This is a genomic window from Corallococcus macrosporus, assembly GCF_017302985.1.
Taxonomy (GTDB): Bacteria; Myxococcota; Myxococcia; order Myxococcales; family Myxococcaceae; genus Corallococcus; species Corallococcus macrosporus_A.
The window spans coordinates 55,160-111,190 of the sequence record NZ_JAFIMU010000010.1; the positions used below are offsets into that span (position 1 = coordinate 55,160).

A 56,031-nucleotide genomic window follows, 5' to 3' on the forward strand; every position below is an offset into this window, starting at 1 on the left:
GCGCGCCGGTGCGCATTGGCGCGACGGTGATGGTGGTCCGCACCGAGCCGGACGACGTCATCTCCGAGCGCTTCCTGGGCCGCGTGGGCGTCGTCGTGGCGCTCGTCTTCGATGATCCGGCCACGCAGTACCCGGCGGATCCGCTCATCCAGGTCCGCGTGGCCGGCGTGGGCGAAGACCTGTTCTTCGCCCGGGAGATCGTCGAGGTGCCGCAGGGTCACTTCGTCACGTTCGGGTCGTCCAGCTCCGGGTAGTGGCGGAAGATGCCCTTCTCGTTGAAGGGCTGGGCGCGCGGGGACTGCTTGTACGCGGCGATGCGCGGCCGCTCCCGGATGCGCTGGTGCAGCGCCATCACGCCGGGCACTTCCGAGGCGATGCGGCGCATGGCGTTGGGAAACGCGTAGCGCAGGCCGTCCACGAGTTGGAAGAGCGCCAGCTCCGGGTAGGAGAAGTCGCTGCCCAGGAGGTACTTCCCGCCGCCCTGGGGGTTCGCCTTCAGCACGCGTTCGAAGTAGCCCAGGAACTTCGGGATGCGCTGGGTGCGGAAGTCCTCGGCGCGCTGCTTCGCGGCGTCCTTCTGCTCGTCGTAGTACTTCATCACGGCGATGGGATGGTGCGTGTCGTGCGCCTCCGCCACGACGTCCGCGACGGTGAGCTGGAATTGACGGGCGTGCAGCCGCGACGCCTCGTCGGAAGGGACGAGGCCGAAGCGTTCACCCAGGTACGCGCAGATGTTCGCGGCCTGGGAGAAGACGACGTCGCCCACCTTGAGCATGGGCGGCGCGTACGCGGGCACGGGGCCCTTGCCGAGCATGTCCGAAACGGCCTTCCCGCCACCGGGTTGCAGGCCCACGTCCACCCAGTCCGCGCCGGCCTCTTCCAGCACCAGCCGCACGAACTCGCCCCGGCCGGGAATGCCGGGCCAGTAGTACAGCTCGAACCTCGCGTCGCTCATCGCCGTCACCTCGCGTGATGGGAACCGGCGCGCATCCTGCGCTCGTGGGATGCGCATTCAGGAAACCCATCCACGGGGAGGGTTCAATCCCCCACGGTCCGGCGGGCCCAGGCGCCGAAGACCATCTCGCCCAGGTAGGTCGTGTTGGCCTTCGTTCGTTCCTCGAGGAGCCGCGCGTCGATGGTGTCGATGCCCATCTCCTCCTCCGTGGCGATGCCGTGCCGCACGATGCGCGGGAGCATGGCCCGCAGGATGGGGCCCACCGGGTGGTGCACCTTCGGCGTCTGCAAGGTGGCTTCGGCACGGACGTGCTCCACCGAGAGGCCGGCCTGCTCCATCGCGGGGGCCAGGTGGAAGCCCATGTGGAGGTCCGCGCCTTCACGCTCCACGGTGTGCCACATCCACTCGCTCACGCGGATGTGGAGCGGCAGCGGCGGCAGGCTCACCGGGCCGATGGACGCGTCGTTCTCCTGGAAGACCACGAGCCCACCGGGCTTCACGGCCCGGACGAGTCCCCGCAGGGCGGCCACCGCGTCGGGCTGGTACATGAGCACGCGCCGTCCGGTGATGGCGTCGAACAGGCCCAGCTCGGGCGGCACGGCGGCCAGGTCCGCTTCGATGAAGGTGACGTTCGACAAGCCCTGCTCCCGGGCCTTCTCCCGGGCCATGGACAGCAGGTGGGGGTCGCGATCCAGGCCCACCACCTGCCCCGTGCTGCCCACCCTCCTTGCGACGAGGAACGTGAGGGCACCGAAAGCGCAGCCGACATCCAGCACGCGCATGCCCTCGCGGATTCCCGCGTCGTCCAGCAAGCGCTCCATCATCTCTTCCCGCGTGTCCGCCATCTCCATCCTCCTGGCGGCACACGATAGGAAAGCGCCGCCCCCGGAATGGAGGGCGGCGCTTCGGGAAAGATCGGCGGATCTTCCGGTGCGGGTGGCTAGTGCGTCCCGCTGGTGAACTTCAGGCCCATGATGGCGATGATGAGCAAGGCCAGGAAGAACAGGCGGGAGGGCGTGGCGGGCTCATGGAAGAGCACCATGCCGGCGATCGCAGCGCCGAACGCGCCAATGCCCACCCAGACCGCGTAGGCCGTGCCGATGGGTAGCTGCTTCACCGCGAGGCCCAGGAGGCCCATGCTCGCGATCATGGCCCCCACCGTGAGCACGCTGGGGAGCGGCCGGGTGAAGCCCTGCGTGTACTTGAGCCCGATGGTCCAGCAGACTTCGAGCAGCCCGGCGACAATGAGGAGGATCCACGACGACGTCATGACACACGACTCCCGTTCAGGCGTCGTCTTGTCGTGACCGGGTACGGCGCACCTCGTCCGGGCTCGGCTGCCCCACCAAGGGGCATCCGCACGCGATGCGCAACCTAACCGGGATGGGCGCGTCCTGCCACCGCTCAGGCTTCTTCGTCCGGCAGCAACGTGAGGAGGAGCTCGTCGTCGGGACCCATGGGGCGCCAGCCCGGCGGGAGTGACATGTCGACGAGGGCATCGCCTGCCCGTTCGACACGGGCCGCATGGGTTTCAGGTGTGTCGGTGGACCAGTAGGCAAGCGCCTGTGCGACCAGGAATCGGTTGCTCCTGTCCATCTTTGCAGGCCATCCATCCGGGAGGTTTTCGGCAAGATGGCGCACCAGCACATCGCGCACGAATCGCGTGACCTGTTTGCGCTGCTCTGCTTCGGCGAGCAGTCCGCGTAGAATCTGGACGCCCGCGATATCGTCCTTCCCAAGCTCCTCCGCCAGTTCCACGAACGGCACGGCGGGGCGTGACTCGGCGAACGCAGTAAGTGACGTGAAACCGCGCTCCTGGAGCCGCTCACGGATGCGAACCTTCCAGTTGCCGTTCCAGGACCGTCCATCGGTCATCGCCTGCTCCCTCGGACGAAGTGCATCAGGACCTTCGCACGGGTGGCACGGAGGCACACCCCAGGGACAGCAGCACCACACCCAGCGGCCAGCGCTTGCTCATGCGATTGCGGATTATCCCAGATTCGCCTATTGAACTGGCATAAGCAGCAATTCGTGAAAGGTCGTTCAATGCAGCGCAAGCATTTCGCCGTGGCCGCAGGGGTGTCGCTGTTCGCCTTCGGGCTGGTCGCGGAGGCCGCGGAGATCTTCCGCAACACCGGCACGCTCAGCGGCTGGAACTCCCTCAACGTGGAGCACAACGGCTCGCTGAAGGAGGTCACCAACGTCGTCTACGAGGGCTCCACCGCCATCAAGGCCACGCAGGTCTATGACCCGAACTACACCGAGCGCTACCACTCGGAAGTCGTGAAGCACAACGTGTACCGCCGGGGCGACACGGGCTTCTACGGCTTCATGTTCCGGCTGCAGCAGGACTGGCAGTTCCAACCGCAGTCCTTCAACATCGCCCAGTTCATCGCGAACTTCTCCGACACGGGCTGCGATGGCCACATGCCCACCACCATGGTGTGGCTGTCCGGCAACCAGCTCACCACCCGCGTGAAGTACGGCACCGTCTGCGACCAGAAGACCACCACCTTCCGCAACCTGGCCACCGTCACCCCGGGCGAGTGGCACAAGGTCGTCATGCAGGTGAAGTGGGCCAGCGACACCACCGGCTTCATCAAGCTGTGGTTCGACGGCGTGAAGGTCCTGGAGCAGTTCAACCTGGCCACCACCGTGGCGGATGACCGCTACCTCCAGTTCCGCGTGGGCCTCTACGCCAACGGCTGGCACGACAGCGGCTACATGCAGGGCAGCCAGCCCACCCGCAGCATCTGGATCGACGAGATCGCCGCCGGCACGACGTTCGCCGACGCGGACCCTGCGCAGTGGTAGTCCCGGCCGGCGCGGCGAGGTCCTCCCCCCGCCGCGCCGCCAACCTCACGGCAGGTTCGACTGGAACGTGCCCCAGCGCGTGTGCACCCACTGCCGGATGTACTCCACCTCCTCGGCGTGGGTCTTGAAGTCCTGGCGCAGGTGCCACTCCGGGAAGTTGCCGTAGCCGCCCTCGTTCACGTCGGGCCCCGTGCTCGGCTTCGCGAAGTTGCGGTACTCCTCCCCCCACCGCGCCTCGTCGCGCTGCGCGTTGGGCCCCAGCTCCCGCACGTAGCCGTCAATCAGCGCCTGCACCGCGGCCTCGCTCAGCTCGTTCTTCAGGGCCTGGCGGTAGCGCTCGCGCATGGGGCCCGCGATGGTGGGCTCCGCCAGCATCCGCTTGAAGAGCAGGTTGTCGGACGCGTACGTGGGCCGCGCCGTGGCGCTGGTGCGCGTGGTGTCGAAGTTCTGCCCGAAGCTCGCGTCCAGGTCCCACGGGATGTAGCGCCAGGGGCCGCCCGTCTTGGGGTCGTACGCGTGATAGGCGTTCTTCGACTGCGAGTCGTTGCCCTGGATGAGCGTATTGAAGATCCACCAGTCCTCGTAGTCGCGCGCCTTCAGCTTCGTGCCGAACCCCTGGCGGAAGCCGTCCGCGTTGGAGTCCGCCACCCACGCGACGAAGTCGTGCAGCGTGTCGAAGGCGTGGGGCTGCTTCTCATCCGGCGTGCCCTCGTCCTTCACGAAGCCGACGTGGAGGTGCTCCTTCGTCTGCCCGTTGCGCGTCAGGCGGGAGAAGTTGGCGTCCGCGGTGTCGGCCTTGAACAGGTCCGAGTCCTTGTCGATGCCGTTCCACTCCATCAGCCGCTTGTCCACGTGATCCGCCGCCGTGTAGAGCCCGCGGAACTTGTTGTTCGCGTACACCACCACGCTGAAGGTGCGGATGCGCACGGCGTCGGGCGACAGCTTGTGCCACAGGTCGAACGCCAGCCTCGAGCGCAGGTAGGAGTTGTCATTGAACGTGGTGATGAGCACCACGCGCTTGCGGTCCTTGAAGCCGTCGCCGAAGACGGGCTCGGAGAACAGGTCGTCCTCCGCGAACTTGAGCGTCAGGCTGCGCTTGGGGAACACGCTGGACGTGGCGCCGCGGTACTTCGCCTCGATGGTGTAGCGGTGGCCCCGGTACACCACCTCCGCGGGCCGGTAGCCGCCGGACGTCAGACCCGGCTCCGGGGGGAAGAACAGGTGCACCACGGGCAGTCCGTACTCCTCCGTGTAGGCCACGGGGTCGACGATGTCGACCTTGCCCGGCGCGTTGTCGTTGTTGGCCACGCCCACCTTGAGCGTGCCCGTCTCGCCGGTGGTGCGCTCCTCCAGCGTGAGCATCCACACCGCGCCCTGGTTGAGCGCGGGCTTCCAGCTCAGCGTGGCGGTGGACTCGTCGAACGTCGCGCCCGCGGGCAGGTTCTTCACCCCGAAGCGCAGCCCGGCCGCCGTGTAGCCCGTCGCGCACGTCACCTTCGCGGTGAAGGCCTCGCCCTCCAGCACCCAGCGCGCGTCGCCCGCCGTGGGCGCGCAGGTCAGCGGCGCGGTGCCCGCATCCGTTCCTCCGGCATCCGGCGACCCGGTGCCCGCGTCGTTCTGAGAGCCCGTGCCCGCGTCGGACGGCGCCTGCGTGCCGCCATCCACCGTGCCCGCGTCGGGCCGTGGCAGCCCGTCCGCGTCGTCATGGGTCGTGTCGGAAGGAGTGCCGGGATTGGGGCCCTGGGTGTCACCCCCACCGCACGCCACCAGGGCAAGGCACGCCAGCCCCGCCAGTCCCCGCATCCACCCATGCCTTGCTCGCACCGAGAACCGTCCCCCTTGCATCGCGGCCCGCATCAGGCCGTGGAGGCAAGGGGTAGGCATCCCGCCCGGGTCCAGAAACCCGTGCGCCAGGGGGGTGTTACACGTCCGACACGCAGGACGCTCAGTACGTCGCGATCACGCCGACGTGCAGGCTGGAGTATGTCTCCTCGGCCGCTCCCCCATCGTCCCAACCGGTGAGCGTGCCGGCCCCGGAGAACCGGTCCTTGAAGTGCGCCAGCCGCCAGGCCACGTCGTAGCCGAAGGGCCCCCAGATGTCCCCCGTCACGCCCAGCTCCGCGCTCCAGCCGAAGCTGGACACGGACGTGCCGAAGCCGCGGACCTCCAGCGCCCGCCGGCCCCCGTCCGCGTCCGGCGAGTGCCCCGGCTTGGGCGACAGCAGGAGCCCACCCGACGCGTCCAGGCGCACCGAGGCGAAGAGCGGCACGGACAGATCCAACGCCACGGACGGGAACACGCGATGCGTGCCGGACAGCGGGTTGTCCGTGGAGGACTCCACGTCGAACGCGCGCGTCTGCACGCCGGCCCTCGCGCCCACATAGCCCTGCTGCGGCCGCGTCGTGCCGAAGCGGAAGTAGAAGCGGTACAGCGCCTGCGCGGTGAAAGACGTGTCCGTGGCGGACACCTCGCGCACCGGCGTCTGGCCGCCGTCCCCGGTGAGCGTCACGTCGGAGCTGGAGAAGCCCCGCTGCGCCCCCAGCTTGAAGCCCAGCCCGCGCAGCACGGAGGTCGTCTCGCGTGCCAGCGGCAGCACCTCCGCCTCCAGCGCCAGCCCCAGGTAGGGATACGACGACGTGAAGTCGGACGTGTCCCCGAGCTGATCCTCCTCCGGCAGCCGGTCGTACTCGCCACAGCTCTCCACGCCGGGTCTGGCGCAGTAGCGCCGCCACGTCGCGGTGAGGGACAGGTTGAGCCGCACCCAGGTGGGCGCGCCCACCTCCGGCTCCGCCTTCGACTTCCCATTGCCGCCCGGAGTCGCGCCGCCCAGCCGCAGCGACAGCCACGCCGGGGCCTCACGCGTGCCGTGGAAGGCCCGAGGGGCCAGGGTGTCGGAGGCCGCCGCGGCCGGAGCCACCAGGGCTCCAGCGAGGGCCAGGGTCCACAGCAGTCCCGAGGGGACCCTCGCGCTTCGGGTGGTCGTCATGCTCCGAGCAGGTTCACCCAGTGACGGGGCGAAGTCCAGGCTCGGGGCTCAGGCGTTCATCACGTGACCCACGCTCGCCGCCGAGGGCACTGGCGCGGGCTGCGGGGAGAGCGAAGGCGAGGAATCCTCGGACACCACGGGAGCAGGCTGCGATTCCTGCGTACGCCCGAGGAAGTCCCGCCGGTAGATGCGCACCATGGCCATGAAGATGGACGCGATGAGCGGGCCCACCAGCAGGCCCATCATCCCGAACACCGCCAGCCCGCCGAACATGGACAGGAAGACGAGCAGCGGGTGCAGCGCCATGCGCGAGCCGCACAGCCGCGGGCGGATGACGTTGTCGATGCTGCCCACCAGGAACGTGCCCCACGCGAGGAGGAAGACGCCCTCGCTCACCCGGTTCGCCGCGATGAGGATGACGCCGATGGGCCCCCACACGAGCGCGGTGCCGCCCACCGGCACCAGCGCCACCAGCACCATGGCCGCGCCCCACACCCCGGCATGCGGCACGCCCGCGATGAGCAGGCCGACGAAGCCCACCGCGCCCTGCACCAGCGCGGTGACGGTGTTGCCGTAGATGATGGCGTACGCGACGTCCGTGAACTCGTGGGAGAAGGCGTCGAAGTAGCGGCGCTCCAGCGGGATGAGCCGGGCCACCTCGTTCACCAGCCGGCGGCCGTCGAGGAAGAAGTAGTACATGGCGACCGTCATCAGGAACATGTTGACGACGAGCTCCGTGCCCGCGCCGACGAGGTCCGCGAGCAGCCCCGCGCCGCCGGACACCGCCGTCATCAGCAGCCGCTCCGTCTCCGAGCTCTCCGGATCGAAGTGCACGTAGCGGGTGAGGCCGCGCGGCAGGCTGTTGAGCAGATGGTGCCGCAGGTCGACCTGATCCAACAGGTCCTGCGCCTGGCCCACGAACTGGAGCACCTCGCGGGCCACCATCCAGCCCACCAGCGCCAGCGGCGCCAGGATGAGCAGGAACACCGCGAGGGTGGACAGTCCCGCCGCCAGGGACTTGCGGCCCTGGAGCCGCCGGTCCAAGGAGTCCTGGATGGGCATGAACAGGACGACCAGGAAGCCGCCCAGCAGCACCGGCATCAGGAACGGCAGCAAGATGCGTGAAAAGAGAATCAACGCGACGGCGAAGAGCCCCGCGAAGATGAAGTTCGACCACCGCTTGGAATCGCCCGCCGTCACCGCCCCACCCCGTCCCCCAGACCTGCTGCACGCAAGCTAGGAACGGTTATTCCCACCAGGAAGCCCGTGCTTCCGTCCCTCGAGAGGCCACCCATGACTACTGGACGTTTCGCCCCCCTGACGGCCGCCGCCCTGGCGGTGACGGGAAGCACCCTCCTGCTGATCGCGCCGGCCTGCAAGGAGGGAGGCGCCGTGGACTGCGGCGACGCGTGCGCCCCGGTGGAGGGCAACTACCCCCTGGCGTTCCAGGGCGACGCGGGCCTGGCCGCCGAGTGCGTGAACCTGAACGTGCAGTCCCTGGCGGACGGCGAGGTGCTGAACATCCAGCGCACCGACGGCGGCGTCCTCACGGGTTCCCTGACGGGGGTGGCGCTGACGGGCCAGGTGTACGCGTCCGGCGATCTGATCCTCACCGGGACGCCGCCGCCCAGCAGCGACGGGGGGGTGAGCACCTTCCTCAGCCTCAACGCGACCTTCACCGGGGGCCCCGAGGACGGCGGCGGTGGCAGCCTGTCCGGGACCTTCACCGGCCAATACTCGCGCATCCAGGGCACGTCCGCCCTGAGATGCAACGTGACGCGCCCCTTCACGGCGACCCGGCAGTAAAGCCAGGGCCGCCGGGAGCGGCGCCAGGGCGAAACTACTTCTTCTTGCCTTCGGCGGCGGCGGCCTTGGCGGCTTCCTTCTGCTTCTTGATCCGCTTCTTCCAGTGCTGACGGATCTTCATCTGCACGCGGCGGTGCTTGCTCTTGCTGTTGGCCATGTGGGTGGCTCCTGGTCTCCGGAATGGAGCAAAGGGGGGCTTACCTATCAGAAGCCTACGGGCTCCCGGAAGAGGAACCCTCGGGGTCTTCTGGGGTGGGAGGGGGGCCTCCGTCCGGCGGGGGCTCGTTGGGGGCGGGCCGGGTCGGGAAGGGAATGCCCTCCGCGCCGCGCACCTGGGTGGGCAGGGCCGCTCCCAGCGTCACCTCCCCTTCCCGGTCCTCGTCGCTGGGGCGCTCCTTGGAGGCGGGCACGCTCGTCTGGTGGGGGCGCTTCTTCACCGAGGCGAAGATGGGGCGGCAGGCGTCCACGAAGCGGCGGACCTCGTCCAGCGGCAGCGCGGGCGAGTAGTTGTCGTTCACCCCCGTCATGGGCTCCGCCATGCACATGGCGTTGAGGATGGCCTCCTCCGTGGCCTCCATCACCGCCTCGTAGAGGGGGTCCAGGCGCTGATCCAGGAGGATCTTCATCTTGTAGACCATCTTCTGGGTGCGCCTGGGGATGATGTTCGCGGTGGAGAAGCCCACGACGATCTCACCCGAGCCGTGCGCCGCGTAGCTGCCCACCCGGCCGATGCCCAGGCCCACGCGCTTGCAGAGGCGGTTGATCTGATGGCTCAGGAGCGGCGCGTCCGTGGCGACCACCGCGATGATGGAGCCGTAGGACTTGCCGCGGTGGGGGGTGTTCTTGAACTTCTCCACCAGCACTTCGCCCACCGGCAGACCGCCCACGCGCAGGTTGTGCATCTTCCCGAAGTTGGACATGACGAGCACGCCCAGCGTGTAGCCGCCCAGCACCTCCGGCAGCTTGCGCGAGGACGTGCCGATGCCGCCCTTGAAGTCGCACGTCACCATGCCGGTGCCGCCGCCGACGTTGCCCTCCTGCACCGGGCCGGACTTCGCGGCGTTGATGGCGGCGACGACGTGCTCCTGGCGCACGTGGCGCCCGGAGATGTCGTTGAGCCATGAGTCGTCGCACTCGCCCACGACGGGGATGATGACGTCGTGCTCGTCACCGATGCCCGGGTAGCGCTGCACCAGGTAGTTGGCCACGCCGTCGGACACGGCGCCCACGGCCATGGTGTTGGTGAGGAGGATGGGCGTTTCGATGAGGCCCCACTCCATGAGCTGCGTCATGCCTGAGACCTCGCCCGCGCCGTTGAGCACGAAGCCGCCCCCGCTCATGCGTTCCATGAAGATGTTGCCCAGGTTGGGCAGGATGGCCGTGACGCCCGTGCGCACCGGACCGAAGCCGGGCCGCAGCGGGCCCGAGCCTTCGATGAGGGTGGTGTGGCCCACCAGCACGCCTTCCACGTCGGTGATGGCGTTGTACTTCCCCGGCTTGAAGCGTCCCAGCGGCAGCCCCAGCTCCCGCGCCCTGACCCTCGGCCCCGTCTCTTCCGGAATGCGCACCATGCCGCCGACCGTACCCGACAATCCCCGACGGTCAACCCTGCTTCCCTACCGACTGTCGCGCACCTTCAGCCGCGCGCGGGTGCCCGGAGCCCCTCGACAATCAGCCGCGTCTGCACGCGGGCGAGCGCCTCCGCGGCCTCCGGGCCCTGCACGGATTCCCCCAGCTGCCGGTCCACGAACAGCGAAGCGAGCCCGTGCACGAGCGACCACGCGGTGAGCGTGAGGGGACGCGGCTCCCCTCCCCGCAGCAGGCCCGCCGCCTGTGCGGCTTTAATGGTGCTCACCAGCAGCGTGAAGGCCCCCTGCTCTCCTTCCGGTTCAGGAGGCGGTGACATGGGCCGCGTGAAGTGCGGGCCGAACATCACGCGGAAGTGCGGCGGGTGGCGCACGGCGAACAGCACGTAGGCCTCGCCCGCCGCGTACAGCCGCTCCAGGGGGCCGGTGTGCTGGGCCATGCGCTCGCGCATCTCGCGCGCCATGGCGCGGAAGCCCTCGTGCGCGACGGCCTCCAGGAGCGCCTCCTTGTCCGCGAAGTGCCGGTAGGGCGCCGCGTGGGTGACGCCCGCCCGCCGGGCCACCTCCCGCAGCGTCAGCGCGCCGAAGCCCTCCTCCGCGATGAGCGCCACGGCCGCGTCCACCAGCGCCTGGCGCAGGTCCCCGTGGTGGTACCGGGCCTTGTCCTTCTCCGAGGGTGCCTCCGCCGCCTGCTTGCGCCTGCCCTTCGTCGCCACCGTCCGTGCCTCCTCATGCCCCGACTGTCGTCTGCGCGACTTGAGCATCCACGGGACGAAGTTGCCAGCGTCAACATCCATGTTGACAGCGACAACATGCGATGTTTACAGTGTCTACACGATGGGCGGCGCGGGGTCTTCTCGCGCCCGGACGTTGCATTGGAAAGGGAGCTGTCATGACGACCGCGATGAAGCAGACGCTGTCCTCCTCCGCGCCGGGCTGGCTGAAGGCGTTCCGCACGCTTCCCCGCCAGCACGGGTTCGAGCCGCTGCGCGTGGAGGGCCAGGTGCCCGAAGGGCTGCGGGGCTCGCTGTACCGGGTGGGGCCGTGGACGTTCGACGTGCACGGCCGGCCGTACCAGCACTGGTTCGACGGGGACGGCGGGATGCTGGGCGTGCGCTTCGGCGCGGACGGGGTGAAGGGCGCGTCGCGGCTGTTGGACTCGCCCACCATGGTGGCGGAGCGCGCGGCGTCCTCGCAGCGCTTCGGCGGCTACGGCACGCCCACGCCGCTGCTCCACAAGCTGCGCCAGACGCGCAAGAACTCCGCGAACACGTCCGTGATGGCGTGGAACGGCAAGCTGTACGCGCTCTTCGAGGGCAGCGTGCCGGTGGAGGTGTCCACGGAGGACCTGTCGACGCGGGGCGAGACGGACTTCGACGGCACGGTGGTGGAGACGTTCTCCGCGCACCCTCACCGCGTGCCGTCGCGCAAGGCGTCCTACAACTTTGGCGTCCGCTACGGCCGGTTCACGCTGGCGGACCTCTTCGTCCTGCCGGACGGCGGCAAGGCCCAGCGGCTGGGTTCGGTGAAGCTGCCGGGCGCGACGATGGTGCACGACTTCATCGCCACGGATCGCTACCTCGTCTTCTTCCTGGCACCGCTGCGCCTCAACCTCTTCCGCGCGCTGCTGCAGGTGGGCTCGTACTCGGAGAACCTGCGGTGGAAGCCGGAGGCGGGCACGGACGTGCTGGTGGTGCCCATCGACGACGTGGAGCACCCGGTGCGCATCACCACGGACGCCTTCTACCTGTGGCACTTCGCCAACGCGTACGAGGAGGGCGACACGGTGGTGGTGGACTACGTGCGCTACCCCGACTTCACCACGAACCAGTGGCTGGGGGAGCTGGTGCGCGGCACGACGTCCTCGGACGCGCAGGGCATGCTGCACCGGGCGGTGGTGGACGTGAAGGCGGGCACCTTCCGCACCGAGCAGCGCCTGGACGTGAGCTGCGAGTTCCCCCGCGTGGCCCCCGGCGTCGTGGGCCGCGCGCACCAGACGCTCTACATGGGCGTGCACCGGAGCAACGAGGCCCGGCGCGGCCTCTTCAACGGCGTGGCGCGCATGGACCTGGCCACGGGCCGCCTGACGACGGCGGACCTGGGCGAGGGCACCTACCCCTCCGAGCCCATCTTCGTCCCCCGCCCTGGCGGAAGCGCGGAGGACGACGGCTGGGTGCTCACGCAGGTCTACGACGCGAAGGCGGACACGTCCCACGTCGCCGTGCTGGACGCGCGCCGGATGGAGGACGGGCCCGTGGCGCGCTGCCACTTCGACCACGCCCTGCCCCCTACCTTCCACGGCGGCTTCGCGCCCGCGAAGTGACCCTGACTCCGGTTTTCTCCGTTTTCCATACCATTTCGGCTTAAATGGTTGGAAATGGAGAAACGGAGGCAGGTCATGAAACGGTTGCTGGCGTTGGCAGGACTGGTGGCGGCGCTGTTCGGGTGTCAGCCCCAGGCGCAGACGGATCCGAACCTGGCGGCGCAGGCCCAGGGCGCGACGAACGTGCCGGGGCTCTACGTCGTGTTCAACCAGCCGGACAACACGGGCACGCGCGACTACCGCATCAAGGACGAAATCGTCCGGCTCATCTCGAACAGCCCCAAGGGTTCGTACATCCGCATCGCGATGTTCCTGTGGACGACGGACCACCTGAACGCGGCCATCAAGTCCGCGCTGTGCCGGGGCGTCGTCGTGCGGCTGGTGGTGGACGAGCAGAACGGCGGCGCCGCGTCGGAGTTCTCCTCCGGCGGCGTCATCCACGACATCAGCAGCTACGTGCCCCCGGCGGCGTCATGCCCGGACGGCTTGAGGCTGGAGCTCACGCGTTGCAACGGCACGGGCGCGGGCAGTGCGTGCATCGCGGGCTTCGACCGCGAGGGCACCATCATGCACGACAAGATCTTCACCTTCTCCACCACCACGGATCCGCAGGGCAACCGCATCCAGCGCGTCGTGGTGCAGGGCTCCTGGAACAACACCTACTCCCAGAACAACTACTGGAACGACATGGTCGTCAGCTACGAGGACTGGGACTGGTACGACTACTGGGTCGGCTACCACAACGACCTGCGCGGCGGCACGAAGACGACGGACTACTACAACCCCTCCACGGGCCAGGGGTACTACAGCTCTCCCAACGCGCCGTGGACCGCGTACTTCTTCCCGCGCGAGGGCAACGACAACGAGCTGTCCAGCGACACCGTGACGAACAACTTCACGGACTACATCAAGACGGCCGTGTCGGGCTGCACGCTGGACGTGAACCAGAACCACTTCAACGACAGCCGCGCCATCGTGGCCACGGAGCTGGTGCGCATTGGCAAGCTGGGCTGCCGGGTGCGCGTGCTCTACACGGACATGGATTCGGGCATCAAGACGAAGCTCAGCGGCGCGACGAACATCACCCTCCGCCAGCTCTACGACGTCTCCTCCAACAACGTGAAGACGAGCGACGGCACGCCGCGCGAGGTCCTCACGCACAGCAAGCACTTCGTCTACTCGGGGAACTTCAACGGGACGGTGCGCAAGATGGTGCTGACGGGCTCGCACAACCTGTCCAAGAACTCGCTGCGCTACAACGACGAGAACCTGGTGAAGTTCTACTCGGACACGCTGTGGCAGGCGTACCACGACAACTTCGAGAAGGGCTGGGCGCAGGCCCTCAGCGACGGCTGAAATGAAACGGGGACGGCGCCTTTCGCGGGCACCGTCCCCTTCCCTGCTCCGCGCTTCAGTGTCAGCTCAGGACTTGAGCTCCGGACGCGGCGCGGGCGTGTTCTCCGCGGGGGCCGAGGCATTGGCCTGCGCGGTCTGCTCTTCAATCCGCTGCACGACCTTGTTGAGCGGCGGAGCGTGGGTGCCGGACGGCTGCTCCGTCTGGGCCCTGCGCGCCTCGCGCTCCTTGTAGCGGCGGATCGCGGGGGCCATGATCTCCCCAATCAGCGTCCGGTAGTCCATGCCAGCGCCCTGGGCGATGAGCACCAGGTCGCTCCAGCCGGGCGTGAGGCCGGGCAGCGGGTTGCACTCGATGAAGTAGATGCGCCCCTTGTCGTCCATGCGGAAGTCGATGCGCGCCACGTCGCGGCACCCCAGCGCCATGAACGAGTTGCGCGCCGCCGTGCGCAGCTTCTCCAGCAGCGCGGGTTCGATCTTCGCGGGCGCGTCGTAGCGGATGCGGTCCGTCCAATCGAGCTTGTGCTGGAAGCTGTAGACGGGGTTCTTCTCCGCCTTGTCCAGGAAGACGATCTCCATGGGCGGCAGCACGCGCGGACGCCGCTCGCCCAAGAGGCCCACCGTGAACTCACGGCCGCCGATGTACTCCTCAATCAGCGCGGGCTGCTGGTACTTGCCGGCGATCTCCTTCACCACGTCGCGCAGCTCGGCTTCCGAGTAGCAGACGCTCTTGGTGACGACGCCCTTGGAGCTGCCCTCCGCCACCGGCTTCACGATGAGCGGGAAGGTGGTGAACTCCTTGTTGAGGCGCTCCTTGCCCGTGACCATCAACTGGAAGTTGGGCGTGAGGATGCCCGCCTGACGGACGATCTTCTTCGCCAGCGCCTTGTCCAGCGCGAGCGACAGCGTCGCCGGATCCGAGCCCGTGTACGGGATGTCCAGGAGCTCCAGCATCGCGGGCACCTGGCTCTCGCGGTTGCGGCCCTTGAACCCTTCCGCGATGTTGAAGACCACGTCCAGCGGCGTGCTGGAGAGCACCGTGGGCAGCTCCGCCGTGGCCTCCAGGTCGATGACCTCGTGGCCCCAGGAGGCAATCGCCTCGCGGATGGCCTGGAGGGTGTTGGGCGAGTCGTACTCGGCCTCGCTGTCCTCCTGCACCGTCTCCGCCGTGGCGCTGGGCTTCACGCGCTTCACGTTGAAGCTGAAGCCCACGCGCAAGGGGCCCGACTTGCGCGCCGGCCTGCCCTGGCGGCTCTTGTTGTCGCGGATCTTGTGGCGCTTGCCGGCGCTCTGGATGATGGAGTTGATGACCCCGTCCAGGTGCAGCCCCTCCAGCTCCGCCGCGGCGTAGATGCCCGCGCCCGGCTCCAGGCTGGGCAGCGCGTTGATCTCCAGGAAGTACGGCACGCCCGCGTCGGACACGCGGAAGTCCAGCCGGCCCAGGTCGCGGCAGTCCAGCACCTGGAGGATCTTCTGCGCCATCTTGCGCACGTCCTCGGACATCTTCGCCGGGATGTTCGCGGGGGCGCGCACGGACACGGACTTCTCCCGGCGCGTCTTCAATTCGTAGTCGTAGATGGAGTACTTGCGGCCCTGGGACGCCTCCGGGTCGATGACGTACTCCACCGGCGCGAGCACGCCGTCGAAGTCGTTGTCCACCGCGGCCAGGAACGGCACCGTGAGGTCGCGCCCGCTGATGTACTCCTCCACCAGCACGCCCGCCGGGTACTTCTCCAGCGCCTTCGCCACCTTCTCGCGCACCTGCTCCAGCGTCTCCGCGACGGAGTCCTGGGTGATGCCCTTGGAGGAGCCCTCGAAGTTGGGCTTCACGATGACGGGGAAGCGCAGGTTCTCCGGCTGCAGCTCGCTGAGCTTCTCCACGTACTGCCAGCCCGGCGTGCGGATGCCGTGCTTGGAGAGGATGAGCTTCGTCAGCTGCTTGTCCAGCGTGAGCGCCAGCGCGTACGCGTCCGAGCCCGTGTACGCGAAGCCCAGCTCGTCGAAGAGCGCCGGGTAGAACGCCTCACGGAAGCGGCCACGGCGGCCTTCCGCCGTGTTGAAGATGAGGTCCGGGCTGTACGCCTCCAGGCGGGCGACGGTGCGCGACGCGGGGCCGCTCACCTCGAAGCGCTCCAGCCGGTGGCCCAGCCGCTCGATGGCTCCCGCCAGCGTGTTCACCGTCTCCTGCGTGTCGAACTCCGCCTCTTCTTCCGAGTCCGAAAGCCGCAGGTTGTAGGTCAGCGCGATGCGCATGGCTTACCCCGTCTCCCTTTCCTGAATGCCTTGCCGCGGCGCACTTTCGCCGCCGACATCAAACGACCCGGGGCGCGCGTGGCGGCCACCGGCGTGCGGGCTGCAACCGTCGCCCCCGCGACAACCTTCCCGTCCACCACCTGCGTCTGCGCCCAGGTGTCCCCCAGCCGCAGGCCCAGCGGATCCGCCAGCACGCGCCACGCCTCCACGCCGCCAATCACGACGAAGCCCGCCAGGGCCGCCACCACGCCCTGCGGCGCGGGCATCATCCCCAGCAGCACCACCAGCGCGAGCGGCGCGTTGCGGAGCGTGCTGTCGCGGTGCCGCGCGGCCGAGCGCGTGGGCAGGTGCATCACCTTCACGCCGCAGATGCGCTTGCCCACGCTCTGCCCCTGGAGCATTCCGTCCGCGAGCAAGAGGAACAGCAGCGCCACCACCGCGCCCGCCGCCCCGCACACCACGTACAGGCCCCAGGCCACCGCGCAGTCGATGACCCGCGCGCCCAGCCGCAACAGCAGCGACGCCTTCGGGTACGGAGAGTCCGGCTCCGCGTCCTCCTGCACCAGCCGCAGCACGCGGGGAGCTCCGCGCTCCGTCGCCATGAGGCTGCGTTCGGGGGAGGCGCTCACTCCTCGGGCTCCAGCGTGAGGCCCTCTTCGGTGGGCTCCGGCTCGTCCAGCCCGGCCAGCTTCGCCAGCCGCTCGTGCGCGGACAGCGGGTGGACGAAGGGCACCACCGTCTGCGCGTGCTCGCCGGCCGCTTCCGCCGCGAGCTGGGCCGTGGGGCTGCCCGTTTCGGACATGCGCAGGAGCTTCTGCCGTGCGTCGTCCTCGTCGTGCCGCGCGGCCTCGCCTTCGCGGGTGAAGAAGACGAAGGCCATGGCCGGGCGCTTGGAGGACTCGCGCATCGCGAACTGCACGCCGTCCAGGTTCCAGCCCTTGGCCGTCCACTCGTTCAGGGTGCGCTCCAGCGCGCCCTCGTCCACCGTGGACAGCTCCACCACTTTGTACTGCAACGGCCCAGGGGTACGGACCACCGGGGCGCGGCCCCTGCCCGGGCGCTGGGACGCCCCTTTCCGGGCGGTCGTCCGCGAGGCGCCACGTCTGGGCGGAGGCTTCTCGGTTCTGCGTCCGGGCCGCTTCTTCTGGGTGGGCATCGTGTGGGGACCATTTGGGCGCAAGCGGCGGAGGCGATCAAGCCTCCCGCCGTAAGCAGGCGCCCGGGGTGTCGCCTAGAGGAGCTTGGCCGCTTCCAGGGCGTGGTAGGTGATGATCAGGTCGGCCCCGGCGCGCTTGATGGACGTGAGGACCTCCATCATCACGCGCTCGTAGTCCACCCAGCCGTTCTGCCCGGCGGCCTTGAGCATCGCGTACTCGCCGGAGACGTTGTACGCGGCGAGCGGCAGGTCGAAGTTCTCGCGCAGCGCGCGGATGACGTCCAGGTACGACAGCGCCGGCTTCACCATGATGAAGTCCGCGCCCTCGTCCACGTCCAGCGCCGTCTCGCGGATGGCCTCGCGCACGTTGCCGGGATCCATCTGGTAGCCGCGGCGGTCGCCGAACTGCGGCGTGCTCTGCGCGGCTTCCCGGAACGGACCATAGAAGCCGGAGGCGTACTTCGCCGAGTACGACATGATGGGCGTGTCCTGGTGCTTCACTTCATCCAGGGCCTTGCGGATGGCGCCGATGCGGCCGTCCATCATGTCCGAGGGGGCGATGATGTCCGCGCCCGCCTGCGCGCACGTGACGGCCATCTGGGCCAGCAGGGGCAGCGTGGCGTCATTGGCCACGTGGTTGCCGTCCAGCACGCCGCAGTGGCCGTGGTCGGTGTACTCGCACAGGCACACGTCCGCGATGACCTGGAGGTCCGGCTCCGCCGCCTTGATCTCCCGGATGGCGCGCTGGACGATGCCGTCCGTCGCGTACGCCTGGGTGCCGCGCGCGTCCTTGTGGTCCGGGATGCCGAAGAGGATGACGGAGGGCACGCCCAGCGACTTCGCGTGCTTCGCCTCCTTCACCGCGTGCTCCAACGAGAGGTTGAAGATGCCCGGCATGGAGGAGATGGGACGGCGCACGTCCCGGCCTTCCACGACGAACAGCGGGTAGATGAAGTCCGTGGGTGAGAGGCGCGTCTCTCTCACCATGTCACGGAGGGCCGCGGAGCGGCGCAGCCTGCGGGGACGGTGGACGGGGTGGGCCATGGGTCGCCGGTATAAACCGCCCGGCCCCGCGCTTCACCCCTTCCGCGTCCCCAAACCGCCTGCTCAGCCGGCGACGGGGCGCCAGGTCATCTGATGGCGGCGCGAGTCGCGCGCCATGCGGTCGGCCCGCCGCCCGGCGAGGTCCGCCTCGTACAGCGCCCGGGCGTAGCGCACGCGCGCTGCCTCGGTCCCGGTGTCCAGCTCCCGCTCGGCGGCCTCCAGCTCACGGCGCGCGTCCTGAAGCTGCTGCTCGGTCCCGTTTGCCCACGTCATGCCCATGTCTCCTGTGTGGTGTGGCCGCGGGGGGTGGCATCCAGGTCCCGCCGGTCGTGGACAGGCATTGCAGGGCCTGGACCAGGGACACCGTTGGAACACCCAGGAGCGCAACGCCCGGGAATGACGAGGTGTCGCGTCGCGCCATGCGCGCTCCGGGTGCGCAAGGTTTTTCCCAGCGGCGCGAACACGGGAACGCGCTGGGAAACCCGCATGCAGGGCCGGCCGTCCCTCCCCGGAGGGCAGGCGGGTGCAATCATCGCCCGGCCGGGTCGTCTACAGTCATGACCGTGACGACCCCACCTCCCGCGCTTGAAGTGCAGGGCCTGCGAAAAACGTATCGCCGAGCGTTCGGACGTGGCGGCCACGAGGCCCTCCGGGGCATGGACCTCCACGTCCCGGCGGGCAGCGCGTTCGGGCTGATTGGCCCCAACGGCGCGGGCAAGACGACCTTCATCAAGAGCGTGCTCGGCATCGTGCGGCCCAGCGCGGGCACGGTGCGCGTGCTGGGCGGGTCGCCGGAGGATCCGGCCATCCGCGCGCGCATCGGCTACCTGCCGGAGCGGCTGCACCTGCCCGGCACGTGGAAGTCGCCCGCGTTCCTGGCCACAGTCGCGCGGCTCAAGGGGCTCAAGGCGGACGCGGGCGCGCACCTGAAGCTGCTGGAGCGCGTGGGGCTTTCGGACGCGGTGGACCGGCGCATCGGCGGCTACTCCAAGGGCATGCGGCAGCGGCTGGGGCTGGCGGCGGCGCTGATTGGAGATCCGGCGCTGCTCGTCCTGGACGAGCCCACGGACGGCATCGACCCCATGGGCCGGCTGGAGGTGCGCCGCATCCTCCAGGAAGAGGTGAAGAAGGGCGTGACGCTGTTCCTCAACTCGCACCTGCTGGCGGAGACCGAACGCGTGTGCGACCGCGTGGCCATCCTCGCGGACGGGCGCGTGCTGCGCGAGGGACGGCTGGATGAGCTGGCGAAGGCCGGGGCGCGCTGGCGCGTGCGCTTCGCCCCCGGCGCGGACGCGGCGGCGCTGGCGTCCGAGGGCTTCGTGCCGGCCGGGAGTGCCCGGGAGGAAGGCGTGTACACGGTGGACGCGGCGGACGTGGCGGTGCTCAACGCGGCGCTGGACAAGGCGCGCTCGCGCGGCGCGCTCCTGACGGAGCTCAAGCGCGAGGGCGCGGACCTGGAGGCGGTGCTCGTGGGCGCCGTCGGCGGGCCGGGGGTGGCGGCATGAGGAGCCCGGTCTTCGTCATCGCGGGGTACGTGCTGCGCGAGGCGGCGTCGCGCAAGTTCATCCTGGCCTTCATGGTGGGGCTCACGCTGGTGCTGGCCACCGTGGCGCTCAGCCTCAAGCTGGAGGTGGTGGACGGAGCGCTCGCGGCGACGCGCCTGTTCGGCGAGGTGATGCGCTCCAACATCATGTCCGTGGACGTGGCGCTCAGGCCCGTCTACCGCGCGGCGGCGTACCTCGTCTTCTACGGCGGCATCCTCTTCGGCATCGTGGCGTGCTCGGACTTCGCGCCGGGGCTCCTGTCTCCCGGCCGCATCGAGCACCTGCTCGCCCTGCCCCTCCAGCGCTGGCACCTGCTGGCCGGCACGTTCGTGGGCGTGATGACGCTGGCCGTGGGCGGCACGGTGTACGCCGCGGGCGGGCTGACGCTCATCTTCGGGGTGAAGGCGGGGTACTGGACGCTGGGGCCCATCATCGCCGGGGGCCTGGCTTGCGTGGGGTTCGCGGCGGTGTACGCGGTGATGCTCACCACGGCGACGCTGGTGCGCAGCGCGGCGCTGTGCTCCGCGGCGGGCTTCGTGCTGCTGGTGGGCGGCATCCTCGCGGGCTTCCGCCAGGACGTGTCGCGCTACCTGGAGGCGGGCTTCGGCCGCACGGCGTTCGACGCGGTGACGCTGGTGCTGCCCCGGCTGTCCGCGCTGGCGTCGCGCGCGGCGGACCTGGCCAGCTCCACGCCGCTGGAGAAGGGCTCGCTGGGGATGTTGCTGGGCGGCGTGCTGGTGTTCGGACTGGGAGCGCTCTCCGTGGGCTTCTGGCACTTCGAGGGAAAGGACTGCTGAGTCATGGAATCGCGCGGGCGCAGGAGGGTGTGGCTGCTGGGGGCGCTGCTGTTGTTCGCCGCGGGCGCGGTCCTGATGTTCACGGGCCAGGGTGACGCGCCGCGGCCCGAGGAGAAGGACGTGGCCTTCCCCCGGCGCATGCGCGGCACGGACCTGGAGCGCGCGGAGAAGCGGCGCACCTGGGTGATGCCCGCGGTGGTGGACGCGGGGGTGGCCGCGCCCGCGAAGCCGCGCGACCCGCTGCTCGCGGCGCTGCCCCGGGGCAAGGGCCGCACGGCGGTGGTCATCGAGGCGAACGCGCTCCGCTACTCGCCCGTGGGTGAGCTGCTCATGGACTGCCTGCTGCGCGACGGCGGCAAGAACCTGGAGCAGTTCAAGGCGATGAGCGGCGTGGATCCGCTCCAGGACCTGGACCGGCTGGTCGTCACCGACGAGGGCGTCATCCTGTCCGGCGACTTCAGCAAGGCGAAGTACCAGGAGCTTTTGGGCGAGCGCGTGGCGTCCGACCACGGCCCGGGCGCGCGCGTCTACGAGCCGGGGGACACGACGTTCACCCTGCCGGACGGCGGCACGCAGCGCGGCCGGATGGACACCGCGGTGGGCACCTGGAACAACCAGATGCTGGTGTTCGGCAAGTCGCCGGACTCCGTGAAGACGGTGCTGGACCGCATGGACGGGCGCGGGCAGGAGGACGGGCCGCCGCTGCTGGACGAGAACAGCACCTACGGGGAGATGTACGGCGTGCTCGCGGTGGAGCAGCTGGCGAAGATGCTGGGGCCGGGTCAGGCGGAGCTGGCGAAGCAGCTGACGGATGTGGCCCAGAACGTGGAGCTGCACCTGGACACCAGCGGCGACGTGGCCATGGTGGCCAACGTGACGGGCCTGGACGCGGACAGGATGACGGACCTGGGCAAGTCCCTGGGCGGCGCGCTGTCCATGGCGCGCATGAAGGCGCAGGCGGACGGCAAGGAGGACCTGGCGCAGCTCCTGGACTTCGCGAAGGTGCGGCCGGACGGGTCGTCCTTCAAGCTGGAGCTGGCGGTGCCCCTGGCCACCATCCAGGAGCAGCTCGCCTGGTGCCGGACGGAGCGCCAGGCCGCCGAGCACGCGAAGCCGGCGCCCTGAGAGGAAGAGCAGGCAGGCCTCGCATGACTGTTTTCCCCAGGACACACTTCACGGAATAATCCGGCCCGATAAGGGAGCCGCGACCCACCAGGCACGGCCGGGCGCGGGCTCCCCGAGGGTCTGATGAACGCACGCGTCGGGAGGGTGGCTCCCCTCCTCTTCGGTTCGGGGCTTTGCGCACTGGTCTACCAGACGGTGTGGCTGCGGGAGTTCCGCCTCATCTTCGGGGCCTCGACCGCCGCGTCGGCCGCGGTGCTCGCCATCTTCATGGCGGGGCTGGGACTGGGCAGCGCGCTCCTGGGCGCGCGGGCGGACCGGCAGACGCGGCCGCTGGCCTTCTACGCGAACCTGGAGCTGCTCATCGCCGCGAGCGCCGCGCTGAGCCCCTTCCTCGTGGAGGCGGTGCGCGCCATCTACATCGCCCTGGGCGGCACGCCGGTGATGGGCCTGGGCCTGGGCACCGTCGTGCGGCTGGTGCTGTCGCTGCTGGTGCTCGCGGTGCCCACGGTGCTCATGGGCGGCACGCTCCCGGCCGCCGCGCGCGCGGTGCTCTCCGACGCGGATCCGCACCGCCGCGACCTGGCCCTGCTCTATGGCATCAACACGCTGGGCGCCGTCACGGGCGCGGCGGCGTCCACGTTCCTCCTGCTGGAGGTGCTGGGCAACCGCTCCACGCTCTGGTCCGCGTGTCTGCTCAACGCGCTCGTGGCCATCACCGCGCGCTCCGTGAGCCGCTCGATGGAGGCGGACGCTCCGGCCAGGCCCGCGGCCACCGAGCCCGTGGCGCCCGCCCCCGTCGCCGCTGCCACCGTGGCCGACGCGGGCGCGCTGCCGCCCCGGGGCTTCGTGCTCGTGGCCGCCGCGGTCGTGGGCTTCGCGTTCCTGCTGATGGAGCTGGTCTGGTACCGCATGCTGGGCCCGCTGCTGGGTGGCACCACCTTCACGTTCGGGCTCATCCTCGCCCTGGCGCTCCTGGGCATCGGCCTGGGCGGCACCGCCTACACCGTCTTCTTCCGCCACCGCCCCGCGACGCTCCAGGGCTTCGCCCTCACCTGCGCCGCGGAGGCCGTGCTGATGGCCGTCCCCTTCGCGCTGGGGGACCGGCTGGCCATCGTCGCCGCGCTGCTGCGGCCGCTGGGAGGCCTGGGGCTGGGCGCCATGGCGATGGGCTGGACGTTCATCACCTCCGTCGTGGTGCTGCCCGCCGCGTTCGTGTCCGGCGTGCAGTTCCCGCTGCTGCTCGCGCTCATCGGGCGGGGCCGCCAGGACGCGGGCCGGCAGGTGGGCCAGGTGTACGCGTGGAACACGGGCGGCTCCATCGTGGGGTCGCTCGCGGGTGGCTTCGGGGTGATTCCGCTGCTCACCGCGCCGGTGACGTGGCAGGCCGTGGCGGGCCTCCTCGCCGCGCTGGGCTTGGGCGCCGCGGGGCTCTCCTTCCTGCGGGAGCGCCAGCGGGGGGCGCTGGTGGCGCCGGTGCTGGCCACCGGGCTCGCCGTGCTGCTGCTCACCGCGCAGGGCCCCACCGCCGCGTGGCGCCACTCGGGCGTGGGCGCGGGCCGCTCCGGGCTGAGGGACCCCGACATCCAGCAGATCGACCGGTTCGTCTCCGCCATCCGCTCCGACATCACGTGGGAGCACGAGGGCGTGGAGAGCAGCGTCGCGCTCGCGGAGAACAACGGCCTCAACTTCGTCGTCAACGGCAAGGTGGACGGCAACGCCATTGGCGACGCGTCCACGCAGATCATGTCGGGCCTCGTCGGCGCGCTCCTGCACCCGGATCCCCGCACGTCGATGGTCATCGGCCTGGGCACGGGCAGCACCGCGGGCTGGCTGGGCCAGGTGCGCAGCATGGAGCGCGTGGACGTCGTGGAGATTGAACCCGCCATCCTGGAGGTGGCGCGCCGCTGCCACGCGGTGAACGCGAACGTGATGGACAACCCGAAGGTGCACACCTCCATCGGGGACGCGCGCGAGGTGTTGCTCACCACGCCCCAGCGCTACGACATCATCTTCTCCGAGCCCTCCAACCCGTACCGCGCCGGCATCTCCAGCCTCTTCACGCGCGACTTCTACCAGGCCGCGAAGCAGCGGCTGGCCGATGGCGGCATGTTCCTGCAGTGGATCCAGGCCTACGAGGTGGACGCCCTCACCATCCAGAGCGCCTACGCCACGCTGTCCTCGGAGTTCGCGGCCGTGGAGACCTGGCACACGCTCAGCGGGGATCTGCTGCTGATCGCCTCCCTGCAGCCGATGAAGCATGACCTGGCGAAGCTGCGCGCGCGCATCACCGAGGAGCCCTACCGCACCGCCCTGTACTCGGTGTGGCGGACGGACGAGCTGGAGGGCGTGCTGGCCCACTTCGTCGGCAACGTGGAGCTGGCCCGGGTGGCGGCGGAGCGCGGCGCGGAGATGATCAACACGGACGACCTGTCCTCCATGGAGTTCGCCTTCGCGCGCAGCGTGGGCCACACCGCCTTCTTCTCCATCCAGGACCTGCGCCGGGTCGCGCGGCGGCTCAAGCTGGACCGGCTCGAGTTCGCGAATGGGGCCCCGGACTGGAACCGCGTGGACGAGCTGAAGCTGTGGCTGGGGACCGCCGTGCCGGGCCAGGTGGCCGAGCAGAGCCGTTCCTACGAGACCTTCGTCAGCACCGTGCTGGCGGGCCAGGACGCCGAGGTGCTGGCCCTGTGGCAGCAGATGAAGCGGCAGCCCCGGGGCCCTCATGAGGAGTACTCGCTGGCCCGCGCCCTGGTGATGACGCAGCACCCGGAGGCGCTCGCGGCCGTGCGGTCGCTGCGGGCCCGCCGTCCCGCGGACGCGGACATGCTGGAGGCCCTGCTGATGGAGTCCCAGCGGCAGGATGCCCAGGCGACCGCGCTCCTGGAGCGCGCGTTCACGACCCTGCGCAAGGATCCCTGGGCGGTCATGCCGCTGACGGAGGCGGCCCTTGATGCGGCGCTCCGCGTGGGCGAGCGCTCACCGGAGCTGGCCCGGCGGCTCCACGCGGCGGTCGAGCAGCCCTTCGCGGCCAGCGCGGCCACCCCCCAGCGCAAGCTGACCTACACCAAGCTGGCGTTCGCGGCCGGAGGCACGGCGCTCTGCGTGGAGGGGCTCGCCCCCCTGGAGCCGCACGTCCCGTGGGACCGCGCCCTGCTGCTGGCGCGCGCGGACTGCTACGCGCAGCGCGGTGACCCTCGGGCCGACATGGCCCGGGACGACCTGGAGCGCTTCCTGGCCCAGACGCCCCCGCCCTTCCTGGCGGACGTCGAAGCGGCGGAGGTCCCCACGAACAAGGCGCGGCAGCCGGCGCCGCCGCAGGCCGAGGAGGCGAAGTAGGCCCGCCCGCCGGGCCTCAGCGCGCGGGGCGCGAGCCCTGCGCCTTCGCCTGGGGGCGCCCCGGACGCCAGCCGAGCACCACGCGGCCATACGGGGCGGGCCCCATGTCCAGCCCGGGGACCTTCAGGCTGTCGCGCTCGCGGTCCAGCAGCGCGTAGTCGTTGATCAACGACAGGCCCACCGACGAGCTCAGCCACAGGTCGCGGCCCAAGTGGACGTTCACGGTGGGCCCCACGCGGACCTGCGTCTCCCGCAGGTAGCTGGCGCCCGCGGCCCGCAGCTCCGGTTCGAAGCGCGTGCGGAGCACCTGCATGTCGAGCGCCCCCACCAGCCCCAGCTCCACCGTGTCCCCCAGCTTGCGCAGCAGCGTGAGCCGGGGCAGGCCCACCTCCACGACGTACGGGCCCCGGTTGTAGGTCAGGTTCAGGATGGGGATGACGGGCAGCGTGTCGAACGGCCACAGCGCGACCACGCCGAACGTCACCCCGAAGCCGGGCGTGTCCCCCAGCTGGTGGCTGGCCATCGCGAACGCCACCCACGACGTGTCCAGCGAAAGGTCGAAGGAGGACTTGAAGTCCGTGCGCGTGTTGCCCGACACGCCAGCGACCACCAGCCAGCGCGGCGCCACGGGCCGGACGACGGTGAGCCCCAGCTGGATGCGGTGGAACTGCCGCTCCACCGGGCCCGGCTCCACCTCCGGCACGTCCGCGCCCATCCACCGCGTCTCGTAGCCCACCGATGGCAACAGGTACGTGCGCCCCACCACGACCGGCGGCAGCGGCACGCGCAGCTCCAGGCTCCGCCGCTCCCGGATGTGGACGCCGCCGGCATCCAACGAACCTCCGCCGGAGAGGCCGTAGCTCAAATAGAGCCGGTCCGCCTGCGTCTGCGCCTGCGCGCTGGAGCCCAGCAGCAGCGCCGCCACGGCCCAGCAGCCCAGGACCTGGAGGCACCCTCGCACCGCGCGGTGGAAGTCCACGCGCATCACACCCTGCCTTCGTAGGACGGGGTGGCCGGTCCCAGCCCCGAGGCCGGACAGTCTACCCTCCCCTGTCCCACTCCGGGTGAAGCGAAAGGGAGCCTGTGCGTCAGCCCACCATGGCGTTCACTTCGTCCGTGAAGGCCGCGTCCTCCTCCGCGTGGACCACGAGCGGCGGCAGCACGGTGAGGTCCGCCCGGCCGCCCTTCACCGCGTGGAGCAGCACCAGCTTCGCGGGCCGGTCCCCGCGCGGGTGCACCATGCGCACCGTGCGAGGCTCCAGTTGCTGCGTGCGCAGCACCGACACCAGCTCGCTGAAGCGCGACGCGGGGTACACCATGCACAGCCCACCCCGGGGCACCAGCAGGTAGGCCGCCGCGCGCACCACGTCCGGCAGCTCGCAGGCAATCTCATGCCGCGCGAGCGCCTTCTCCAGCGACAGGTTGCTCTGGCCCGCGGTGCGCGCGCGGTAGGGCGGATTGCACAGCACGTGGCCGAAGCTGCTCGCGGGGAACGTCTCCGCCACGCACCGCAGGTCGCCCTGCACCAGCGACACCGCGCTCTCGCAGCGGTTGAGGTACACGTTGCGCTCCGCCAGCGAGAACAGCCCCGGCTGCAGCTCCAGCGCGGTGATGTCGGAGCGCCCCAGCCTGCGGGCCAGCACCAGCGGGATGATGCCGCACCCGGTGCCCAGGTCGAGCAGCCTTCCGCGGTGCGCGCCCGCCTCGAACACGGCGAAGTGCGCGAGCAGCACGGGGTCCAGCGTGAAGCGGTAGCCCAGCCGCCGCTGGAGCACCTGCACCTCGCCGCCGCAGATGGCGTCGAGCGTCTCTCCCGGGCCCGGCTCCAACCGCAGCCGAACCCGGTGGGGCCAGTCCTGCGCGGTGCCGGTCAGCGCGCGCACACGGAGGGCCGTCAGACTTCGGGATCCAGGAAGAGCAGCCCCGCCGGCACGCGCGGCTCCACGCGCAGGGTGCGCGGCGGCAGCGTGGCCTGGGCCTCCATCACCGCCCGCACCTCCCACACCGGCGGCGGGTTGAGCGCGAAGCCCGCCTGGAACGTGCCCGCCTCCACGCCCGCCACCAGCGCGTCCAGCCCGTGCACCGGGAAGACTTGAGGATGTCCGGACGCCTCCGGCTCCTGGATGCCCAGCACCGTGCGCAGCACCAGCGCGTTGAGCAGCGCCAGGTCCAGGCTGCGCAGCGTGGGGTTGCGAGGCGCGCCCTTCAGGTGTGCCAGGTCCAGGCCCTGCCGGAAGCGCAGGATGCGGCCCCGGCCTCCCGGCAGCACCAGCAGCACCGCGTGCTGTCCGGGCACCAGCGTGGCCAGCCGCTCGCGCGCCGCCGCCAGGCCCTGCGGCGTGGTGAGGGGCGTGTCCAGCTCCGTCACGCGCGCGTAGGCGGACACCAGGGTGAGGAACGTCTCCTCCTGGAAGGTCTCCACGCCCTTGAGGGCACGGTGGATGGGGCACAGCTCCAGGCCCGGCTCGGACAGGGGCACCACCGCCGCCAGCGTCTGGCCCTGCTCGCTCAGCGCGGCCAGGGGGCGCATGGGTGCCTCGTCCAGCACCGCCTGCAGGCGCTTGGACACCGGGGACGGTTCGATGCGCAGGAGCGACACCGGGTTGCCGTCGTAGTTGCCCTTCCAGACGGAGATGCCGCGCTCGGCGGCCTCCGCCAGCAGGGCCCGGAGCGCGCCGTGATCATCCGCCACCAGGGTGACGGCGGGCTCCACCTCCCACGCGCGGGGCCGGTACGGGTCCTGCTCCAGCGAAGGCACCGCGTCCGGCCTCAGCGCGCACAAGAGATAGCGCACCGGAGGGCCGGAGAAGGCGCCCGCGGGGCCATGCAGCTCCACGACGTAGAGGGCGGGACGCGCGTCCTTCAACAGCCCGCCCGAATCCCGCATCCGGCGCAGCTCCGCGCTCGGGTTCGCGGCCTCCAGCAGGGGCCGCACGTGGGTGGGCAGCGGGGCCGCGTTTCCGCGAGGAGGACCGTCCCCGGGCTCCAGCGAGGAGCCCAGCGAGGTCAGGAGGGCCGAGAACGGGAGGACGCGCGCCATACCGGGGAAAGGTGATGCCGCCTTCCCCCGCGCGCCATGACGCCTGCCCGCCCGTCCTGCAGGCCGTCTACCACCAGACGTTCTTGTAGGGCCGGTCCTTGGCACTGCGCAGGGCGGACCGGTCCACGCTCTCCTCCCACAGCAGGCTCACGGTGGTGATGGCGCCCGCGGAGCCCAGGAAGGACAGCACGTAGGGCGTGGACTGGTTGAAGCCGCCCAGCACCAGGCCGGAGATGAGCAGCACCGCCGCGCCCACGCCGCCACCGAAGAGGTCCGCGCGGAGGATCTGCGACGCCGTCGGGTTGTAGCGCATGGTCGCCAGGGCCAGCACGCCCGCGCCCACGCCCGGGGAGATGAGCAGCATGTCCTTCCACGTCTTGCCGGAGATGGACGTGCCGGAGAAGTGCACGATGGCGAGGAACAGCGCGCTGTACGCCGCCGCCCAGCCCGCGCCGGAGGCCACCAGCAGGCCGTCCGCGAGCGGCAGCTGCCCGCCGCCGATGCCCGCCGTCAGCCACGCGCCCAGCTCCGCGCCCAGGAACGCGGCCCAGGTGAGCACGCCCGAGTCCTGGGTGATGAGGTCCATGAAGCCCGCGAGGAACATGCCGCCGATGCCCGAGTTGAGCACGGTGAAGTTCGCCATGGGCGTGTCCACCCAGTTGTTGAACTGCCACCACGCGGACGCGCCGAAGCCCAGGCCCGCGCCGATGAGCGTGCCCGCGAGCATGGACTCGCGCGAGCTGCGGTCGAAGTTGAAGTCCTTGGAGAACGCCTGCGTGAAGAACCCGCCCAGCGCGCCCAGCGCCGTGTGGTGCAGCACGAAGCGCATGCTGCCGGGACCGGAGAGGAACGGGCCGCGGCGGCGCTGGCCGTCCAGGAACACGCCGTTGTCCTCCGGCGGCGGGCGCAGGCGCGAGGCCGCGGTGGCGGTCTCGTCCCGCGTGGACTCCTGGCGCACGCCCGAGGGCCCTTCCGTCAACGGGGCCTGCGGCTCGGTGCGCAGGCGGTCCGGATCCGGCGGCGCGAGGGGCGCGTCACCCGGGGGCGCCCGGGTGTCGTCCGGGTTCGAAGGCTGCGCGGCCTGCGGGGGCGGATACGCGTCCGGGCTCGAAGGCTGCGCGGGAGGCGGCTGTTGTCCGTAGGCGTCGTTGGACGGCGACACGGGGCGCGGCTCGTCCTGCGGCGCTTGCGGCTCCGCTTGCGAGGGCGGCGCCGGGTACATGCCCGGCGCGGGCGGAGGCGGCGGCTGGGGCGCCGGGTACACGCCCGTGCCTCCCGCCTGCGCCAGCGCGAGGCCCGGCAGCATCAGCGCGACCGCGAGGACGGTGACAGGGAGGTTCCAGGTTCGACGGTGTGACACGCGTAGGGCTCCTTGGGTCCGGCCGTCCGGCAGAAAACCACAACCCGTGCAGGCGTGTTGGTTTTCCGCCGCGCGTCGAAGATTCTCGCGAGCCCATGCCCGAAGGCCTCTCGTGGTCCGAACTCGGTGTCGACTCCGCGCGCATCCAGGCGGTGAACGACGCGCCCCTGCCCCAAGGTCAGCGCGACTTCGTCCTCTACTGGTGCATGGTGAACCATCGCTGGCAGGAGAACCACGCGCTGGACGCCGCCATCGCGCTGGGCAACCACCTGGGCCTGCCCGTCGTCGTGTATCAGGCCATCCGCCCGGACTATCCCTACGCGTCGGAGCGGCTCCACGCGTGGGCGCTGGAGGGCATGGCGGACATGGCGAAGGGCTGCGCCGCGCGCGGCCTGCCGTACTGGCTGGAGCTGCCGCGCAACAAGAAGGAACACAAGCCGAGGCTCGCGAGCCTGGGCAAGCGCGCGGCGGCCGTGGTGTCGGACCTGTTCCCCACGTACATCATCCCGGGCCACCTGCGCGGCGCGGCGAAGGCGCTGCGCGTGCCGCTCATCGCCGTGGACGCGTCCTGCGTGGTGCCCATGCAGCGCATCCCCGCGGCCCAGGTGGGCGCGTACGCGCTGCGCCCCAAGCTGCGCAAGCTGTGGCCGGAGTACCTGGAGCGCACGCTGCCCGCGCGCAAGCCGCGCGTGTCCGGCGCGAAGCTCCAGCCGGACTTCGAGCTGTCCGACGCGGTGAAGGCTCGGGCCGCTCTGGACACGTTCGCGCTGGATCATTCCGTGAAGCCCCTGGCCGAGCGCGGCGGACGCAAGGCCGGCTTGAAGGCCCTGGACGCGTTCCTCCGCGAGCGGCTGGAGGGCTACGACACCGGCCGGAATGATCCGGGCCTGGGCCAGCAGTCCAACCTGTCGCCCTACTTCCACTGGGGCAACCTCTTCCCCGGCGAGGCGGCGCGCGCGGCCATCGCGGCGAAGGGCAAGGACCACCCGGCGGTGCAGTCCTTCGTGGAGGAGCTGCTCGTGCGCCGCGAGCTGGGCTTCAACTACTGCTTCCACACGCCCGGCCCGAAGCAGCTGAGCGTGGACTCGCTGCCGCCCTGGGCGCGCGAGACGCTGTCGCGTCACCGGAAGGATCCGCGCCCGCACCTCTACTCGTTCGAGGACCTGGATCAGGGCCGCACGCAGGACGCGCTCTGGAACGCGTCCCAGCGCGAGCTGCGGGAGCGCGGGCGGATCCACAACTACCTGCGCATGCTCTGGGGGAAGAAGATATTGGAGTGGAGCCCCACGCCGGAGGAGGCGCTGCTGCGCATCTCCCGGCTCAACGACACCTACGCGGTGGACGGGCGCGACCCCGCGAGCGTCTCCAACTTCATGTGGGTCCTGGGGCTGCACGACCGGCCCTTCCAGGAGCGCCCGGTGATTGGAAAGGTGCGGCCCATGAGCTCGCCGCGCACCGCGGAGAAGTTCGACCTGGAGCCCTACCTGGCCCGCTGGGGCACCCCCAGCAAGGCCGCCCGGTAGGCCGCCGGTGGACATCCCCCCGAAGACGGCGGTTCCCTTTCCGGCCCGGTGTCACTAAACCGCTCGGACGCACCTTTTTCGCGCAACCAGGAGTCACCCCATGGGCATGTTGAAGTTCGAGGTCCCCCACAACCTTCCCAAGGACGAGGTCAAGAAGCGCGTCGAGCAGTTGCTGCAGTACTGGGGCAGCAAGTACGGCGTGAAGTCCGACTGGCAGGGCGACGAGGGCGCGAAGCTCGCCGGCAAGGTCATGGGCATCAACCTGGACGCCAGCTTCGTCATCACGGACAAGACCGTGTCCGGTGAGGGCACCGACCCCGGCATGCTCCTGCGCGGCCAGGCGAAGACGTACCTGCAGAAGAAGTTCAGCGCGGTGCTGGATCCGTCCAAGAGCCTGGATCAGGTGAAGGGCAACCTGGACTGAAGCAGCCGCCGGGCGCCGGGCGTCTGTTTCAGCCCGGCTGCTCCTCCAGCGCGGCCAGCGCATAGCGGGCCGCGCGGGAGATGGACTCCGCGGAGTCGAGCATCTCCGGGTAGTGCCCCGCCAGCGGGCGCTGCGGATACTTCAGCTGCGCGACGGCGTTGCGGTAGCTGCGCCGCGCGGACTCGAAGTCCTGCGTGCGCTCCTGCACCTGGGCCAGCAGGTAGTGCCCGATGGCCAGCGTGGGCTCCAGGAACAGGGCCTTGGCCAGCTCGGAGCGCGCCTCCGCCAGGCTCCCCGCCTGCATCGCCGCCACCCCGCCAAAGATGCGCGCCTCCACGCACAGCGGCTCGCGCTGGAGCGCCTGGCTGAACGTGTCGCGCGCCTCGCTGATGCGGCCGGTGAGCGAGTACAGGTTGCCCAGCGTCAGGAGCGCGTCCAGGTCGGAGGGCTCGTCCACCAGCAGGCGCTTCACGCCGTCGATGGCGCCCGGGAAGTCGCCCTGCCCCATCTTGCGCACGGCCATGTTGAGGCGCTCCGCGGGCGGCAGCAGCTGCGGCCACGAACCGCTGGGACGCGCGGGCGCCGCTTCCGCCAGGGGCCGTGACGCGGGCGGCTCCACGCGAACCGCCGCGAAGGTGCCGGTGGGCCGGTCCGCGGGCCGGCGAGGAGGCTCCGCCGCGGGAGGCGTCTGCGGCCGGACGGCGGGGAACTCCCCGGTGCGGCGCCCGGCCAGCGGGCCCACCGCGGGCATCTCCGTGGTGGGCCGGCGCACGGCCGCGTCTGGAGTCGCGCTGGCTGAAGCGCCGGCCGTGCGCAGCTTCGCGGCGGTCTCCGCGTTGGCCTGAAGCCGCTGGCGCAGCTCCACGGCGAAGGACTCCGGGCTGCCCGGGCGCGGCTCCGTCGTCATCGGCGCCAGGGGCGGCGGCGGACGGGGGCGCTCTCCCAGCGGGCGCCGGTACACGAACGCGCCCTCCACTTCGATCATCTCGAAGCGGTCGTAGACCTTGAACAGGCTCTCCGAGTACCCCAGGAACAACAGCCCGCCCGGGCGCAGCGCCGCGAGGAAGCGGTCCATCAGCGCGCGGATGGTGGGCAGGTCGAAGTAGATGATGACGTTGCGGCAGAGGATGAGGTCCAACGACGCGGGCGCGACCTTGTCGAACACCGGCACGGCCAGGTTCTGGCCATCGAAGCGGATGTATTCGCGCAGGATGGGCGACGCCTCGTAGCCGTCCTCCATCTGCCGGAAGAAGCGCTTGAGCCGCTCGGGCCCGATGGCCATCGCGCGGCGCGTGGAGAAGCGCCCCTGCCGCGCGGCCTCCACCGCGGCCAGGTTCAGGTCGGTGGCCCACAGGTCCACCTCCACCGCGAGCGCGCCCAGCTCCGCCATCACCAGCGCCAGGCTGTAGGGCTCCTCGCCCGTGGCGCAGCCCGCGGACCAGATGGACACCTTGCGCATCTCCCGCCGCGCCTTCGCGAGCAGGTCCGGCAGCACGCTCTGCTCCAGCGCGCGGAACTGCTTCGCGTCGCGGAAGAACTCCGTGTGCCCCACCGTCACCAGCGGCAGGAGCGAGCGCAGCTCCTCCTCGCCGCTCGCGCTCATCAGCTTCTGGAGGTACTTGTCCGGGTCGCTCAGGCCCAGCGCGGGCATGCGCGTGGACAGGGCGAGCCGCAGGCTGTGGTAGCCATCCAGGGTGATCTTCAGCCCCGCGCGCTCCAGGAGGAGCGCGGACAGCTGCTGGAGCACCTTGTTGCCCACGTTCAGCACGCGTCCACCCACTGCACGAGCGTCGGTGCGATGACGTCCAGCGGCAGCACCTGCTGCGCCGCGCCCAGGAGCACCGCCTCGCGCGGCATGCCGTAGACGACGCACGTGGCCTCGTCCTGCGCGATGGTACGCCCTCCCCGCTCGCGAATCTCCTTCAGCCCCCTGGCGCCGTCGCGGCCCATGCCCGTCAGGATGACGCCGATGCACCGCTTGCCGAAAGCCTCCCCGGCCGAAGTGAGCAGCATGTCACACGAGGGCCGGAAGCCCCGCAGGGCAGGGCCCGTATCCAGTTCCAGACGGCCGTCCGGCTTCACCAGCAGATGTCCTCCCGATGGGGCGATGTACACCGTGCCCGGCTCCATCCACGCGTCGTGCGTCGCCTCGACGACGCGCAGCGCCGTCTCCGTGGACAGCCAGTGCGCCAGGCCTTCCGTGAAGCCCTGGCTGATGTGCTGACAGTAGGCGATGGGCGCGGGGAAGCCGCGCGGAATCATCCGCAGCACCTGCGCCACGGCCTTCGGCCCGCCCAGCGAGGCGGCCAGCGCCACCAGGGGGAACGGCGCGGTGGGCCCCTCCTGCGCCGGCCGCGAGGCCTTGGGCGACGAAGGCGGCGAGCGCACGCCCTTCACCTGCGACAGCATCACCAGCTTGCGGTTCACCGCGTGCCAGAAGTCCGGGCCCGGCGTCATGGGCCGGTCCATCACGTCCAGCGCGCCCAGGGCCAGCGCCTGGAACGCCTGCTGCCCGGTGAGCACGCCCGGGTGCAGCGCGAGGATGGGCGTGGGGCGCATGGCCATGATGCGCTCGATGGCGCCCAGCGCCTCGGAAGAGATGAGGTCCACCAGGAGCACGTCCGGGAAGTGCCGGCGCACCACCCCTTCCGCGCCCACGAAGTCTGCTTCGGGCGGGCCTACGGCCACCAGCGACTCGCCGTCGAAGAGCCCGCGCACCAGCCCGCGCAGGCCCCGCCCCACCAGGAGTACCCGGAACGCGAGTCCCGTCACCGCCGTGCCGCCGCCCACGAGAGGCTCCTCAGGTCAGCCGATCGATGGACTGCGCCAGGATCTCCACCCCCAGCTCGCCCTTCACCAGGTACGCATCCGCGCCCGCATCCAGGCCGCGCCGCTTGTCCTCCGGCGACGCGAGCGACGACAGGATGATGACCGGGATGCGCGCCACGGCGGGCGTGCCCTTCAGCCGCCGCGTGAGGGAGAAGCCGTCCAGCTTCGGCATCTGCACGTCCGTGAGGATGAGGTCGTACGTGTTCGTCTGCACCTTCACGTACGCCTCCTCGCCGTCCTGGGCCTCCTCCACGGAGTGGCCCAGCGCCTTGACGAGCGCGCCTTCCGTCGCACGCGCGATGGGCGAGTCATCCACCAGGAGCACGCGCAGCCGGCGGCTGGCGGGCGCCTGGGTGACGGGGCGGGCCATGCGGCGCACCTCCGTCATGATGTCCGGCACGTGCAGCAGCACCGCGATGCGCCCGTCCTCCAGCGCCGCCGTGCCCGCGATGAACGGCGCGCCCTTGAGGAACTCGCCGCCGCAGGGCTTCACCGCCACCTCGCGCTCGTCCACGAAGCCGTCCACCACCAGCGCGGCGTAGTCGTCGCCGTGGCGCACCACGACGGCGGGAGGCTTGTCGAAGCGGTTGCCGCCGTTGAGGCCCAGGAGCGGCCCCAGCGCCACGAGCGCCGTGGGCTTGCCCCGGTGCCGCACCGCCAGCGTGCCAAACACTTCCATGCGGTCATCCGGCTTGATGCGCATGACGGCCACCACGTCCGCGGCGGGCATGCCGTAGACGTCGTCGCCCAGGCGCACCAGCAGCACCTTCATGAGGGCCAGGGACTGCGGCAGGCGCAGCGTGACGGTGGTGCCACGGCCCTGGCGGCTCTGCACGCCGACGGAGCCGCCCAGCGTCTCCACCTTGCGCTTCACGACGTCCATGCCCACGCCGCGGCCGGACAGCTCGCTGACCTGCTCGCGCGTGGAGAAGCCGGGGCGGAAGATGAGCTCGATGGCCTCGCGCTCCGACAGCGCGGCGGCCTGCACCGGCGACAGGAGGCGCTTGTTGATGGCCACCTGCTTGAGCCGCTCGGTGTCCATGCCGCGGCCGTCGTCCTCCACCTCGATGTGGAGCATGTCGCCGTCCACGCGCACGCGGATGCGGATGCGGCCCGTGTCGGGCTTGCCCATCTGCTGGCGGAAGTCCGCGGACTCCAGGCCGTGGTCCACGGCGTTGCGCAGGAGGTGCACCAGCGCGTCGCGCACGTCGGCCAGCATGGACCGGTCCACGCCGATGTCGGCGTTCTCGATGACCAGGTCCACTTCCTTGTTCTGCGTCTTCGCGATGTCGCGCACCGCGCGAGGGAACGCGTCGAACACGGTGGACAGCGGCACCAGGCGCGCCTCGGCCACGTGGTCCGCCAGCTGGGCCAGGTTGCCGTGCAGCGTGTTGATGCCGTCACCGTTGCGGCGCACGAAGCGGAACGCGTCGTCGCGCAGCATGTGCAGGTCCGCCTCCGCGCGCTCCAGCTCCGTGCGGATGGCGTCCGGGACGTCCACGTCCTCGGAGATGCGCAGGAAGCGGTCGCCCAGGCGGCTGAAGCGCTCGAAGAGCTGCGCCGTCTCCGTGCTGCGAAGCCGGCCGCGCGCGCTCTCCACCAGCAGGTCGCCGGCGAGCAGGCCCAGCGAGTCCAGCACCTCCACGTTCACGCGGATGCTGCGGTCCGCGATGGAGCTGGCCTTCGCGGCGGCGGCGCTCGGAGCCTCCTCCTCCTTCGCGGCCGGAGGCGGCGCGGCGGCGACGGGCTCCGCCACCCGGGGCGTCACCGGAGCCTGGGCCGCGGGGGCCTGCGCCACGACGGGCGGAGCGGCCGGAGCCACCGGCGCCTGCACGGCGGGCTTGGGCGGCGCCGCGGCGGAGGCGGCGGGCTTGCGCACCGGGCCCAGGGCGGGCACCGGGTGGCCGGACACCTCCGCCAGGGCCTTGACCATCTCCTCGGTGGCGGACGTGCCGGTGTGGGCCGCGTCCAGATCCTCGATGAGGTCCGACAGCACGTCGCAGGCACGGAGCATGACGTCCGTGGCCGTCTCGGTGGCCGTCTTGCCTTCGCGCTCGGCGCGCAAGACGTCCTCGGCGGCGTGCGCCAACTGACCGATGGCGGCCAGGCCCAGCATGCGGGCCTCGCCCTTCATCGTGTGCAGTTCGCGCGCGACGTCCTCCGCGGCCTGCTCCGCGGTCTCCTTCTCCAGGTCGATGACTCCCAGCTGGATCTTCTGGAGTCGGTCGGCCGTGACCTCCTGGAACTTCTTCAGGAGGGATTTCTTGAGGGCCTCGGTGTCCATGGGTCGCGGGCGTCAGGGCGCTGGTGGCGCCCCTCGACCCATTTCTCCCCTCAGGAGAACGACTGCTAGTCGGCCTTGAACCGCTTGATGAGCTCGGCGAGCCGGCCCGCGAGCTGGGTGAGCTCGGCGGCCGCCCCGGTGGCCTGCTTCGACGCCTGCGTCGTCTGGCGCGTCACGTCCTCGATCTCCGCCATGGACGCCACCACCTGCTCGGTGGCCGTGCGCTGCTGCTGGGTCGCCAGGTTGATGACCCGGGCCGCGTCGCTCGTCTCCTGCACGCCGGCGAGGATGCCCTCCACGGCCTGCGCCGCCACCGCGCCCAGCTTCTCGCCGGATTCCGTGGCGTGCTTGGACGCGTCCGCCGCGCCCGCGGCGGCCTGGGTGGCCTCGCGGATCTCGGTGATCAGGTTCTTGATCTCCTTGGTGGACTCCAGGACGTTCTCCGCCAGCCGGCGCATCTCCGCCGCGACGATGGAGAAGCCCTTGCCCGCCTCACCCGCGCGGCTGCCTTCCAGCGCCGCGTTGAGCGCCAGCAGGTCGGAGCGGTCGGCGATCTCGTCGATGACCTCCACCACCGTGCCGATGCGCTCCACGCGCTTGGACAGCTTGGAGATGGAGTCCGCCACCGCGACGCCGTCGCTGCGGATCTGCTGCATGGCCTGGATGAACTCGCCAATGGCGCCACGGCCCGCGCGGGCCGCGCCCAGCGTCTCTTCCGCCACGCGCGCCACGCTGCCCGCGTTCTCCGCGATCTGCGCGGAGGCGTGCTTCAGCTCCTCCATGGTCGCGGTCGTCTCGTGGATGGCCGCGGCCTGCTCGGTGGAGGACGTCTCGTGCTGCGTGGACGCCGCCAGCACCTGGTTGGCGGAGGACGACAGCCGCAGCGCGGCCTCGTTGATCTCGCGCACGAAGATGCGCAGCGTCTCGATGACCTTGCCGAAGCCCTCGAGGAGGGGCCCGAGTTGGGGGTCTTCGGTGGACGTGTTCCAGCGCGACAGGTCGCCCTCACGCACCAGGATGATGAGCGAGTCGAGCGCCTGATCGATCTCCTGGGCCGCCACCTGCTTGCGGTGCTCGGCGGAGGAGAACTGCTCCAGCACCTGGTTGAGCAGGTGACCGAAGCCGGTGGGGTCCGCCTGCACGCGGTCGGCCGGAACGCGCGCGTTCAGGTTGCCGGACAGCACCGACATCAGCGTGTCGGTGAAGGGCTTGAACGGATCCGTCACGGTGTTGGCGATGACGGACTCCGCGCCGGCCTTCACGCCCGGGGACTTCCTCGCGCCGCGGGACTTCGCGGGCTTCTCGTTGGGGCTCTCCAGGGACATGTGTGTCAGTGCCTTCCTTGCGTCTTCAAGGTTTCCGCCAAATCAATGAGCAACACGGGACGTCCCGCCTCTTCATCCAGGCAGACGCCCACCGCATACGAAGCCGCCGAGGCGGCGGCCGGCATGCGGCGCAGCCCGGCGAGCGGGATGGAGCGCACCCCGTTGACGGCGTCCACCTTCAGGTGGCCCTCGCCCTCGGGGGTGTCGAACACCAGCGCCCGGTGCCCCTTGTGGGGCAGGCCCAGGTCGCGCACGGTCAGGTCATCCGGGAGCGCGCGGTCGATGCGCAGCACGGACGATGCGTCCGTGCCGTACTCCGAGTCACCGATCTGGAAGAAGAGGACGTCCACCTCTCCCAGGGCGCGCTCCGAGTCCGGTTCCAGCCCGGAGGCCGGCTCATCGCGCAGGACGTTGCCGCTCATCGCACCACCGCGCGCTGACGGGCCGTCTGCAGCAGCTTGGAGAAGTTGAGCAGGTTGAGGCCGTCCGCCGGCCCCGCGCCCTGCACGACACCCAGGAGATGTTCCGCGGCCTGATCACCGCCCAGGGGCGGCGGCAGGATGTCCGCCACGGGGATGCGGCGCAGGCCCAGCACGGTGTCCGCCACCACGCCGGACACGTAGCTGCCGCTGACGCCCACGAAGATGCGGGTGCGCGGACCGATGCGCGCCTCGCCCTTGCTGAGGAAGCGCAGCAGGTCCACGACCGGGAGCACCTGGCCGCGGTGGCCGGTGACGCCCAGGATGAAGGACGGCGTGCGCGGCAGCGGCGTGAGCAGCCCGGCGCGCAGCACCTCCAGCACGTTCTCGCTGGGGACGCCGAAGCGCAGCTCGCCCACGCGGAAGCAGAAGAATTCCAGCTCCGGCCGGGCCTGGGCGGCCACCGTGCGGTCTGGCGCCATGCGCAAGGCGCGTTGGAGGGGGGAGGAGTTCGGGGTCAAGGCAGTGAAGTATCCCGGACCGGGAGAAAGGGGGTCAAGGGTCCATCGTCCGGACCGGACAGGCCGCCTGCTCTCCGTTTCGATGGTCCAACGTGACCCAAAGGTGTAGGGTTGAGTGCCGGGAGCCCCTGAGGAGGACGATGTCCCGCGTACTGGTCATTGACGACAGCCCCATGCTTCTGGAGCTCACGGTCCGGGCCCTGACGGCCGCCGGCTACGAGGCCAGTGGCGCGCAGGACCTGGCCACGCTCAACCAGAAGCTCACCGAGGGCCCGTTCGCGCTCATCCTCATGGACGTGAACATGCCGGAGATGTTCGGCGACGACGTCGTCGAGTACCTCCGCACCCAGAAGGGCGTTACCGCCAAGCTCGTCCTCTACTCCGACATCTCCGAGCAGGAGCTGGACGCGAAGACGAAGAACTCCGGCGCGGACGCCTACATCCTCAAGAGCGGAGGCCTGGAGGGCGTGCTGGGGGGCGTGATGGGTCTCATCGGCGCCCCGGCGCTGAACATCCCCGCCGCGGTCCCCTCCCCCGCCCCGGCCGCCACGCCTGCTCCCGCCGCGACGCCGGCCGCCCCGGCCGCTCCCACGGGAGGCCTCCCGAAGGCCCCCATGGCCGCCGGGGGGCGCAAGCCGCGCATCCTCATCGTGGACGACAGTGAGATGACCGCGCGGATCATCGAAGCGGACCTCGTGTCCAAGGGCTTCGAGGTCCACGTCGCGGACACCGCCGACAAGGCCACGAAGATCATCCTGAAGAAGCAGACGCGCCCGGACCTGGTGCTGCTGGACGTGCGCATGCCCAACGTGAACGGCGAGCAGTTCTGCCGCTTCATCAAGAGCAACAGCCTCTTCAAGGGCATCAAGGTGCTGCTGTGCTCCGGTGAGAACGTCGAGGAGCTCCAGCGCATCTGCCGCGAGGCCGGCGCGGACGGCTACATCCCCAAGGACGCCGTGATGGGCAACCTCGTCGCCAAGGAGCTGATGCCCCCTGGCGCCGAGTAGTCGCCGCGCGCCTCAGGGCTTCTGGGCCGCCTCGGGCGTCACGGACGCATCGGGCGCCGCCGCCTCCTGCGCCGGGCAGCTCGTCTTGGCGGCCCGCTCCTGCAGCTGCTCCTGGACCTCCGCGGACTTCGCCTCGGAGGGCTTCGCCTTCTCCACGAAGCGCTGATAGGCGGCCAGCGCCTCGCACGCCTTGCCCTGCGCGTCGTAGGCCTTCACCAGCGCGTTGAGGATGGGGCGCTGCCCCGGCTGCAGGTCGAAGGCCTTCTGGAGGTCCGCCGCGGACTCCTCGGTGCGGCCCAGGGACTCCAGCGCCAGGCCGCGCCACACGCGGTAGCTCGCGTTGTCCGGCTGCGCCGTGACGAGCCCGGTGGCGGCCTTCAGCGCCAGCTCCTTCTCCCCCGCGCGCGCGTTGGCCGTGTACGCCAGCTGGAGCAGCACGAGGTTGGGACCGCACTTCTCACCGAACGTGTCCGTCACGCGGGTGAGGCCCTTCATGTCGCCGGTGTCCAGGAGCAGCTGCGCCAGCTGCTGCGCCTTCGCCTTGTCGCACGGCGTTTCGGCCAGGTCCTCGCGCAGCTTGCGCACGAGCGGCTTCTTCAGGCCGTGGTCGAACTCGGGCTCCTCGGGCGCCTTGCTGCACGCGCCGAGGACGGCACCGGAAGAGAGACAGAGGACGGCGAAGCGGAACGCGGAATGGAAGGAGGCGGCCATGCCCGGCTCTGTAGCCGTCCCCTCCCGGACGGTCAAACCTCCGGCGCGCCCGCGGCGTTCTCGCGCTCGTCCAGGCCGCGCGCGAAGTTGCCGATGATCAGCCCCGGCCGCGCCGCCTTCAGCCGGTTGAGCAGCGTGCGGATGCCCACCGGCTCACCGCCCGCGCCCACGCCGCGCGCGACCTCCAGGTACTGGAGCGGATCGATGCACAGCGAGCGCGTCTGCACCTGATCCACGCGGTACTTGCGCACCAGGTTCTCCAGCGCCTGCACTTCTCCCTCGCGGTCGGTGACGCCGGGGAACAGGAGCAGGTTGAGCGCCAGATACGCGCCCCGCTCGCGGGCCAGCGCGATGGACGCCTCCACGTCCTCCCAGCCGTACTTCACCGGCTTGTAGTAGGCCTCGTAGAGTCCCTTGGACGCGGAGTTGAGCGACACGCGCACGGCGTCCAGCCCCGCGTCCAGCAGGGCCTTGAGCCCGTGCGTGAGGCTGGCGTTGGTGTTGATGTTGATGGAGCCCCGGTCCGTCTTCGCGCGCATCAGGCGGATGGACTCCGCGATGAACTTCCAGCGCGTCAGCGGCTCGCCCTCGCAGCCCTGGCCGAAGCTCACCATGGTGCGGCCCGGCGCGTGCTCCAGGTGGTAAAGGCCAATGGCCGCCATCTCCTCCGCGGAGGGACCGTCGTCCATGCGCTCGTGCGACGCCGGAGGGCCGTCCGCGGGCTGATCCGAGATGCAGCCCACGCATCTCGCGTTGCACATCACCGACGCGGGGATGGCGCCTTCGTCACGCGCGTAGAAGATGTTCTGCGACGTGAAGCACCGGTACAGCAGCGCGCACGTCTTCAACTGCTTGAGCACGCGGCTGTCCGGGAAGCGCTCCATGTGCGCCGTGACCAGGCCCTTCAGCTCCGGCGTGGAGTACGACTCCGGCTCCCAGTGCGAGCGCCGGTCGGTGTGGATGGCCCACGCGAGCGGGCCCTTCTCCCCCCACGCCGCCGCCGTGTACGCCCACTGCGGCAGGATGGGGCCGCTGCCCTTCACCTCGCCGGGCAGGAACGTGCGCGTGTAGCCCGGGGGCAGGAGCGCGCCCACGGCGTTGGGCACGAACGTCTTTCCGCCCACCTTCATCTCGCGAACGAGCTCCAGCTCGCCGGAGTCCGGGTTGAGCCCCACCGGCAGCCGGCCGGGCAGGTGCACCAGGCGCCCGGCCGCCGGCAAGGCGATGGGCTTGTCCTGCGGGGGCACCAGCTCCTCGCCGCTGCGCAGCGTGGCGATGAGGTAGGGATGCTCCATGACCCGACCCTTGGGGTCCGCGAAGAGCAGTTTCGGCGCGTGCGTCATGCGCCGTTAACTAACACGGGTGGGCCGGCCTGCGTCCAACGCCTCGCGTCATGTGGATGGATGAATGAGGCCCATCACGCCCGGTCCCCTTCCTCGCCCGTGCGCGCCTTGAAAGCGCTCATGCCCTGGTCTATGGGTCCGCCACGTTTTCCAGGCAGTCCCCCATTCGTCGGAGGCAGTCGTGATCGTCGGAGTCCCCAAGGAGATCAAAACCCGCGAGTACCGTGTCGGCATGGTGCCTGCGGGCGTGCGCGCGCTCACCATGGCGGGGCACACGGTGCTGGTCGAGACGAACGCTGGCGTCGGCTCCGGCATCCCGGATTCGGAGTACCAGCGCGTCGGTGCGCAGATCATCTCCAGCGCGGATGAGGTGTGGAAGCGCTCGGAGATGGTCGTGAAGGTGAAGGAGCCCATCGCGCCGGAGTACGAGCGCATGCAGCCCGGGCAGATCGTCTACACGTACTTCCACCTGGCCGGCGTGGACCCGGAGCTCACCAAGACGCTCCTGAAGAAGAAGGTCACCGCGGTCGCCTACGAGACGCTGCAGCTGGACGACGGCAGCCTCCCGCTGCTCAAGCCCATGTCCGAGGTGGCCGGTAAGATGGCCATCCAGGTCGGCGCCGCGTGCCTGGAGAAGGCCCACGGTGGCAAGGGCATCCTGCTGGGCGGCGTGCCCGGCGTGCGCCGCGGCCGCGTGGCCGTCATCGGCGGTGGCGTGGTGGGCCTGTGCGCCGCCAAGGTCGCCGTCGGCATGGGCGCGGAAGTGACCATCCTGGACGTGAACCTGGAGCGCCTCACCTACCTGGACGACGTGTTCCTCGGCCGCGCGCAGACGCTGGCCTCGGACACGGAGTCCATCGCGCGCACCGTGCGCGAGTCGGACCTCGTCATCGGCGGCGTGCTCATCCCCGGCGGCAAGGCCCCCAAGCTGGTGTCCCGTGAGCTGATTGGCGAGATGGAGCCCGGCTCCGTCGTCGTCGACGTCGCGGTGGACCAGGGCGGCTGCATCGAGACCTGCAAGCCCACCACGCACGACAACCCCACCTTCACGGTGAGCGACGTCGTCCACTACTGCGTGGCCAACATGCCCGGCGCGGTGCCGCAGACGTCCACGTTCGCGCTCACCAACACCACCCGTCCCTACTCGCGCAAGATTGCCGACCTGGGCCTGGTGGAGGCCATCAAGTCCGACCGCGCCCTCCAGCGTGCCATCAACACCTACAACGGCCACATCACGTACGAGGCCGTCGCCAAGGACATGGGCTACGACTACGTGCCCCTGATGGACGCGATCGGCGGCAAGAAGTAACGCCTGCCCCACAACCGGCCAGCCTCGCGCTGGCCGGTTGCCTGGATTGGACCTTTGTACGGGTGTCCCATCCGGTTCCCACCCTGAGGAATAAATGATCCCGCCGGGCGTCTCCGCACTCCAGAAGCGGGCATGCGGGCGGCGTGGCAGGGGAAAGCGTTGTTGACCCGTCTGTTCCGGTGCATAGATTGACCGTTAGGCAGGCGACGCATTCCCCAATCATTTCGGGCCCCTGGAAGGCGGGAGCATGATGCTGGACTTCAGGCAACCCAACCGGACGAAGCAGGAATTCGAAGAGCTGGCGCTGGCGCACCTGGACCCGCTCTATTCGGCGGCGCTCCGGTTGACCAAGAACGAGCGCGACGCCGAGGACCTGGTGCAGGACACCTGCATGCGGGCCTACCGCTTCTTCGACAAGTTCGAGCGCGGCACCAACATCAAGGCCTGGCTCTTCAAGATCCTCACGAACACCTTCATCAACCGCTATCGCCGCAAGGTGAAGGAGCGCACGGTGGTGGAGGGCGTGGAGCGCGAGGCGGTGCATGAGCGCTTCGTGAGCCGGGACGCCACGGACTTCGCGGCCAACCCCGAGCAGTACTTCTTCGACCGGCTCCTGTCGGACGACGTGCTGCGCGCCATCGACTCGCTGCCCATCGACTTCCGGCTGGTGGTCATCCTCGCGGACCTCCAGGAGTTCTCCTACAAGGAGATCGCGGAGATTCTGGAGTGCCCCGTGGGCACCGTGATGAGCCGCCTGTTCCGTGGCCGCAAGCTCTTGCAGAAGACGCTGCGCGAGTACGCGGAAGGTCAGGGCGTATTCCGGCACGACGGAGACCCGGTGCAGGCTCCAGCGGACCTGGAAGAGTACCGGCGCCGGAAGAAGGCAGGCTAGAAAGAGGTTGGAGGGGCGTCGTCTTCCCTCCGCCCACCTCATCGAGCGCCCATGACCTGCCAGGAACTCGAGCGGTTGCTGTACCCGTACCTCGACGGCGAATTCCAGCCCGAGGAACGCCATGACGTGGAGTCGCATCTCGAAGGCTGCGAGGCGTGTGTCGCGCGCGTGGACGAGGAGATGCAGCTCCGCCAGACGCTGCGCCGGGCGGCGAAGCACTCCATCTCCGCGCAGGGCACGCGCGCACCGGCGTCGCTGCGCGCGGGCATCCAGTCCGGCCTGCACCGCGAGCACCGCCGCGCGCAGGTGAGCCAGTGGCTGCGCGCCGGGGCCATGGCCCTGGTGGTGGTCACGGTGAGCGGCGGCTGGATGATGTACCAGTCCGGTCAGGCGCAGAAGGCCACCATCCTGGAGGCCGTGCAGCGCCACACGCGCCAGCGGCCCCTGGAGTTCGTCGCGGGCACGCCGGAGCAGATCGAGGCGTGGTTCAACGACAAGGTGGAGCACCGCATCACCCTGCCCCGCCTGCAGCAGGCCCGGCCCGTGGGCGCGCGCTTCTCCACGCTCAACGGCCAGGAAGTCGTCTACGTCAGCTACGAAACCCAGCCTCGCGTCACCAACGAGCCCAAGCGCAACATCGGCGTGTTCGTGTATCCGGCGACGGGTCAGCGGGTGATCAAGGACGAGGGCCCCACGGTGGAGAACGTCGCCGTGGACTCGAGCCAGGCGTACAACGTCGTGACGTGGCGTGATCAGGACGTCACCTATGAGCTGGTGACGGACCTGGACGACGCCGCCATCCTGCAGATGCTGCGGGATCAGGAGCACCGCTCGAATGGGCTCGTGCGCCCCGCACAGGTGAAGCCAGCGGTGAGCGTGCAGCCGGTCTCGCTACAGCCCTGAAGTCCTCGCACCAGCGAGGGCTTGCGTGGTCGCCTGCTCAACTGAATACCGGGCGTTGCGCCCGGTGTGAAGATTGACGGTCCCAGGCATGGCCGATAGCCTCGACGGCGTCTTCACTCTCGCGCGCCGCCGCTGCTGTTCCTCTTGGCGTCACACCGCGCGCCGCACCCCCAGGATGGCCGTCCCTTCATGTCCAAGCGAATCCTGATCGTCGAAAGCGACGCCACCCTCGCCACCTCCCTGCAGCAGGCCCTGGAGGCCCGGGGCTTCTCCGCGCAGACGACGGGCGACGGCAAGGGCAGCGTGGAGCTGATCCGCCGTGAGCGTCCCGACCTCGTGGTGCTGGCGGTGGACCTGTCCGCGGGACAGAACGGCTATCTCATCTGCGGCAAGCTGAAGAAGGACGACGAGCTGAAGACGGTGCCCATCGTCATCATCGGCAGCCCGGACGGCTTCGCGGCGCACAGCAAGCTGAAGGCGCGCGCGGACGAGTACGTGGCGAAGCCCGTGGACAGCAACGTCCTCATCGAGCGCGTGGGCGGCGTCATCGGCTTCCCGGAGCCGCCCGCGAGCAACGAGGTGGTGGAGGACGAGAGCCTCACGCTGGGCTCGCTGGGTGAGGAGCCCTCGGCGGACTTCGGCGAGGAGATCGCCGTCGACACGGGCGAGGAGCCCGCGGTGCCCGGGGAAGACCTGGACATGCTCGACGACGCGTTCAGCGACCTGTCCGAGCCCGTGACGGGCACGCCCGAGGAGGAGCCCGTGGTGGCGCCTCCGGAGGAGACGGAGACGCCGTCCGGCCTGGAGGAGATCTCCGCGCTCGACTCGCTGGGCCCGGACAACGACGACTCGCTCGACGTGCTGGGCGGCCTGGATGACGAGCCCGAGGAGAAGACCGTCGTCGGCTTCATGCCGCCGGTGGATCCGGAGCCCGTCGCCGCCCCCACCCCGCCGCCCGCGCGCGCCGCCGCCACGCCCCTGCGCGCGGTGCCTCCGCCCGCCGCCGCGGCCCGTCCCGCCGCCGTCGCCGCTCCGGTGATGCCCGTGTCCTCCGGCCCTTCCGCCGCGGACCTGGCGGAGCTGCGCAACCTGCGCGCGAAGGTGGCGGAGCTGCAGAGCGCGCTGGAGGACGCTCGCTCGGAGACGACGCAGGTCGAGGAGCGCGTGCAGTCGCTCGAGTCCGAGCTCCAGGCGAAGGCCACGGAGCTGGAGGCTTCGCGCTCCACCGCCGGCAAGAGCGACAAGGACACCTTCGCGCTGCGTGACACCGTCAACAAGCGCGACAAGGAGATCCTCCGCCTCAAGTCCGAGCTGAACCAGAAGGACCAGGAGATCATCGAGCTGAAGGATCAGCACCTGGAGCTGGAGCAGAAGGCCTCCACCTCCGAGGAGGAGCTGAACCGCCGCGACGCGCAGATCAAGACCCTCACCTCGCGCACGGAGCAGCTCACCACGGAGCGCAAGCGCGTGGATCAGCAGCTGGCCACCGCGAAGGAGGAGGCGCGCGGCGCCACCGCGAAGCTGGGCACGCTGCAGGAGGAGCTGGAGCAGCACCAGGCCCAGGCCCAGGCGCTCCAGGGCGAGGTGGAAGGCCTGCGCGCCCAGGTGGCCCAGCAGGACGCGGACCTCCAGGCGGCGCGCGACGAGGCGGAAGGCCTGCGCTCGCAGGTGGAGTCGGCGCAGGGCGAGCTGGAGGGCCTGCGTGGCCAGCTGGAGCAGGCCCAGGCGGACCTCTCCAACCAGAGCGCCCAGGCCGCGTCGGAAGCGGACGGGCTGCGCGCGCGCATCACCGAGCTGGAGCAGGCGGCGGTGCGCAACGAGGAGCGCGTGACGAAGCTCTACGCGCGCATCAAGGGCGACGAGAAGCTGCGCGAGAAGACGAAGAAAGCGCTCGCCATCGCGCAGCAGCTGCTGGACGAGCCGGGCACCGCCGTGGGCGACGACGCCGACGAGGAAGCCGCGGCCTGAAGCAGCACCACAGGGCCTGGGGGAAGGCGCGGGCAACCGCCCTCCCCCACCAGCACAGCGCCCGCGTTACTTCCCGGCCTCCTTCTTGGGGGCCGTTTTCTTTTCGTGCAGCTTCTTGGCGAAGGACTGCACGGCGGCGGGCACGTTCTTGTCGCGGGACAGATCCTTGAGCTCCGCGTCGCGCAACGTGTTGAGGAACTTCATGGTGACGGTGAGCGGCACCTTGGGGTTCTTCACCAGCGCGAGCTTCACCTTCTGCATCTTCGTCCACTCGCGGTTGTTGTAGATGACGCGCAGCACGTCCTCGTTGACGGCGCGGTTCGCGGCGCACGCGAGCACCTCGCCGTCGGTGATGCGGGGGCTGCGGATGACGGCCACGCAGACGAGCTTGTTGGTGTCGCGGATGAGCGCGGAGCGGGCCTCCTTGTTGCCCAGCGTGCCCAGCTTGATCTTCTCCGCGATGGACATCTTCATGATGCGCTGGGCGAGCGTCAGGCGCTTGCCCTCCTCCATGGGGGCGGCGTCCTCGGACTGCGCTTCGGTGCCCAGCTCCTGGAGCACCTCCTCCGCGGTGGGGCCCGGATCCGGCGGCGCGGCGGCGGCCTGCGGGCCGTAGATGCGCACGCGCGCGGCCTGCATCGCGGGCACGTCCGCCAGCACCAGGCCGCTGCGCACCGCGAAGTCGCAGACGCTGTCCACCAGCGACACCGGCGCGCCGGGGTTGGCGCACAGGTTGCGGATGATGTCCTCGTTGCGCAGCAGGCGCAGCTGGTTCTGGGAGATGATCTCCGCCACCTTCGGGCTGCACGTGGACGCCACGCTGGCCACGGCGTCGTCCGGCGTCTCCGAGTTGAGGACGAGCATCTCCGCGTAGGCTTCCTTGTCCTTGAGCAGGCCCAGGAACCAGCCCAGCACGGGCGGCTGCACGCCCTCGTCGCGCAGCGCGGAGCCAAGGATGCGGTCCGGCAGGGCCGCGGCCGTCTTGGCGGCCGTCTCGCGCACGTTCGCCTCGGGGTCGAACGTGAGCATGTAGAGCGCGCCCAGCATGTCCGCCGGGTTGAGCGGCACCAGCGACTTGGCCGCCATCATCCGCAGGGGCACGGGGGCGTTGGGGTCCACGTGCTTGCGCAGGTTGGGCGGCAGGAACTCCGCGTTGAAGGGGCAGCCCGGGGGCGGGGCCGGAATGCTGGGGTCGGCGGCGGTGCTCATGTCGCGTGATTCCTTCCGTAGATGATGCGCAGCCCCTCCAGGGTGAGGAACTCATCCACCTCCTGGATGGCCTTCGATTCACTGGCCACCAGCGGGGCCAGGCCCCCGGTGGCCACCACTTTCGCGGAGAAGCCCATCTCCGCCTCCATGCGCGCGCACATGCCGTCCACCATGCTCACGTAGCCGTGGACCAGCCCGGACTGCATGGAGTGCACGGTGTTGCGGCCCACCACGTGCGGCGGCCGGGCGAACTCGACGCGGGGCAGCTTGGAGGCGTTCTGGAACAGGGCCTCCATGGAGATGTTGATGCCGGGGCAGATGGCGCCGCCCAGGTACTCGCCCTTGGGCGTGACGGCATCCAGCGTCGTCGCGGTGCCGAAGTCCACGACGATGAGGCCGCGGTGGTGCTTCTCGTAGGCGGCGACGGCGTTGACGATGCGGTCCGCGCCCACTTCGCGCGGGTTGTCGTAGAGGATGGGCATGCCCGTCTTCACGCCCGGGCCCACGAACATGGGGCGCGTCTTGAAGTAGCGCTCGCTCATCTTCTCCAGGATGAACTGGAGCGGCGGCACCACGCTGGACACGGCCACGGCCTTCACCCCGTTCGCGTCGATGCCGCTCCAGGAGAAGAGCTGGCGCACGACGATGCCGTACTCGTCCGCGCTCCTGCGGGCGCTCGTCTCCAGGCGCCAGTGGTCCAGGAGCCGCCGGCCCTCGTACACGCCCAGGACGGTGTTGGTGTTGCCGACGTCGATGGCCAGGAGCATCGCTTGCGCACTCTAGCGCTGGGGGCGCAGCTGCTCCACGTCCCCCGCCAGCACGCGCTCCACGCGGCCGTCCGCCATGCGCACCATGAGGGCGCCCGTGGGGTCGATGTCCTCCGCGAACCCCTCCCAGTCCCCCCGGTCCGTCCGCACCCGGACGGGCACCCCCAGGGTGCTGGAGAGCGCCTTCCACCGGGTGCGCACCGCGTCGAAGCCGGTGGCCAGGTACGTGTCCAGCCAGGTCTCCAGCCGGGTCCACAGGCCCGCGGCGAAGGGCGCGCGGAGCACGGGCCGCCCCAGCGCCAGGGACAGCGACGTGGCCGTGGCGCGCAGCTCCTCGGGGAAGTGCTCCTCGCCGGAGTTGAGGTTCACGCCCACGCCCACGATGACGAAGTGCACGCGCTCGGGTTCGGCGGACAGCTCCGTGAGGATGCCGGCCACCTTCCGGCCCGAAATCTGGACGTCGTTGGGCCACTTGATGGCGGCGTCCGCGCCCGCCTCGCGCAGCGTCTCCGCCAGGGCCACGGCCGCCACCAGGGTCAGCTCGGGCGCGCGCTGCGGGGGCAGCTCCGGGCGCAGGATGGCGGAGAAGTACAGGTTCAGGTTCGGCGGCGACACCCACGCGCGGCCCCGGCGTCCCTTGCCCGCCGTCTGCTGCTCGGCCACCACGACGGTGCCGTGCACGGCGCCATCCTGGGCCAGCCGGAAGGCCGCCGCGTTGGTGGAGCCGATGGTGTCGTGGTGGTGCAGCACGCGGCCCACCGCGCGCGTGGCGAGCAGCGGGTGGACCTCCAGCGCGGAGAGCCGGTCCGGCCGGCCCGTCAGCCGGTAGCCCTTCGCGGGCACCGCCTCGATGCGGTAGCCCTTCAGGCGCAGGGCCTCCACGTGCTTCCACACCGCCGTGCGCGACAGGCCCAGCCGCGTGGACAGCGCCTCGCCGGAGATGAAGCCCTCCCCTCCTTCCGCGAGGAAGTTGAGGATGCGCGCGTCCTGCGTGAGCTCAGGTGTCTCCACGGCTTTCAGTTCGCGGGAGGGGCCGGAGTGCTGGCGCCGTCCGCCTTGTAGGAGATGAGCTCCAGCTCCGTCTGCGGCACGCGCTTGCCCTCGTGCTCCGTGGCCACGTCCACGCGGACCAGGCCCACGCCCGCGGCGAAGGTCATCGTGTTCACGAGCGTCGTCTGCGCGTCGACCTTGTTGCGGCCCTCCACGCTCACGCAGTTGGGGAAGGAGCCCGCGGGCACCTTGCACGCGAAGCCCACCTGCACCAGCTGGTAGCGCTCCGTGGAGGACACGGACACGACGTTGTTCCAGCCGCGTCCGGCCTCCAGCGGGCCGCGCAGCAGGTAGCGCTTGGGGTCGCGCAGGCCGAAGGCGTCCACCGTGAGCTGGCCGCCCTGGTTGTCCACGAAGTACCCGTCCTGCTCCTTGACGATCTCCACCGTGACGGGTTTGTCGTCGCGGCCGTCAATGCGGTACGTCCACGCGTTGCCCACGGCCAGCGGGTAGTACTGGCCAATGGACTCGGGCGAGGGGCGCGCGTCCGCTTCGACGCGCTTCGCGCAGCCGGAGCCCACCAGCGTGGAGGCCAGGAGGGCCAGGCCCCCCACCATCGACAGCGATTGCTTCAGGGACGGCTGCTTCATGCGCTAGGGGTCCGCGTGGCCCTGGCCACGCGCCTCCGCGGTTGCGTGGTTGCGTGATGCGTAGAGTGTGTCCAGCGCCTGCTGCGCGGCGGCCTGCACCGACGGCGTGTCGTGGCCCTGGGCCACCGTGTAGAGGTACGCCTCCGCCTCCGGGCCGCCAATCTCGCCCACCGCGAAGACGATCTCCTGCAGGAAGCCGGAGTCCTTGCCGCGCGCCAGATCGATGAGCGCCGGCACCGCGCTCTTCGCCTTCATCTCCGCCAGCGCGCCAATGGTGCGGCGCACCTGCTCCGCGTCGCTGGTGTCCTTGAGGCGGTCAATCAGGAGCGGCGCCGCGGCCGGGTGCTTGCGCTCGGCCAGCGTCCGCAGGGCGAACTCGCGCATGCGCGAGTCGGAGGCCTGGAGGTCCGCCACCAGCGCCTCGTCCGTGCGCTCCAGCGCGGCGAGCTGCAGCACCGCGGACTCCGTCACCTGCCGCAGCACGCTCTCCAGCGCGCCGCGCATGGCCGCCCGCCGCCCCTCCGCCGAGTCCTCCTCCACGGCCGCCTCGCCCAGGCCGACGATCTCGTAGCGCTGGGGGGTGTTGCCGCCGAAGCGCTCCAGGGACAGGTTGGCGCCCACTTCCGCGAAGCTGTGCGGGTTGCCGTCCTTCAGCACCTCGCGGGTGAAGGGCACCTCCAGCGACAGCCTCCAGGGACGGGCCTTCTTGGGCTTGGGGACGTCCTCGCCCACCCGCTCGAAGCGGCCGGAGGACTCCAGCGCGTCGTCGAACAGGTCCCGCACGCCTTCAGGACCGAAGCCCAAGAGGGCGTTGTCCTGCAGGGTGGCCCCGGCCAGCTCCACCGGCGCCACCGGATAGCGCGGGGCCTGCGAGCGGCAGGCCCCGAGGAACAGCACGCAGGAGGTAAGCAGCAGGGCCGGCTTCATGGCCCCCCCAGGCTAACACTCCCGCGTCCACCGCACCCGATTCCGTGCGGGGGATCAGCCCTCCTTGTTGCCCTCGGACGAGCCATCCGTCGCGGGGGCCACCGGCGCCTCGTGCACCTCGCGGGCCTCGCGAACTTCCGCGGGCTGCGAGGACGCCTCGGCGGCGGCTTCTTCCGGAGGCAGCGCCTGTCCGGCGACCGGGGTCACCGCGTCGGACGAGGCGTGGGCGTCCGCCCGGGCCCGCGCGACGTCGTCGGACTCCGGCGCGGACTGCACCGCTTCGCCCGCCTGCCAGACGTTGCCCACGGCGGGCGGCGTGGCGGCGGACTCCTCGTTGGCAGGGCTGGCGGACGCGTCCGTGCTCACCGGCAGAGCCTCACCCGCGAGCGCGACCTGCTCACCGGTGACGCTGCCACCCGGCGACGGCGCGGCGATGCCACCCGAGGTCGCCCCGCCCTCACCGGAGGCGAGCGCCGCCACGGTGGAGGCACCGGCCTGATCCGCGCTGGCCGCGGCTTCACCGGAAGCGGCGGCGCCTTCACCCGCGGGCGCGCCCTCCGCTCCGCGCGTGCCACGGCCGCGACGGCCCCGGCGACGGCGGCGGCGGCGCTTGCGCTCGGAGGCGTTGGCCTCGGCGGAGCCACCCTCGGCACCCTCCTTGGCTCCACCCACGAAGGCGCTGGCGGCCTCCAGGTCCTCGTCCTCACCCTCGTCGTCGCCCTCCTCGGACTCGTCCTCCTCCGACGCGGGCGTGAACCCGGCGGCGGCCGGCGGCACGGGGGCCACCGGCGAGGCCTTGGCCTCGGAGCCCTCGGTGCCGGCCTGGGCGGCGTCGCGGGCCTCGGCCCGTTCACGCTGACGGTCGCGGCGGCGCTCGGAGCGCTCGGAGCGCTCGGAACGGTCCGCGCGCTCGGGACGCTCGGCGCGCTCCGGACGCTCGGTGGTGGCGGCGACCTCGACCTCGCCACCGCCCTCCTCGCGGGCCTGCTTCTCGCTCTTGCGCTCCTCGCGGCGGCGCTGGGCCTCCTCGGCGTCCAGCTTCGCGGCCTCGAAGAAGCGCTCGTCGATGTCGTACAGCTCCACCTGGGTGACGGTGACGGCCGTCTTCGCCTCCAGGAACTTCTCGCCCAGGGCGTCCCCGCACCACAGCATCACCAGCGAGCCTGAGGCCTGCGCCTCGGAGCGCGCGTCGCCGCGCACCTCGCCCGCGCTCACCAGCAGGCCCACCTGCGCCGAGTAGTGGCCCAGGTCGCGGCGCAGCTCCTGCACCGTCTTGCGGTCGATGCCCGGCATGCCCTTGAGCATGCGCACCGCGTAGCGCAGCTCCACGCTGCCCTCGCGCTTGCGCGCCGTGAGCAGGGGGCCTTCCTTGGAGCGCTTCGCGACCTTCAGCTCGCGGAAGCCCAGCCCGTGCATCATCTTCACGACGGACTTCTCGAAGGTGCCCACGTCCGCGTCGCCCAGGCGCTTGCGCAGCCCGCGAGCGACCGCCCGGCGCGCGTCCTTGAGGGCCGTGCGCGCGGTGGTGATGAGGGCCTCGTCGACAAGCGGCTCCCCGGCGGCGGCGGGCTTGCCCAGCACCGGGCGGCCCCCCTCCAGCGGGATGCCCAGGGCCTGCGCGAAGGCGGCCTGGAGCTCCAGGGGCGGCGCCTCGCTCGGCGCGCCCGCGCGCTCCAGGGACACCTCGCCGGTCTCCTGGTTGAAGGCGTACTGGGGCCGGCGGCCCGCGTCGATGCGGCGCTGGTTGTCCTCCAGCAGGGCGGTGAGGACCGCCTCCACCGTGGTCTCCTCGGCGCACAGCTCCTTCGCCTTGGCGCGCTCGATGAGCTGATCCGTGCGCAGCCCGGCTTCCGCCTCGCTGAGGATTTCGAAGACGACCTCCGGCAGCGGCGGGAAGCGCTTGCGGCGTCCACCCCGCTCCTCGTCGCCCTCGTCCCGGCGGCGCTTGCGCTCCGTGCCGCGGCCCGACGCGCGGACGTTGTCCGTGCGAGGCTCCGGGTGGCGCTCCACCGGCCGCAGCGGAGGAAGCTCCTCCTCCGGATGCGGCTCCATCACGCCCGTCTGTGCAAGTGCCTCGACGTCCTCGGAGAGCGACCAGTCCGTCAGCGCGAAGGTATCCTTCGCCGTGACGATCACCTTGCGATCCCGCGTCCTCCGCGCCATGGCAGCCAGCCGCGACAGCATCGTCACTTCGGGCGTCTTGCCAATGTGGGACAGCAGGCTCAGCTGGATGGACTTCTCCGTGATTTCAAGGAAATGCAGGGGGCGACCTTCGCTCTCCAGTACCCTGAGCGCGGCCTCGTAAAATGTCATCGAGTATTCCCCAAGAATTCCGAACGGTTACAAAAATGTAGGTCCGTATGGGCGGCGGATGCTAGCCACCGCTAAACTGGCTTGTCAACGAACGTCAATGACCCGTCTCCGCATCGGACACCATTGGAAGCGCGAACCGTCAGCTTCCCCGCTCGATTCCATCGCGCTGGAACTTGATGGCGTGAACCTGCTGTCCGGGGCGGTGGAGGAGCCCCTGGCGGAGGTCGTCCCCGCATTGGTGGAGGCGGTGGCGGCCCTGCACGCGGGGAAGCGGCGGCTGGCGCAGGTGTCGCTGACGGAGGCGCACCTGGAGCTGGTGTTGCGTCGGGTCGGTCCGGACATCGAGCTGTCGGTGGCCAGCCTCGCCCGGCCCGCGCACCTGTTGCGCCCGCCCATCCGGGTGGACGCCGAGGAGCTGACGAAGGCCACCCGACAGAGCGGTCAGCGCTTCCTCCAGGACGTGACGAAGCTCGCGCCCAAGGCCCTGTCCGCGACGGCCGCACGCAAGCTGGGCGAGGCGCTCCAGGGCCTGGGCAAGGCCGCCCCGCATGCGGAAGAGAAGCCCGTTCCCCCTACCCCACTGCGGATCGAGCCCGTCTCCGTGCCGGGGTTCGGCTTCGAGCTGAAGGACATCTCCCCCGCCTCGCGCGAGGCGCCGTCGAAGGGCACCTCCGGGGCGCTGGCGCCGCTGTTGGGCGCGGGCGAGGTGTGGCTCGCGCTGCCGGGCCGGCCGCAGGCGTGGCGCGCGCCGGGGCCGCCGTTCCTCACGGTGCTGGAGCTGTCCCGCCAGGCGGTGGAGCTGGCGCGGGCCGTGGAGCTGGGCGAGGCCCGCTTCGAGTTCGAGCCCGCGGGCGTGCGCCCCCTGCTGACGCTGGACCTCCCCGGGCGGCGGGCGAAGCTGGGGCCCACCGGCACCTGGTTCGAGCTGGAGCCCTCGGAGCTGCTGTCCGCCCTCTTCCAGTTGGGCGAGGCGCTGGGCCTGGCGTTCGCGGAGGCGCACCGGGTCCAGGTCTCCAACCCGTACCTCGTGGAGCTGGCTGAGCGCTGCCGCGAGGGGCTGTCGCACCTGCGTGGGGCCCACAAGCCGCCCGAGGCGGAAGGTGAAGCGCGCGAGCGCAAGACGCCGCCGGCGCGCGCGGAGTCCCGTCCGCTGAAGGTGCCCGGCAAGCTCAAGCGCCTGCGCTTCGAGAAGCTGTGGGAGCAGCGCGGGCTGGAGGAGCCAGAGGAGGCGCGGCTGCTGCTGGGCCGGCATGGACCGGTGTACTGCGCGCCGGGGCTCGCGGGCGCGTTCTCGCGCAAGGACGGTGCGCTCTTGTGGCGTCGGGCCGCGTCGCTGGGCGTGGCGGCGTCCGCGGATGGCCACGCGGTGGCGGCGGACGGGACGCGCGTGTTCGGCTTCACCGGCCGGGGCGCGGGTGCGCGGTGGCTGCACGACCATGACGGCATCCCCCTGGGGCCGCTGCTCCTTCGGCAGGACGGGCTGCTGCTGACGCTGTCGGAGGACCGCACGGCCGTTGCCTTCGCGGAGGCCACGGGCCGCGAGGTGTGGCGCCTGGCCCCGCCGCGCACGCAGCGCGGATGGCTGGCCACGCAGGGGCACCGGGCGCTCCTGTCCACGGACTCGGGCTACCTCTATGGCCTGGACCTGGAGGACGGTCAGGTGCGCTACCGGCTGCGCTCGCCGCTGCCCTTCCATGGGCCGCCGGTGGCGTGGGGCCGGCGCTTCCTGGCGCTGCTGGGGCGCGGCTCGCATCACGCGATGCTGCTGGCGGACGCGCACACCGGCGAGGCGCAGTGGACCTTCGAGCCGGACCTCATGCTGCCCTCCACGCCGCTGCCGGTGGGCCAGCGCGTGCTGCTGGCCGGCATGCGCGACCAGGACGGGTTCCTCGTGTGCCTGGACTCGCGTGGGCGCAAGGTCTGGGAGCGCGCGCTGCACCTGGGGCCCGGGCCCTATGCGCTGGCGCCGCTGCCGCGCGCGGTGGTGGTGACGAGCGCGTCCGGGGCCGCGGCCCGCGTGGCCCTGTCCGGGCAGGTGGACTGGCGCGTGGGGGCCGCGGGAGAGCCGCTGATCACCGCGCTGCCCGCGCGCACCGCCCGCGACGTGACGCTCATCGCGGGTGAGGTGGTGCGCGCGGTGGATCCTCGCGGCGGACAGGTGCTCGCGGAGGTGAGCGCGGGGGTGGGGCTCGTCGCGCTCCAGGCCGACGTGCGCCTCAACCTGTACTTCCTGGACGAC

General features: G+C 70.8%; 50 protein-coding genes and 1 riboswitch (2 of these 51 only partly in view). Of the genes, 17 read left to right on the plus strand and 33 right to left on the minus strand.

Annotated elements, in window-relative coordinates:
• Positions 1 to 254: the 3' portion of a Carotenogenesis protein CarS gene (locus tag JYK02_RS31005; protein ID WP_207056437.1), read on the plus strand. The gene continues 43 nt to the left of window position 1, outside the view; 254 of the gene's 297 nt are visible here — the last part of the coding sequence; its start codon lies off the left edge, out of view; the stop codon is at positions 252 to 254.
• On the opposite strand, the gene JYK02_RS31010 is transcribed toward JYK02_RS31005, so the two are convergent.
• From JYK02_RS31010 to JYK02_RS31025, 4 genes are all read right to left on the minus strand, one after another.
• Positions 218 to 1,012: a glutathione S-transferase gene (locus tag JYK02_RS31010; RefSeq protein WP_242589409.1), complete on the minus strand. Its 795-nt coding sequence runs from the start codon at positions 1,010 to 1,012 to the stop codon at positions 218 to 220. The two genes, JYK02_RS31005 and JYK02_RS31010, sit on opposite strands and share 37 nt — an antisense overlap.
• Before the next feature lie 26 nt (positions 1,013 to 1,038).
• Complete coding sequence (locus tag JYK02_RS31015; RefSeq protein ID WP_207056438.1) at positions 1,039 to 1,800, minus strand: class I SAM-dependent methyltransferase; 762 nt, start codon at positions 1,798 to 1,800, stop codon at positions 1,039 to 1,041.
• A 95-nt stretch (positions 1,801 to 1,895) separates the two neighbouring features.
• On the minus strand, positions 1,896 to 2,225 hold the full coding sequence (sugE, locus tag JYK02_RS31020) for a quaternary ammonium compound efflux SMR transporter SugE (RefSeq protein WP_207056440.1): 330 nt from the start codon (positions 2,223 to 2,225) through the stop codon (positions 1,896 to 1,898).
• A gap of 17 nt (positions 2,226 to 2,242) precedes the next feature.
• A riboswitch (guanidine-III (ykkC-III) riboswitch) is annotated at positions 2,243 to 2,314 on the minus strand.
• A gap of 45 nt (positions 2,315 to 2,359) precedes the next feature.
• Positions 2,360 to 2,830 (minus strand): NUDIX hydrolase, encoded by a 471-nt coding sequence (locus tag JYK02_RS31025; RefSeq protein ID WP_207056443.1) that lies wholly within the window; start codon positions 2,828 to 2,830, stop codon positions 2,360 to 2,362.
• Between the two features lie 171 nt (positions 2,831 to 3,001).
• Between JYK02_RS31025 and JYK02_RS31030 the strand changes: the two genes are divergently transcribed.
• Positions 3,002 to 3,769 (plus strand): polysaccharide lyase, encoded by a 768-nt coding sequence (locus JYK02_RS31030; RefSeq protein ID WP_207056445.1) that lies wholly within the window; start codon positions 3,002 to 3,004, stop codon positions 3,767 to 3,769.
• Positions 3,770 to 3,814: 45 nt separating this feature from the next.
• Here JYK02_RS31030 and JYK02_RS31035 read toward each other — a convergent pair whose 3' ends face one another.
• The 3 genes from JYK02_RS31035 to JYK02_RS31045 form a co-directional block, all read right to left on the minus strand.
• Complete coding sequence (locus JYK02_RS31035; protein WP_242589410.1) at positions 3,815 to 5,572, minus strand: CotH kinase family protein; 1,758 nt, start codon at positions 5,570 to 5,572, stop codon at positions 3,815 to 3,817.
• 142 nt (positions 5,573 to 5,714) lie between these two features.
• Positions 5,715 to 6,755 carry a hypothetical protein gene (locus tag JYK02_RS31040; protein ID WP_207056447.1) on the minus strand — a complete coding sequence of 347 codons (1,041 nt, stop codon included), beginning with the start codon at positions 6,753 to 6,755 and terminating at the stop codon, positions 5,715 to 5,717.
• A gap of 48 nt (positions 6,756 to 6,803) precedes the next feature.
• Positions 6,804 to 7,955 carry an AI-2E family transporter gene (locus JYK02_RS31045; protein WP_207056449.1) on the minus strand — a complete coding sequence of 384 codons (1,152 nt, stop codon included), beginning with the start codon at positions 7,953 to 7,955 and terminating at the stop codon, positions 6,804 to 6,806.
• A gap of 93 nt (positions 7,956 to 8,048) precedes the next feature.
• On the opposite strand from JYK02_RS31045, the gene JYK02_RS31050 reads away from it, so the two are divergent.
• On the plus strand, positions 8,049 to 8,561 hold the full coding sequence (locus JYK02_RS31050; protein ID WP_207056451.1) for a hypothetical protein: 513 nt from the start codon (positions 8,049 to 8,051) through the stop codon (positions 8,559 to 8,561).
• Positions 8,562 to 8,595: 34 nt separating this feature from the next.
• Here JYK02_RS31050 and JYK02_RS31055 read toward each other — a convergent pair whose 3' ends face one another.
• The 3 genes from JYK02_RS31055 to JYK02_RS31065 form a co-directional block, all read right to left on the minus strand.
• Entirely contained in the window at positions 8,596 to 8,718 is a 123-nt protein-coding gene (locus JYK02_RS31055) for a hypothetical protein (RefSeq protein ID WP_014396669.1), read from the minus strand.
• Between the two features lie 55 nt (positions 8,719 to 8,773).
• On the minus strand, positions 8,774 to 10,132 hold the full coding sequence (locus JYK02_RS31060) for a P1 family peptidase (protein ID WP_207056452.1): 1,359 nt from the start codon (positions 10,130 to 10,132) through the stop codon (positions 8,774 to 8,776).
• A gap of 65 nt (positions 10,133 to 10,197) precedes the next feature.
• Positions 10,198 to 10,944, minus strand: coding sequence for a TetR/AcrR family transcriptional regulator (locus JYK02_RS31065; RefSeq protein WP_242589411.1), 747 nt, complete (start codon positions 10,942 to 10,944; stop codon positions 10,198 to 10,200).
• Positions 10,945 to 11,039: 95 nt separating this feature from the next.
• Here JYK02_RS31065 and JYK02_RS31070 point away from each other — a divergent pair, with 95 nt between their 5' ends.
• Complete coding sequence (locus tag JYK02_RS31070; RefSeq protein WP_207056454.1) at positions 11,040 to 12,470, plus strand: carotenoid oxygenase family protein; 1,431 nt, start codon at positions 11,040 to 11,042, stop codon at positions 12,468 to 12,470.
• A gap of 75 nt (positions 12,471 to 12,545) precedes the next feature.
• Entirely contained in the window at positions 12,546 to 13,826 is a 1,281-nt protein-coding gene (locus JYK02_RS31075; RefSeq protein WP_207056456.1) for a phospholipase D-like domain-containing protein, read from the plus strand.
• 66 nt (positions 13,827 to 13,892) lie between these two features.
• On the opposite strand, the gene JYK02_RS31080 is transcribed toward JYK02_RS31075, so the two are convergent.
• From JYK02_RS31080 to JYK02_RS31100, 5 genes are all read right to left on the minus strand, one after another.
• Positions 13,893 to 16,076, minus strand: coding sequence for a D-alanine--D-alanine ligase family protein (locus JYK02_RS31080; RefSeq protein WP_207056458.1), 2,184 nt, complete (start codon positions 16,074 to 16,076; stop codon positions 13,893 to 13,895).
• Positions 16,061 to 16,678: an RDD family protein gene (locus JYK02_RS31085; RefSeq protein ID WP_207056848.1), complete on the minus strand. Its 618-nt coding sequence runs from the start codon at positions 16,676 to 16,678 to the stop codon at positions 16,061 to 16,063. Before JYK02_RS31085 ends, JYK02_RS31080 begins: the two co-directional genes overlap by 16 nt.
• Positions 16,679 to 16,701: 23 nt before the next feature.
• Entirely contained in the window at positions 16,702 to 17,112 is a 411-nt protein-coding gene (locus tag JYK02_RS31090) for a hypothetical protein (RefSeq protein WP_347402629.1), read from the minus strand.
• A 195-nt stretch (positions 17,113 to 17,307) separates the two neighbouring features.
• Positions 17,308 to 18,276: a porphobilinogen synthase gene (gene hemB / locus JYK02_RS31095; RefSeq protein WP_207056461.1), complete on the minus strand. Its 969-nt coding sequence runs from the start codon at positions 18,274 to 18,276 to the stop codon at positions 17,308 to 17,310.
• 63 nt (positions 18,277 to 18,339) lie between these two features.
• The gene (locus JYK02_RS31100; RefSeq protein ID WP_207056462.1) at positions 18,340 to 18,549 is read right to left on the minus strand and encodes a hypothetical protein; all 210 of its coding nucleotides are present in this window, start codon (positions 18,547 to 18,549) and stop codon (positions 18,340 to 18,342) included.
• Between the two features lie 383 nt (positions 18,550 to 18,932).
• Between JYK02_RS31100 and JYK02_RS31105 the strand changes: the two genes are divergently transcribed.
• The 4 genes from JYK02_RS31105 (at position 18,933) to JYK02_RS31120 (ending at position 25,078) form a co-directional block, all read left to right on the plus strand.
• Positions 18,933 to 19,781 carry an ABC transporter ATP-binding protein gene (locus JYK02_RS31105; RefSeq protein ID WP_242589412.1) on the plus strand — a complete coding sequence of 283 codons (849 nt, stop codon included), beginning with the start codon at positions 18,933 to 18,935 and terminating at the stop codon, positions 19,779 to 19,781.
• A complete protein-coding gene (locus tag JYK02_RS31110) occupies positions 19,778 to 20,617 on the plus strand; it encodes a hypothetical protein (RefSeq protein ID WP_207056464.1) in 840 nt (279 codons plus the stop codon). Before JYK02_RS31105 ends, JYK02_RS31110 begins: the two co-directional genes overlap by 4 nt.
• 3 nt (positions 20,618 to 20,620) lie before the next feature.
• Positions 20,621 to 21,742: a hypothetical protein gene (locus tag JYK02_RS31115; RefSeq protein ID WP_207056465.1), complete on the plus strand. Its 1,122-nt coding sequence runs from the start codon at positions 20,621 to 20,623 to the stop codon at positions 21,740 to 21,742.
• A 144-nt stretch (positions 21,743 to 21,886) separates the two neighbouring features.
• Positions 21,887 to 25,078, plus strand: a complete 3,192-nt coding sequence (locus JYK02_RS31120; RefSeq protein WP_347402630.1) for a fused MFS/spermidine synthase — start codon at positions 21,887 to 21,889, stop codon at positions 25,076 to 25,078.
• Positions 25,079 to 25,094: 16 nt separating this feature from the next.
• Here the strand turns inward: JYK02_RS31120 and JYK02_RS31125 are convergent, their stop codons facing one another.
• From JYK02_RS31125 to JYK02_RS31140, 4 genes are all read right to left on the minus strand, one after another.
• Complete coding sequence (locus tag JYK02_RS31125) at positions 25,095 to 26,063, minus strand: DUF6268 family outer membrane beta-barrel protein (RefSeq protein WP_207056467.1); 969 nt, start codon at positions 26,061 to 26,063, stop codon at positions 25,095 to 25,097.
• A 103-nt stretch (positions 26,064 to 26,166) separates the two neighbouring features.
• Entirely contained in the window at positions 26,167 to 26,961 is a 795-nt protein-coding gene (locus tag JYK02_RS31130) for a methyltransferase (RefSeq protein ID WP_207056468.1), read from the minus strand.
• A gap of 11 nt (positions 26,962 to 26,972) precedes the next feature.
• Positions 26,973 to 28,118: a DUF1015 family protein gene (locus JYK02_RS31135; protein WP_207056470.1), complete on the minus strand. Its 1,146-nt coding sequence runs from the start codon at positions 28,116 to 28,118 to the stop codon at positions 26,973 to 26,975.
• Positions 28,119 to 28,185: 67 nt separating this feature from the next.
• Entirely contained in the window at positions 28,186 to 29,478 is a 1,293-nt protein-coding gene (locus tag JYK02_RS31140; RefSeq protein WP_347402631.1) for a hypothetical protein, read from the minus strand.
• Between the two features lie 95 nt (positions 29,479 to 29,573).
• On the opposite strand from JYK02_RS31140, the gene JYK02_RS31145 reads away from it, so the two are divergent.
• Together JYK02_RS31145 and JYK02_RS31150 are read left to right on the plus strand one after the other, a co-directional pair.
• Entirely contained in the window at positions 29,574 to 31,001 is a 1,428-nt protein-coding gene (locus JYK02_RS31145; RefSeq protein WP_207056471.1) for a deoxyribodipyrimidine photo-lyase, read from the plus strand.
• A 100-nt stretch (positions 31,002 to 31,101) separates the two neighbouring features.
• Positions 31,102 to 31,425 (plus strand): polyhydroxyalkanoic acid system family protein, encoded by a 324-nt coding sequence (locus tag JYK02_RS31150; RefSeq protein WP_207056473.1) that lies wholly within the window; start codon positions 31,102 to 31,104, stop codon positions 31,423 to 31,425.
• Positions 31,426 to 31,453: 28 nt separating this feature from the next.
• On the opposite strand, the gene JYK02_RS31155 is transcribed toward JYK02_RS31150, so the two are convergent.
• From JYK02_RS31155 to JYK02_RS31180, 6 genes are all read right to left on the minus strand, one after another.
• Positions 31,454 to 33,193, minus strand: coding sequence for a CheR family methyltransferase (locus tag JYK02_RS31155; protein WP_207056475.1), 1,740 nt, complete (start codon positions 33,191 to 33,193; stop codon positions 31,454 to 31,456).
• Entirely contained in the window at positions 33,187 to 34,215 is a 1,029-nt protein-coding gene (locus tag JYK02_RS31160; protein WP_171435924.1) for a chemotaxis protein CheB, read from the minus strand. The genes JYK02_RS31155 and JYK02_RS31160 overlap by 7 nt, the downstream gene beginning before the upstream one ends.
• Before the next feature lie 10 nt (positions 34,216 to 34,225).
• Positions 34,226 to 36,538 (minus strand): hybrid sensor histidine kinase/response regulator, encoded by a 2,313-nt coding sequence (locus tag JYK02_RS31165; RefSeq protein WP_207056476.1) that lies wholly within the window; start codon positions 36,536 to 36,538, stop codon positions 34,226 to 34,228.
• 65 nt (positions 36,539 to 36,603) lie between these two features.
• Positions 36,604 to 37,863, minus strand: a complete 1,260-nt coding sequence (locus JYK02_RS31170; RefSeq protein ID WP_207056477.1) for a methyl-accepting chemotaxis protein — start codon at positions 37,861 to 37,863, stop codon at positions 36,604 to 36,606.
• A gap of 5 nt (positions 37,864 to 37,868) precedes the next feature.
• Positions 37,869 to 38,285, minus strand: a complete 417-nt coding sequence (locus JYK02_RS31175) for a Frizzy aggregation protein FrzB (RefSeq protein ID WP_242589413.1) — start codon at positions 38,283 to 38,285, stop codon at positions 37,869 to 37,871.
• Positions 38,282 to 38,764 carry a chemotaxis protein CheW gene (locus tag JYK02_RS31180; RefSeq protein ID WP_120528919.1) on the minus strand — a complete coding sequence of 161 codons (483 nt, stop codon included), beginning with the start codon at positions 38,762 to 38,764 and terminating at the stop codon, positions 38,282 to 38,284. The genes JYK02_RS31175 and JYK02_RS31180 overlap by 4 nt, the downstream gene beginning before the upstream one ends.
• Before the next feature lie 179 nt (positions 38,765 to 38,943).
• On the opposite strand from JYK02_RS31180, the gene JYK02_RS31185 reads away from it, so the two are divergent.
• A complete protein-coding gene (locus tag JYK02_RS31185) occupies positions 38,944 to 39,810 on the plus strand; it encodes a response regulator (RefSeq protein WP_207056478.1) in 867 nt (288 codons plus the stop codon).
• 12 nt (positions 39,811 to 39,822) lie between these two features.
• On the opposite strand, the gene JYK02_RS31190 is transcribed toward JYK02_RS31185, so the two are convergent.
• Positions 39,823 to 40,521, minus strand: a complete 699-nt coding sequence (locus JYK02_RS31190) for a BTAD domain-containing putative transcriptional regulator (RefSeq protein ID WP_207056479.1) — start codon at positions 40,519 to 40,521, stop codon at positions 39,823 to 39,825.
• 32 nt (positions 40,522 to 40,553) lie between these two features.
• The gene (locus tag JYK02_RS31195; protein ID WP_207056480.1) at positions 40,554 to 41,864 is read right to left on the minus strand and encodes a radical SAM protein; all 1,311 of its coding nucleotides are present in this window, start codon (positions 41,862 to 41,864) and stop codon (positions 40,554 to 40,556) included.
• 181 nt (positions 41,865 to 42,045) lie between these two features.
• On the opposite strand from JYK02_RS31195, the gene ald reads away from it, so the two are divergent.
• The 4 genes from ald to JYK02_RS31215 all read left to right on the plus strand — a co-directional run bounded on the left by ald (position 42,046) and on the right by JYK02_RS31215 (position 46,936).
• Complete coding sequence (gene ald, locus JYK02_RS31200) at positions 42,046 to 43,173, plus strand: alanine dehydrogenase (RefSeq protein ID WP_207056481.1); 1,128 nt, start codon at positions 42,046 to 42,048, stop codon at positions 43,171 to 43,173.
• Positions 43,174 to 43,423: 250 nt separating this feature from the next.
• On the plus strand, positions 43,424 to 44,065 hold the full coding sequence (locus JYK02_RS31205) for a sigma-70 family RNA polymerase sigma factor (RefSeq protein WP_207056851.1): 642 nt from the start codon (positions 43,424 to 43,426) through the stop codon (positions 44,063 to 44,065).
• A 51-nt stretch (positions 44,066 to 44,116) separates the two neighbouring features.
• A complete protein-coding gene (locus JYK02_RS31210) occupies positions 44,117 to 44,968 on the plus strand; it encodes an anti-sigma factor family protein (protein ID WP_120529959.1) in 852 nt (283 codons plus the stop codon).
• Positions 44,969 to 45,157: 189 nt separating this feature from the next.
• Positions 45,158 to 46,936: a response regulator gene (locus JYK02_RS31215; RefSeq protein ID WP_207056483.1), complete on the plus strand. Its 1,779-nt coding sequence runs from the start codon at positions 45,158 to 45,160 to the stop codon at positions 46,934 to 46,936.
• A 66-nt stretch (positions 46,937 to 47,002) separates the two neighbouring features.
• Here JYK02_RS31215 and JYK02_RS31220 read toward each other — a convergent pair whose 3' ends face one another.
• Genes JYK02_RS31220 through JYK02_RS31245 form a run of 6 tightly spaced genes read right to left on the minus strand, consistent with a single transcriptional unit; the run spans position 47,003 to position 53,792 of the window.
• Positions 47,003 to 48,145, minus strand: coding sequence for a hypothetical protein (locus JYK02_RS31220; protein WP_207056485.1), 1,143 nt, complete (start codon positions 48,143 to 48,145; stop codon positions 47,003 to 47,005).
• On the minus strand, positions 48,142 to 48,912 hold the full coding sequence (locus JYK02_RS31225; RefSeq protein WP_207056487.1) for a type III pantothenate kinase: 771 nt from the start codon (positions 48,910 to 48,912) through the stop codon (positions 48,142 to 48,144). Before JYK02_RS31225 ends, JYK02_RS31220 begins: the two co-directional genes overlap by 4 nt.
• Before the next feature lie 12 nt (positions 48,913 to 48,924).
• Positions 48,925 to 49,923, minus strand: a complete 999-nt coding sequence (locus tag JYK02_RS31230; RefSeq protein WP_207056489.1) for a biotin--[acetyl-CoA-carboxylase] ligase — start codon at positions 49,921 to 49,923, stop codon at positions 48,925 to 48,927.
• Between the two features lie 5 nt (positions 49,924 to 49,928).
• On the minus strand, positions 49,929 to 50,552 hold the full coding sequence (locus tag JYK02_RS31235; protein ID WP_207056490.1) for a hypothetical protein: 624 nt from the start codon (positions 50,550 to 50,552) through the stop codon (positions 49,929 to 49,931).
• Positions 50,553 to 50,555: 3 nt separating this feature from the next.
• Complete coding sequence (locus tag JYK02_RS31240) at positions 50,556 to 51,479, minus strand: HEAT repeat domain-containing protein (protein WP_207056491.1); 924 nt, start codon at positions 51,477 to 51,479, stop codon at positions 50,556 to 50,558.
• A gap of 54 nt (positions 51,480 to 51,533) precedes the next feature.
• Entirely contained in the window at positions 51,534 to 53,792 is a 2,259-nt protein-coding gene (locus JYK02_RS31245; RefSeq protein ID WP_242589415.1) for an HTH domain-containing protein, read from the minus strand.
• Between the two features lie 97 nt (positions 53,793 to 53,889).
• Between JYK02_RS31245 and JYK02_RS31250 the strand changes: the two genes are divergently transcribed.
• A protein-coding gene (locus JYK02_RS31250) for a PQQ-binding-like beta-propeller repeat protein (protein ID WP_207056492.1) crosses the window boundary here: on the plus strand, positions 53,890 to 56,031 show its 5' portion. The gene runs 54 nt beyond the window's last position; only the first 2,142 of its 2,196 coding nucleotides appear in the window; its start codon is at positions 53,890 to 53,892; its stop codon lies beyond the right edge, outside the window.

Coding starts and splice junctions, on each gene's coding strand:
- JYK02_RS31035 (WP_242589410.1), bottom strand. CDS start 5,572: ATGCGGGGACTGGCGGGGCTGGCGTGCCTTGCCCTGGTGGCGTGCGGT.
- JYK02_RS31170 (WP_207056477.1), bottom strand. CDS start 37,863: ATGTCCCTGGAGAGCCCCAACGAGAAGCCCGCGAAGTCCCGCGGCGCG.
- JYK02_RS31205 (WP_207056851.1), top strand. CDS start 43,424: ATGCTGGACTTCAGGCAACCCAACCGGACGAAGCAGGAATTCGAAGAG.
- JYK02_RS31125 (WP_207056467.1), bottom strand. CDS start 26,063: ATGCGCGTGGACTTCCACCGCGCGGTGCGAGGGTGCCTCCAGGTCCTG.
- JYK02_RS31195 (WP_207056480.1), bottom strand. CDS start 41,864: ATGACGCACGCGCCGAAACTGCTCTTCGCGGACCCCAAGGGTCGGGTC.
- JYK02_RS31065 (WP_242589411.1), bottom strand. CDS start 10,944: ATGGATGTTGACGCTGGCAACTTCGTCCCGTGGATGCTCAAGTCGCGC.
- JYK02_RS31165 (WP_207056476.1), bottom strand. CDS start 36,538: ATGGACACCGAGGCCCTCAAGAAATCCCTCCTGAAGAAGTTCCAGGAG.
- JYK02_RS31050 (WP_207056451.1), top strand. CDS start 8,049: ATGACTACTGGACGTTTCGCCCCCCTGACGGCCGCCGCCCTGGCGGTG.
- JYK02_RS31055 (WP_014396669.1), bottom strand. CDS start 8,718: ATGGCCAACAGCAAGAGCAAGCACCGCCGCGTGCAGATGAAGATCCGT.
- JYK02_RS31135 (WP_207056470.1), bottom strand. CDS start 28,118: ATGGCGCGCGTCCTCCCGTTCTCGGCCCTCCTGACCTCGCTGGGCTCC.
- JYK02_RS31145 (WP_207056471.1), top strand. CDS start 29,574: ATGCCCGAAGGCCTCTCGTGGTCCGAACTCGGTGTCGACTCCGCGCGC.
- sugE (WP_207056440.1), bottom strand. CDS start 2,225: ATGACGTCGTCGTGGATCCTCCTCATTGTCGCCGGGCTGCTCGAAGTC.
- JYK02_RS31110 (WP_207056464.1), top strand. CDS start 19,778: ATGAGGAGCCCGGTCTTCGTCATCGCGGGGTACGTGCTGCGCGAGGCG.
- JYK02_RS31185 (WP_207056478.1), top strand. CDS start 38,944: ATGTCCCGCGTACTGGTCATTGACGACAGCCCCATGCTTCTGGAGCTC.
- JYK02_RS31245 (WP_242589415.1), bottom strand. CDS start 53,792: ATGACATTTTACGAGGCCGCGCTCAGGGTACTGGAGAGCGAAGGTCGC.
- JYK02_RS31115 (WP_207056465.1), top strand. CDS start 20,621: ATGGAATCGCGCGGGCGCAGGAGGGTGTGGCTGCTGGGGGCGCTGCTG.
- JYK02_RS31010 (WP_242589409.1), bottom strand. CDS start 1,012: ATGCGCATCCCACGAGCGCAGGATGCGCGCCGGTTCCCATCACGCGAG.
- JYK02_RS31080 (WP_207056458.1), bottom strand. CDS start 16,076: ATGCGCATCGCGCTGACCTACAACCTGCGGCTTTCGGACTCGGAAGAA.
- JYK02_RS31040 (WP_207056447.1), bottom strand. CDS start 6,755: ATGACGACCACCCGAAGCGCGAGGGTCCCCTCGGGACTGCTGTGGACC.
- hemB (WP_207056461.1), bottom strand. CDS start 18,276: ATGGCCCACCCCGTCCACCGTCCCCGCAGGCTGCGCCGCTCCGCGGCC.
- JYK02_RS31105 (WP_242589412.1), top strand. CDS start 18,933: ATGGACCTCCACGTCCCGGCGGGCAGCGCGTTCGGGCTGATTGGCCCC.
- JYK02_RS31210 (WP_120529959.1), top strand. CDS start 44,117: ATGACCTGCCAGGAACTCGAGCGGTTGCTGTACCCGTACCTCGACGGC.
- JYK02_RS31015 (WP_207056438.1), bottom strand. CDS start 1,800: ATGGCGGACACGCGGGAAGAGATGATGGAGCGCTTGCTGGACGACGCG.
- JYK02_RS31225 (WP_207056487.1), bottom strand. CDS start 48,912: ATGCTCCTGGCCATCGACGTCGGCAACACCAACACCGTCCTGGGCGTG.
- JYK02_RS31240 (WP_207056491.1), bottom strand. CDS start 51,479: ATGAAGCCGGCCCTGCTGCTTACCTCCTGCGTGCTGTTCCTCGGGGCC.
- JYK02_RS31085 (WP_207056848.1), bottom strand. CDS start 16,678: ATGGCGACGGAGCGCGGAGCTCCCCGCGTGCTGCGGCTGGTGCAGGAG.
- JYK02_RS31100 (WP_207056462.1), bottom strand. CDS start 18,549: ATGACGTGGGCAAACGGGACCGAGCAGCAGCTTCAGGACGCGCGCCGT.
- JYK02_RS31025 (WP_207056443.1), bottom strand. CDS start 2,830: ATGACCGATGGACGGTCCTGGAACGGCAACTGGAAGGTTCGCATCCGT.
- JYK02_RS31060 (WP_207056452.1), bottom strand. CDS start 10,132: ATGGTGCGCATTCCGGAAGAGACGGGGCCGAGGGTCAGGGCGCGGGAG.
- JYK02_RS31175 (WP_242589413.1), bottom strand. CDS start 38,285: ATGAGCGGCAACGTCCTGCGCGATGAGCCGGCCTCCGGGCTGGAACCG.
- JYK02_RS31215 (WP_207056483.1), top strand. CDS start 45,158: ATGTCCAAGCGAATCCTGATCGTCGAAAGCGACGCCACCCTCGCCACC.
- JYK02_RS31220 (WP_207056485.1), bottom strand. CDS start 48,145: ATGAGCACCGCCGCCGACCCCAGCATTCCGGCCCCGCCCCCGGGCTGC.
- JYK02_RS31235 (WP_207056490.1), bottom strand. CDS start 50,552: ATGAAGCAGCCGTCCCTGAAGCAATCGCTGTCGATGGTGGGGGGCCTG.
- JYK02_RS31030 (WP_207056445.1), top strand. CDS start 3,002: ATGCAGCGCAAGCATTTCGCCGTGGCCGCAGGGGTGTCGCTGTTCGCC.
- JYK02_RS31190 (WP_207056479.1), bottom strand. CDS start 40,521: ATGGCCGCCTCCTTCCATTCCGCGTTCCGCTTCGCCGTCCTCTGTCTC.
- JYK02_RS31070 (WP_207056454.1), top strand. CDS start 11,040: ATGACGACCGCGATGAAGCAGACGCTGTCCTCCTCCGCGCCGGGCTGG.
- JYK02_RS31150 (WP_207056473.1), top strand. CDS start 31,102: ATGGGCATGTTGAAGTTCGAGGTCCCCCACAACCTTCCCAAGGACGAG.
- JYK02_RS31180 (WP_120528919.1), bottom strand. CDS start 38,764: ATGGCGCCAGACCGCACGGTGGCCGCCCAGGCCCGGCCGGAGCTGGAA.
- JYK02_RS31075 (WP_207056456.1), top strand. CDS start 12,546: ATGAAACGGTTGCTGGCGTTGGCAGGACTGGTGGCGGCGCTGTTCGGG.